Source organism: Evansella sp. AB-rgal1 (assembly GCF_041820985.1).
GTDB lineage: Bacteria > Bacillota > Bacilli > Bacillales > Salisediminibacteriaceae > Evansella.
The window spans coordinates 1-57,671 of record NZ_JBGUAU010000014.1; the positions used below are offsets into that span (position 1 = coordinate 1).

57 protein-coding genes, 3 pseudogenes and 1 riboswitch (1 of these 61 running past the window's edge) are annotated in these 57,671 nt (G+C 36.5%); of the genes and pseudogenes, 39 read left to right on the top strand and 21 right to left on the bottom strand.

All coding sequences use genetic code 11. The annotated features are described in order from the left end of the window. Positions 1-621 precede the first annotated feature (621 nt). Positions 622-3,201, top strand: a pseudogene (locus ACERII_RS13040) (rhamnogalacturonan lyase family protein); the annotation flags it as partial. Positions 3,202-4,063: 862 nt separating this feature from the next. On the opposite strand, the gene ACERII_RS13050 reads toward ACERII_RS13040, so the two are convergent. From ACERII_RS13050 to ACERII_RS13060, 3 genes are all read right to left on the bottom strand, one after another. Continuing rightward, positions 4,064-4,597 (bottom strand): hypothetical protein, encoded by a 534-nt coding sequence (locus ACERII_RS13050; protein WP_373642810.1) that lies wholly within the window; start codon positions 4,595-4,597, stop codon positions 4,064-4,066. A 254-nt stretch (positions 4,598-4,851) separates the two neighbouring features. Beyond that, positions 4,852-5,031, bottom strand: coding sequence for a hypothetical protein (locus ACERII_RS13055; protein ID WP_373642812.1), 180 nt, complete (start codon positions 5,029-5,031; stop codon positions 4,852-4,854). A 74-nt stretch (positions 5,032-5,105) separates the two neighbouring features. Then, a complete protein-coding gene (locus tag ACERII_RS13060) occupies positions 5,106-5,408 on the bottom strand; it encodes a hypothetical protein (RefSeq protein WP_373642814.1) in 303 nt (100 codons plus the stop codon). 259 nt (positions 5,409-5,667) lie between these two features. Between ACERII_RS13060 and ACERII_RS13065 the strand changes: the two genes are divergently transcribed. From ACERII_RS13065 to ACERII_RS13080, 4 genes are all read left to right on the top strand, one after another. Next, positions 5,668-6,219 carry a GNAT family N-acetyltransferase gene (locus ACERII_RS13065; RefSeq protein WP_373642815.1) on the top strand — a complete coding sequence of 184 codons (552 nt, stop codon included), beginning with the start codon at positions 5,668-5,670 and terminating at the stop codon, positions 6,217-6,219. 513 nt (positions 6,220-6,732) lie between these two features. Then, complete coding sequence (locus ACERII_RS13070) at positions 6,733-7,017, top strand: CD3324 family protein (RefSeq protein ID WP_373642816.1); 285 nt, start codon at positions 6,733-6,735, stop codon at positions 7,015-7,017. Positions 7,018-7,471: 454 nt separating this feature from the next. Continuing rightward, positions 7,472-7,666, top strand: coding sequence for a DUF6366 family protein (locus tag ACERII_RS13075; protein WP_373642817.1), 195 nt, complete (start codon positions 7,472-7,474; stop codon positions 7,664-7,666). A 102-nt stretch (positions 7,667-7,768) separates the two neighbouring features. Next, entirely contained in the window at positions 7,769-7,903 is a 135-nt protein-coding gene (locus tag ACERII_RS13080; protein WP_373642819.1) for a hypothetical protein, read from the top strand. Between the two features lie 132 nt (positions 7,904-8,035). On the opposite strand, the gene ACERII_RS13085 is transcribed toward ACERII_RS13080, so the two are convergent. Next, entirely contained in the window at positions 8,036-8,557 is a 522-nt protein-coding gene (locus ACERII_RS13085) for a hypothetical protein (protein ID WP_373642822.1), read from the bottom strand. A 129-nt stretch (positions 8,558-8,686) separates the two neighbouring features. Further along, on the bottom strand, positions 8,687-10,099 hold the full coding sequence (locus ACERII_RS13090) for a PQQ-dependent sugar dehydrogenase (RefSeq protein WP_373642823.1): 1,413 nt from the start codon (positions 10,097-10,099) through the stop codon (positions 8,687-8,689). A gap of 204 nt (positions 10,100-10,303) precedes the next feature. On the opposite strand from ACERII_RS13090, the gene ACERII_RS13095 reads away from it, so the two are divergent. From ACERII_RS13095 to ACERII_RS13115, 5 genes are all read left to right on the top strand, one after another. Further along, the gene (locus tag ACERII_RS13095) at positions 10,304-12,031 is read left to right on the top strand and encodes a DUF2207 domain-containing protein (protein WP_373642824.1); all 1,728 of its coding nucleotides are present in this window, start codon (positions 10,304-10,306) and stop codon (positions 12,029-12,031) included. A gap of 89 nt (positions 12,032-12,120) precedes the next feature. After that, positions 12,121-12,603, top strand: a complete 483-nt coding sequence (locus ACERII_RS13100; protein WP_373642825.1) for an NUDIX domain-containing protein — start codon at positions 12,121-12,123, stop codon at positions 12,601-12,603. A 96-nt stretch (positions 12,604-12,699) separates the two neighbouring features. Then, positions 12,700-13,323, top strand: a complete 624-nt coding sequence (locus ACERII_RS13105) for an NUDIX hydrolase (RefSeq protein ID WP_373642827.1) — start codon at positions 12,700-12,702, stop codon at positions 13,321-13,323. Between the two features lie 396 nt (positions 13,324-13,719). Further along, positions 13,720-14,025 carry a hypothetical protein gene (locus ACERII_RS13110; protein ID WP_373642828.1) on the top strand — a complete coding sequence of 102 codons (306 nt, stop codon included), beginning with the start codon at positions 13,720-13,722 and terminating at the stop codon, positions 14,023-14,025. Between the two features lie 126 nt (positions 14,026-14,151). Continuing rightward, positions 14,152-14,493: an ASCH domain-containing protein gene (locus tag ACERII_RS13115; RefSeq protein WP_373642830.1), complete on the top strand. Its 342-nt coding sequence runs from the start codon at positions 14,152-14,154 to the stop codon at positions 14,491-14,493. Between the two features lie 112 nt (positions 14,494-14,605). Here the strand turns inward: ACERII_RS13115 and ACERII_RS13120 are convergent, their stop codons facing one another. Beyond that, positions 14,606-15,988 carry a VanZ family protein gene (locus ACERII_RS13120; protein WP_373642832.1) on the bottom strand — a complete coding sequence of 461 codons (1,383 nt, stop codon included), beginning with the start codon at positions 15,986-15,988 and terminating at the stop codon, positions 14,606-14,608. A 322-nt stretch (positions 15,989-16,310) separates the two neighbouring features. Here ACERII_RS13120 and ACERII_RS13125 point away from each other — a divergent pair, with 322 nt between their 5' ends. The 8 genes and pseudogenes from ACERII_RS13125 to ACERII_RS13160 all read left to right on the top strand — a co-directional run. Beyond that, on the top strand, positions 16,311-17,267 hold the full coding sequence (locus ACERII_RS13125; protein WP_373642834.1) for a carbohydrate ABC transporter permease: 957 nt from the start codon (positions 16,311-16,313) through the stop codon (positions 17,265-17,267). Positions 17,268-17,287: 20 nt separating this feature from the next. After that, positions 17,288-18,106, top strand: coding sequence for a carbohydrate ABC transporter permease (locus ACERII_RS13130; RefSeq protein ID WP_373642837.1), 819 nt, complete (start codon positions 17,288-17,290; stop codon positions 18,104-18,106). Between the two features lie 32 nt (positions 18,107-18,138). Further along, entirely contained in the window at positions 18,139-19,539 is a 1,401-nt protein-coding gene (locus ACERII_RS13135) for an ABC transporter substrate-binding protein (protein WP_373642839.1), read from the top strand. A 424-nt stretch (positions 19,540-19,963) separates the two neighbouring features. Continuing rightward, on the top strand, positions 19,964-21,775 hold the full coding sequence (locus ACERII_RS13140) for a sensor histidine kinase (RefSeq protein ID WP_373642841.1): 1,812 nt from the start codon (positions 19,964-19,966) through the stop codon (positions 21,773-21,775). Continuing rightward, complete coding sequence (locus ACERII_RS13145) at positions 21,772-23,358, top strand: response regulator transcription factor (RefSeq protein ID WP_373642842.1); 1,587 nt, start codon at positions 21,772-21,774, stop codon at positions 23,356-23,358. The genes ACERII_RS13140 and ACERII_RS13145 overlap by 4 nt, the downstream gene beginning before the upstream one ends. 215 nt (positions 23,359-23,573) lie before the next feature. Beyond that, entirely contained in the window at positions 23,574-25,793 is a 2,220-nt protein-coding gene (locus tag ACERII_RS13150; RefSeq protein ID WP_373642844.1) for a rhamnogalacturonan lyase, read from the top strand. A gap of 298 nt (positions 25,794-26,091) precedes the next feature. Beyond that, positions 26,092-26,487, top strand: a complete 396-nt coding sequence (locus tag ACERII_RS13155; RefSeq protein WP_373642846.1) for a hypothetical protein — start codon at positions 26,092-26,094, stop codon at positions 26,485-26,487. Positions 26,488-26,498: 11 nt separating this feature from the next. Further along, a pseudogene (locus tag ACERII_RS13160) lies at positions 26,499-26,675 on the top strand (acetyltransferase); the annotation flags it as partial. A gap of 33 nt (positions 26,676-26,708) precedes the next feature. Here ACERII_RS13160 and ACERII_RS13165 read toward each other — a convergent pair. Beyond that, the gene (locus ACERII_RS13165; RefSeq protein ID WP_373642849.1) at positions 26,709-26,921 is read right to left on the bottom strand and encodes a hypothetical protein; all 213 of its coding nucleotides are present in this window, start codon (positions 26,919-26,921) and stop codon (positions 26,709-26,711) included. A 179-nt stretch (positions 26,922-27,100) separates the two neighbouring features. Beyond that, a complete protein-coding gene (locus tag ACERII_RS13170; RefSeq protein WP_373642850.1) occupies positions 27,101-27,568 on the bottom strand; it encodes a DinB family protein in 468 nt (155 codons plus the stop codon). A 180-nt stretch (positions 27,569-27,748) separates the two neighbouring features. Here ACERII_RS13170 and ACERII_RS13175 point away from each other — a divergent pair, with 180 nt between their 5' ends. After that, on the top strand, positions 27,749-28,756 hold the full coding sequence (locus ACERII_RS13175) for an IS1595 family transposase (RefSeq protein ID WP_373642852.1): 1,008 nt from the start codon (positions 27,749-27,751) through the stop codon (positions 28,754-28,756). Positions 28,757-28,826: 70 nt separating this feature from the next. On the opposite strand, the gene ACERII_RS13180 is transcribed toward ACERII_RS13175, so the two are convergent. Further along, a complete protein-coding gene (locus tag ACERII_RS13180) occupies positions 28,827-29,411 on the bottom strand; it encodes a hypothetical protein (protein ID WP_373642853.1) in 585 nt (194 codons plus the stop codon). Positions 29,412-29,597: 186 nt separating this feature from the next. Here ACERII_RS13180 and ACERII_RS13185 point away from each other — a divergent pair, with 186 nt between their 5' ends. The 3 genes from ACERII_RS13185 to ACERII_RS13195 all read left to right on the top strand — a co-directional run bounded on the left by ACERII_RS13185 (position 29,598) and on the right by ACERII_RS13195 (position 30,986). Further along, on the top strand, positions 29,598-29,972 hold the full coding sequence (locus ACERII_RS13185) for a DUF3221 domain-containing protein (RefSeq protein WP_373642854.1): 375 nt from the start codon (positions 29,598-29,600) through the stop codon (positions 29,970-29,972). Between the two features lie 60 nt (positions 29,973-30,032). After that, the gene (locus tag ACERII_RS13190; RefSeq protein WP_373642855.1) at positions 30,033-30,524 is read left to right on the top strand and encodes a hypothetical protein; all 492 of its coding nucleotides are present in this window, start codon (positions 30,033-30,035) and stop codon (positions 30,522-30,524) included. Between the two features lie 255 nt (positions 30,525-30,779). Next, on the top strand, positions 30,780-30,986 hold the full coding sequence (locus ACERII_RS13195; RefSeq protein ID WP_373642856.1) for a hypothetical protein: 207 nt from the start codon (positions 30,780-30,782) through the stop codon (positions 30,984-30,986). Positions 30,987-31,065: 79 nt separating this feature from the next. Here the strand turns inward: ACERII_RS13195 and ACERII_RS13200 are convergent, their stop codons facing one another. From ACERII_RS13200 to ACERII_RS13215, 4 genes are all read right to left on the bottom strand, one after another. Then, entirely contained in the window at positions 31,066-31,623 is a 558-nt protein-coding gene (locus tag ACERII_RS13200; protein ID WP_373642857.1) for a GNAT family N-acetyltransferase, read from the bottom strand. A 56-nt stretch (positions 31,624-31,679) separates the two neighbouring features. Continuing rightward, the gene (locus ACERII_RS13205) at positions 31,680-31,982 is read right to left on the bottom strand and encodes a hypothetical protein (protein WP_373642858.1); all 303 of its coding nucleotides are present in this window, start codon (positions 31,980-31,982) and stop codon (positions 31,680-31,682) included. A 121-nt stretch (positions 31,983-32,103) separates the two neighbouring features. Further along, positions 32,104-33,183 (bottom strand): beta-galactosidase BglB, encoded by a 1,080-nt coding sequence (gene bglB, locus ACERII_RS13210; RefSeq protein WP_373642859.1) that lies wholly within the window; start codon positions 33,181-33,183, stop codon positions 32,104-32,106. Between the two features lie 61 nt (positions 33,184-33,244). Further along, complete coding sequence (locus ACERII_RS13215; protein WP_373642860.1) at positions 33,245-34,540, bottom strand: ABC transporter substrate-binding protein; 1,296 nt, start codon at positions 34,538-34,540, stop codon at positions 33,245-33,247. A gap of 217 nt (positions 34,541-34,757) precedes the next feature. Here ACERII_RS13215 and ACERII_RS13220 point away from each other — a divergent pair, with 217 nt between their 5' ends. Further along, positions 34,758-35,741: an AraC family transcriptional regulator gene (locus tag ACERII_RS13220; RefSeq protein ID WP_373642861.1), complete on the top strand. Its 984-nt coding sequence runs from the start codon at positions 34,758-34,760 to the stop codon at positions 35,739-35,741. Between the two features lie 11 nt (positions 35,742-35,752). Here the strand turns inward: ACERII_RS13220 and ACERII_RS13225 are convergent, their stop codons facing one another. After that, a complete protein-coding gene (locus ACERII_RS13225) occupies positions 35,753-36,958 on the bottom strand; it encodes a hypothetical protein (protein WP_373642862.1) in 1,206 nt (401 codons plus the stop codon). 439 nt (positions 36,959-37,397) lie between these two features. Here ACERII_RS13225 and ACERII_RS13230 point away from each other — a divergent pair, with 439 nt between their 5' ends. After that, the gene (locus ACERII_RS13230; RefSeq protein WP_373642863.1) at positions 37,398-38,342 is read left to right on the top strand and encodes a DMT family transporter; all 945 of its coding nucleotides are present in this window, start codon (positions 37,398-37,400) and stop codon (positions 38,340-38,342) included. A gap of 149 nt (positions 38,343-38,491) precedes the next feature. Here the strand turns inward: ACERII_RS13230 and ACERII_RS13235 are convergent, their stop codons facing one another. From ACERII_RS13235 to ACERII_RS13245, 3 genes are all read right to left on the bottom strand, one after another. After that, on the bottom strand, positions 38,492-39,325 hold the full coding sequence (locus tag ACERII_RS13235) for a bifunctional 5,10-methylenetetrahydrofolate dehydrogenase/5,10-methenyltetrahydrofolate cyclohydrolase (RefSeq protein WP_373642864.1): 834 nt from the start codon (positions 39,323-39,325) through the stop codon (positions 38,492-38,494). A 148-nt stretch (positions 39,326-39,473) separates the two neighbouring features. Next, positions 39,474-39,558: riboswitch (ZMP/ZTP riboswitch) on the bottom strand. Between the two features lie 72 nt (positions 39,559-39,630). Next, positions 39,631-40,317 (bottom strand): hypothetical protein, encoded by a 687-nt coding sequence (locus ACERII_RS13240; protein WP_373642865.1) that lies wholly within the window; start codon positions 40,315-40,317, stop codon positions 39,631-39,633. Then, positions 40,307-40,516 (bottom strand): helix-turn-helix transcriptional regulator, encoded by a 210-nt coding sequence (locus tag ACERII_RS13245; RefSeq protein ID WP_373642868.1) that lies wholly within the window; start codon positions 40,514-40,516, stop codon positions 40,307-40,309. The genes ACERII_RS13240 and ACERII_RS13245 overlap by 11 nt, the downstream gene beginning before the upstream one ends. A 227-nt stretch (positions 40,517-40,743) precedes the next feature. Between ACERII_RS13245 and ACERII_RS13250 the strand changes: the two genes are divergently transcribed. Beyond that, entirely contained in the window at positions 40,744-41,547 is an 804-nt protein-coding gene (locus ACERII_RS13250) for a TatD family hydrolase (protein WP_373642870.1), read from the top strand. 451 nt (positions 41,548-41,998) lie between these two features. Here ACERII_RS13250 and ACERII_RS13255 read toward each other — a convergent pair whose 3' ends face one another. Then, positions 41,999-42,328, bottom strand: coding sequence for a hypothetical protein (locus ACERII_RS13255; RefSeq protein WP_373642871.1), 330 nt, complete (start codon positions 42,326-42,328; stop codon positions 41,999-42,001). A 235-nt stretch (positions 42,329-42,563) separates the two neighbouring features. Here ACERII_RS13255 and ACERII_RS13260 point away from each other — a divergent pair, with 235 nt between their 5' ends. Next, positions 42,564-43,481: a hypothetical protein gene (locus ACERII_RS13260; protein WP_373642872.1), complete on the top strand. Its 918-nt coding sequence runs from the start codon at positions 42,564-42,566 to the stop codon at positions 43,479-43,481. 375 nt (positions 43,482-43,856) lie between these two features. Here ACERII_RS13260 and ACERII_RS13265 read toward each other — a convergent pair whose 3' ends face one another. Continuing rightward, positions 43,857-44,060: a hypothetical protein gene (locus ACERII_RS13265; RefSeq protein WP_373642873.1), complete on the bottom strand. Its 204-nt coding sequence runs from the start codon at positions 44,058-44,060 to the stop codon at positions 43,857-43,859. A 316-nt stretch (positions 44,061-44,376) separates the two neighbouring features. On the opposite strand from ACERII_RS13265, the gene ACERII_RS13270 reads away from it, so the two are divergent. The 10 genes and pseudogenes from ACERII_RS13270 to ACERII_RS13315 form a co-directional block, all read left to right on the top strand. Then, the gene (locus tag ACERII_RS13270) at positions 44,377-44,811 is read left to right on the top strand and encodes an 8-oxo-dGTP diphosphatase (RefSeq protein WP_373643038.1); all 435 of its coding nucleotides are present in this window, start codon (positions 44,377-44,379) and stop codon (positions 44,809-44,811) included. 40 nt (positions 44,812-44,851) lie between these two features. Then, on the top strand, positions 44,852-45,622 hold the full coding sequence (locus ACERII_RS13275; protein WP_373643039.1) for a class I SAM-dependent methyltransferase: 771 nt from the start codon (positions 44,852-44,854) through the stop codon (positions 45,620-45,622). A 53-nt stretch (positions 45,623-45,675) separates the two neighbouring features. Beyond that, positions 45,676-46,230 (top strand): hypothetical protein, encoded by a 555-nt coding sequence (locus ACERII_RS13280; RefSeq protein WP_373642874.1) that lies wholly within the window; start codon positions 45,676-45,678, stop codon positions 46,228-46,230. 76 nt (positions 46,231-46,306) lie between these two features. Beyond that, complete coding sequence (locus ACERII_RS13285; protein ID WP_373642876.1) at positions 46,307-46,615, top strand: cell division protein FtsK; 309 nt, start codon at positions 46,307-46,309, stop codon at positions 46,613-46,615. A gap of 137 nt (positions 46,616-46,752) precedes the next feature. Then, entirely contained in the window at positions 46,753-47,076 is a 324-nt protein-coding gene (locus ACERII_RS13290) for a hypothetical protein (protein WP_373642877.1), read from the top strand. Positions 47,077-47,446: 370 nt separating this feature from the next. Continuing rightward, the gene (locus tag ACERII_RS13295; RefSeq protein ID WP_373642879.1) at positions 47,447-49,429 is read left to right on the top strand and encodes a beta-galactosidase; all 1,983 of its coding nucleotides are present in this window, start codon (positions 47,447-47,449) and stop codon (positions 49,427-49,429) included. Between the two features lie 431 nt (positions 49,430-49,860). Further along, positions 49,861-50,637 (top strand): class I SAM-dependent methyltransferase, encoded by a 777-nt coding sequence (locus ACERII_RS13300; protein WP_373642880.1) that lies wholly within the window; start codon positions 49,861-49,863, stop codon positions 50,635-50,637. Between the two features lie 449 nt (positions 50,638-51,086). After that, positions 51,087-51,410, top strand: coding sequence for a hypothetical protein (locus ACERII_RS13305; protein ID WP_373642881.1), 324 nt, complete (start codon positions 51,087-51,089; stop codon positions 51,408-51,410). Positions 51,411-51,522: 112 nt separating this feature from the next. After that, complete coding sequence (locus ACERII_RS13310; RefSeq protein ID WP_373642883.1) at positions 51,523-51,801, top strand: hypothetical protein; 279 nt, start codon at positions 51,523-51,525, stop codon at positions 51,799-51,801. A gap of 12 nt (positions 51,802-51,813) precedes the next feature. Further along, a pseudogene (locus tag ACERII_RS13315) lies at positions 51,814-52,023 on the top strand (N-acetyltransferase family protein); the annotation flags it as partial. Between the two features lie 226 nt (positions 52,024-52,249). On the opposite strand, the gene ACERII_RS13320 reads toward ACERII_RS13315, so the two are convergent. Then, positions 52,250-52,510: a stage V sporulation protein S gene (locus tag ACERII_RS13320; RefSeq protein ID WP_373642884.1), complete on the bottom strand. Its 261-nt coding sequence runs from the start codon at positions 52,508-52,510 to the stop codon at positions 52,250-52,252. Between the two features lie 597 nt (positions 52,511-53,107). Here ACERII_RS13320 and ACERII_RS13325 point away from each other — a divergent pair. After that, on the top strand, positions 53,108-53,896 hold the full coding sequence (locus tag ACERII_RS13325) for an ABC transporter ATP-binding protein (RefSeq protein ID WP_373642886.1): 789 nt from the start codon (positions 53,108-53,110) through the stop codon (positions 53,894-53,896). 122 nt (positions 53,897-54,018) lie between these two features. Then, complete coding sequence (locus ACERII_RS13330) at positions 54,019-54,417, top strand: hypothetical protein (protein WP_373642889.1); 399 nt, start codon at positions 54,019-54,021, stop codon at positions 54,415-54,417. A gap of 481 nt (positions 54,418-54,898) precedes the next feature. Here ACERII_RS13330 and ACERII_RS13335 read toward each other — a convergent pair whose 3' ends face one another. Continuing rightward, on the bottom strand, positions 54,899-55,345 hold the full coding sequence (locus tag ACERII_RS13335) for a hypothetical protein (RefSeq protein ID WP_373642891.1): 447 nt from the start codon (positions 55,343-55,345) through the stop codon (positions 54,899-54,901). A gap of 605 nt (positions 55,346-55,950) precedes the next feature. Here ACERII_RS13335 and ACERII_RS13340 point away from each other — a divergent pair. Continuing rightward, positions 55,951-57,671, top strand: the 5' portion of a protein-coding gene (locus tag ACERII_RS13340) for an assimilatory sulfite reductase (NADPH) flavoprotein subunit (protein WP_373642892.1). The gene runs 100 nt beyond the window's last position; only the first 1,721 of its 1,821 coding nucleotides appear in the window; the start codon lies at positions 55,951-55,953; the stop codon falls past the right edge of the window.

Sequence of the window (57,671 nt, forward strand, 5' to 3'; positions counted from 1 at the left end):
ATTACTGTATGGAGTAATCACTCTTTTTTTTACCTCAAAGACACTAATGTTGAGTGGAGATCAGGATATTAAGTAAGAATTCCTCTTATGAAATTAAGATCAGAGTGAAAACAGTAGTTTTGACCTAAGTGAATTCTCTCATTCTTTGTTCCTATTAATCAAAAATCGATTTCATTGATTCTTTCTATTAGATGAAGTAAGTCCTGGTACAAGAGATTCATTTTTCATAAATGATGAAAATGATTACTTTTCATCCTAATTTATGGAAAACAGTGTCGATTTTGTATGATAAAATCCTTCTTATAGCGCTTGCTTGACAGCGTTTTCAAAAAGATGAACATCTTAAAATCATTATTTAAAGGAGGGTAGACAAGCTTTATTAAGGGTGATTGTATTACTATTAAACTATGTAACGCGCTTCTTGGATTTCATCTAAATGAAATCCTAATCAACTACAGAGTCGGACTAGGTTGCGAGAGTAATCACTAAATATTCTTAAGCTCTGTATAACTGTTTCCTCTTCATCTGACTCATAAACAAGAATCCGTACTTCCATGCAAAGAGAAAAAAATACGCAGCATAATAGTAGATTATTTATCTTAATATTAGGAGGATTGGTTCATGCTAAAACGTCTTAAAAAACGATTAAAGAAAACCGCTGTTGTTGCAAGTGCAGCTCTTATAGGATTATCTTTCTTAGGCACAGTTCAACTCACATCTACTGCGGCGGAAACAGATGTGGAATTAAGTGGATATCAAATGGAATATTTGGACCGTGGTGTTGTAGCTGTTAATACAGAAGATGGTGTTTTTGTAAGCTGGCGTTTATTGGGAACAGAGTCAGATGATATCGCATTTAACCTTTACCGCGATGGGAAAAAGGTGAATGATGAGCCAATTACAACAAGCACAAATTTTTTAGATAATGAGGGTACAATTCACTCGGCTTATACTGTAAGCGCTGTCTTGGGAGGACAAGAAATAGATGAGTCAAAGGAAGTCGGTGTATGGGGAGAACAATATCTTTCTATCCCTCTTGAAAAACCTGAAGGTGGAGTAACGCCGACTGGTGAACATTATGAATATACTGCTAATGATGCGAGTGTTGGTGATGTAACAGGAGATGGTAACTACGAAATTATTCTAAAATGGGATCCTACTAATTCAAAGGATAATTCACGTGGTGGGTATACAGGTAATGTTTATATTGATGCTTATACACTTGAAGGAGAATTGTTATGGAGAATTGATGCTGGACGGAATATTCGTGCAGGTGCCCATTATACACAGTTCCTTGTATACGATTTTGATGGTAACGGAAGAGCAGAAGTAGTTTTCAAGACTGCTGATGGAACGGTGGATGGACAAGGCAATGTCATTGGAGATGCAGATGCGGATTACCGTAACAATTCGGGGTATATTTTAGATGGTCCAGAATATTTAACTGTTTTCGATGGAAAAACAGGAGCTGCATTAGAAACAATCGATTACTATCCACCACGTGGTAATGTGAATTCATGGGGGGATGGATACGGTAACCGTGTGGACCGTTTCCTAGCTGGTGTTGCTTACTTGGATGGGGAACGCCCAAGTATCGTGATGGCACGTGGGTATTATACAAGAACGGTTCTTGCTGCGTATAACTGGAGAGATGGCGAGTTATCGGAAGAATGGGTGTTTGATAGTAACGAGCCAGGAAATGGAGCATACGCAGGTCAAGGGAACCACAGTCTTGCTGTTGCCGATGTAGATGGAGATGGAAAAGATGAAATCATCTACGGTGCAATGGTGGTAGATAATGATGGAACAGGTCTTTACTCCACAGGTTGGGGCCATGGGGATGCAAACCATGTGTCCGATTTAGATCCAAACAGACCTGGGATGGAGATATTCCAAGTTCATGAAAGTTCTGGTTCTCCAGTAGGGTATGGAATTAGAGATGCTGCAACTGGTGAATTACTATGGGGACAACGTACTGGAACAGATGTTGGTCGAGGGATGGCTGCTGATATTGACCCTCGATATGATGGAGCAGAGTTTTGGGCTTCTAGTAGTTGGGATGGAAGTACGGGGCAAAGTCCTTTACATGAAGTAACAGGAGAAGTAATCTCAGAAACTTCACCAAGATCCATTAACCACGCTATATGGTGGACAGGCGATTTACTTCGTGAGTTGTTAGATCATAATTTTGATCCAAACACAGATCCACATGGAGTAGGGAAAATTGATAAGTGGGATTGGGAGAATGAAGAGTTAGTAACTATTTTCACTCCAGAAGGTACTAGATCAAATAACTGGACAAAAGGAAATCCATCCTTACAAGCAGATTTATTTGGTGACTGGAGAGAAGAGGTTATTTGGCCATCTGCGGATAACACAGAATTACGAATTTATACTACTACAGATGTAACAGAGCATCGAATTTATACCTTGATGCATGACCGAACATACCGGTTAGGAGTTGCTTGGCAAAACGTTGCGTATAATCAACCGCCACATACTGGATTTTTCCTAGGACATGGCATGGAGGCACCGCCAACACCGGACATTAACTTAGTGGTACCTTCTTCGGTTGAAGTAAAACCTGGAACATTTAATGGGAAGCTTCGAGGGAATGTTACGATAGAAGTAGAGGCTCCAAGTCACGTTGTTATAGGAGAGGGAACGGAACTGAAAGTTAACGGAAAAACAGTAGAGGGAAAAATTTCTACAACAACCAACGGTTATCAAGCGAAAGTAGATCGTAGAGATTTTGTTCGAGCTCTTGACAGTCAAATGGGTGACGTAGAGGTAACAATTAGTGTCACTTCGAACTCTGGTGATACATTTATTGGAAGAGACACAATTTCCGTTCAAACAATGGAACCTGTTTTATCTGTATCAGGGCCTGAAACTGTAAAAGTAGGCGATCCGTTTAGTCTTACGTATGCAGTTAGTGGAGAAGGAGAGAACATTCACTCTTTTGAAATGAATCTTTCTTACGATGCAGATACTGTGGATTTTGTTTCTGTGGAATCGTTAGTAAGACAGTTGAAAATAAAAACAGAATCTGAACAACCTGGAGAACTTAGTGTTGTTGTTCAGGGGGCACCAGGTCATTTCTTTAATAATCCTGATTTGTTTAAGGTCAATATGAATGCAAAAGAAACAGAAGAGTTTGAAACGGATATTGCTGTAACTGATATTTCTTATAAAAATAGCAATAAGGAAGTAATCTCAATGGATGATCTAGTTATATCAATGGAACTTTATGATGATGTTTCTGAGATCGTTGTGAACGGAGCAGGTGGAGCACAGTCAATTAATACAAATCGTGGAACATTGCAAGTCCAAGCAGAAGTATCGCCTGCTAATGCGAACCAATCTGTAGTATGGTCCGTAACAGATCTAGAGGGATCTGAAACTGATGTAGCTTCTATCACTCAAGAAGGCTTGTTATCTGGGAATATAGATGGGCTTAATGGAGAGGTAAAGGTTGTTGCGGAAGCGATGGACGGATCTGGTGTTTTAGGAGAGATGGTTGTTACTATCTCAAACCAACTACAATTACTATCAGGGACGTTCTTTGGTTCAAGTCCGCCGTGGGCAGCAGGTGGAGAATTTGATAAGGCTTTTGATGGAGACACTTCTACCTTCTTTGACTTTAGAGATGCAAATGGTGGATATGCAGGTGTTGATGTAGGGGAAGGAAATGAAGTAGTTCTTAATGAAGTTAGATTCTTCCCAAGAAATGGATTTGAGCGTCGAATGACAGGTGGAAAAATCCAGGGATCCAATGTTTCCGAAACAGAAGGATTTGTAGATTTATATACGATCAGTTCACAACCGAGATCTGGGTGGAATGTAGCTACAATAGATACGGAAGAGTCATATCGCTATATTCGCTATTTAAGTCCGAATGGCGGTCACGCTAACGTTGCTGAATTAGAATTCTATTCGGAGTAAATAAAATAAGAACAGACAAAAAAGACCATCTTGAGTGATGGTCTTTTTTGTACGTTTAACTTACTAAGGGATTAAAGTAAGTAAATCAGCATTATTACTTCACTGGAGCACGAATAATTCAATCAAATTCTTCCCAATTAAGTTCATCTCCTTCAACCAGTGAGCGAATCGTTTGTAAGTGATTCGTATCTGTAAGTATTTCATACTGATTCAAATAGTGATCATCCACGTAGAAGGAGAAACTATTATGTGATGTAATTTCTATGCAATATTCCTTTTCATACTCTCGTCGCATATCGTCATTGAACTTAAGTTCCATACCCGAAAAGTCATCTAGAACTTTTTGAATGATTTCTTCATCAAAGGTAGTTGCATGGGATTTCGGTTCTGGGAAATCGGATGAGATGTCATAGGTCCAGATTGTCATTCTCCAAAGTTTCCTTTCATCGAGTTGTTCTGACGCAAATTCATCAAAGGTGATAAACTTACTCTTATAATCTAGATAAAAAGAAAAAGAAATTAATAACAAAACAATAGCGAAAGAAATACTAAGGGCTATTTTTCCTTGAAAAAACCTCGAAAGAAAAAATGTTAAAAGTATTACTAACATTATTCCGAGTATGATTGTAATATCATTGTCAAAAAACAACAAAATACAGCCTCCTTTTCATATATACAATCCGCTTACATGTAATCTCGCATTGAAATGCCACAGAAGAAGGATATTCATGTATAACGAAGTGATTCGCATAGTGCCAACTATCATGTCTATTCATCTATTTGATGACACTTTAGATCAGCAGTATGGGATATATGTGTATCTATGGGGTAACCCAAATAATAAACGCTGGCTTACTATTTTTTACGTTCAGGCTATTAAAGGAGGAACACACAACGAAACGGGTATCAATTATCTAAATCATCATCAAGAAATGACTTTTTTTCATCCTTAATCCTGTACTTCTTTTCAAGATGATAACCGACTATAGAACTGTTAATTCCTCTTCTCACTGCTGTTTCGATAACTATGTAAAGAATAAATAAACCAACAATAAAAAATAGAATTGTTAAACCGATGCCTTCCATTGAATAAAAACCTCCAATTAGAATTTAATCTATTATTTTGTACCACAGCTGCTTTGTCATGGGGAAACCTCTCATCAGCTGAAAAAGAAATGAAGGATGGGAGGAGATATAAGTAAAACGATAGCAGTTATGATCAACGTTTTCGAGAGCCCTTTTGGTAATTTTTCTCTTCCTTTTCCTTTGTACCATCCACTAAATTGGAGTTTGTTTCTATATAAAACAAAGACAAAGATAAAAATACCGAGCATATATAACCATCCATATTTGTCCGTATCAATACCGATAGTTGAATATATACCATGAGGAATGAAACCTAATAGCGTTCCAAGAAAAGCAAAAATAACAATAATCCTTACTAACTCTAATAATCCTCTCAAACTGTTCATCCTTTCCTGTTCGGACTTTTATACGAAGTAAAATGTCTTACTTAATTATACCATTGATTTCCATGATGCAGTGGGGACGGTTCTCACTGCTTCCACAGTTATTGGTAAAATGGTACAATCACATCATTATAGGGAAAGGTGGGGGAAAGATGAAACATATACAATTCAACAAGGTGATTGAAAAGTAAACGGGATTTAATCTTCTTTTCAATCAAAGCTTTTTACCATAATTATTGAAAAGGGGATTTGTATGTATACAGATAATGAATTAATTATTCGTCCAATTGAAGAGCGAGATTTAACGAAACTATGGGAACTAATCTATAAGGAAGATTCACCAGAATGGAAGAAATGGGATGCTCCCTACTTCCCTCATACATCCATCCCATTTGAAAAATTTATGGAAACCTCATCGGCATGGGTTGGGAAAGAGAATATGTGGGTTATTTCGGTATATGAAGTTGTATGTGGGGTTGTTTCTTATTACTTTGAAGATGAACAATCTATATGGTTGGAATTAGGTATTGTTATACACGAAGCTCAAAACTGGAATAAGGGAATAGGAACTCGTTCTCTTAAACTATGGATGAATCACGTGTTTCATTCATTCCCCCTTGAGAGAGTTGGTTTAACAACTTGGTCTGGCAATGAAAGGATGATTCGAGTTGGAGAGAAATTGGGAATGCAAATGGAAGCTCGAATTAGAAAAGTACGTTTCTATGATGGCAATTACTACGATTCCATTCGTATGGGGATTTTAAGAGAAGAGTGGGAAGTTTGTAATCCTTGTATGAAATTGTAAAGAAAAAAAACTGGTGGAACACAACGAAAGTGTTGAGCTGAAAATAAGAACCTTAGGTTACAAAAGAATGATAATCAATTCATAAGTTGAAAAGAGTTAGTGAAGTCAAGGTGGTTTGGTATTCTGGTTGTATCTTCAACAATGGGAAAGGGTATTATTAATCGGCGGTAGCAAATAACTATAATTGTTTTTTCCCTTTTCTGGAAAGGGGATATATGAGTTAATATAGATATCGGCCGATAATTTCTTTGAAGGGGGGCAGATTGAAATGATCAATCCTAACGAGGTGATTTCTGCTTAGGCGGAAATCTGTAGAATCTGTAGAATAGGTGGGGCCACTTTGGTGGCCTCATTTATTGTTTTCTAACATATTTATCTAGATGTCTACCTTTTTTTATTATACAATTTAACTATAAATTGGTAACAATCTATCAAACAGGAGAGGGGTGTTTCAAATGGACGAGGTAATTAGTAATGGATACGGCAACCTGGCATTTACTAAGGAGGACGTCAATGGAATACAAAAACGGGAAAGAGGTGCTTCCCCATCACCTGTTGAAGGAGCTACAGAATTATATCCAAGGTGAGCTTATTTATGTTCCTAAAAAAGAGAATCAGCGAGCTGGTTGGGGCGAAAACACCGGTTCACGTCAAATAATTAAACAGAGAAACGAAGAGATATACCGATTTTATTTACAAGGGAGCTCCTTTGAAGAGTTAGAGAAGAGATACTGCTTATCTATGGACAGTATAAGAAAAATTATTTATAAGGCTCGTGGTAAACAGAAAGAAACATGAAGCAGCGGGGACGGTTCTCGCTGCTTCCTTTTACAGATAATGGAATCGATAGTGTAATCCTAGCCGAATAACATAGATTCTAAATGAATAAAAACAGATAGCTAGCTAAAATAGCCCGCATTGTAAAGGATAACTCCTACAATACGGGCTATTTTTTAATTAAGTTCTAGCATTCTACCTAACAGGTTCTTTAGGTATTGATAGAAATGACCCAATATCCCCCGTTGCAAGCACCGGGGACGGTTCTCGCTGCTTCCTTTTCAAAAAAAGAAGGGGTTTTAGACATATAACTAGATGTAATGAAATAAGGCACTGAAAACCATTTAAAAAAAGATAAACTTCTATGGGGAGATATTTCTTGATATATAGGTTTACTTGTTAGAATTAGAGACCACGTAGCAAACGTAGCTATATTACTAGTTTTTTGAAAAATAAAAGGAAAAGGAGGAGTCAGGTGAAGAGAGAGGAGCGACAGAGGTTAGAGATGAAAGAAAAGAGTAATAATCCAATGGGGAACTTCGCCGATGGTGTGAACCGTTCGATGACTGGGGAACCAGGTACATTAGCAGAGAGTGGGTGTCTACCTAAGATTATCATATTAGTTTTGATTATCGTTGCTTATTTTCTCTATAGATTGTTCTTTAACTAATCAACCGCATTCGAGGCAATCAGGTTTGTTTATGTACCCAAAGTCGCGTTTGCTACTGATGTAGTATGAATTGGAATTTGAAAAAAGAAGGAGGGAGTAAATTTGAGTGCGGTAATTAGTTATTTTCTTATAACGTCTATTATTTTTATCGTTTTGTGGAATGTAATCAGTGTCATCTTGAATGTATCTAGTGATTTAGGAATAATAACCGCCTTAATTATAACCATCATTATTTAGTTGTCTCTTGTTATTGCATTATTGATTCACCTTGTTGCGAAAAAATGATGATGGAGGTATTAAGTTGTTGATTAAAAAAACAAAGAGTTCCTGTTCCTACTGACAAACGTGCTAGGGTACAGGAACCTTTCTTTATACCATATTTCCCAACGCTTTAACCCTTAAAAGATAATGGATAAATTTTTTAAGACAGATACTCCAGATGCCCGCATACATAAGGGAAAAGGCGAAAAACAGGAAAATGGTGAGTGGGATTCGTGCGGAAGTTGTTGCGTCTCCAAACACCGCAACACCAAGGAAATACGTTAACAATAGCATTCCCAGTGTTAATAGGATACTAGAAAAAAAGATAGAAAGAACCATTCCTTTTCGATAAAGGAATGTTCCGATTGATAGTCCGAGTAGGCCAGTGGTGAAAACGAGAATGATTGCTTCTTGTATATAAATGAAAGCCAGGATCAATGCAGAAGCTACATAAACAGAAACTCCAAGTGGAATATTTAAAAAAGCAGCTAATGCAATTGGTAGAGTACTAAATGGACTGAATACCAACCCGACAACAGGGAAAAATACTGGTGCTGATTGGAAAATAACAGCGATTGTTGTTAACATCCCCCCAACACTAACAAACCTAGCCTTACTTATTTCTTTCAAGATAATTACCTCATTTCATGCAAGATCCCATTAAAAAATAAATCAAGTTGTATAGAGAGCACAGAAAAAGGAAAGACGATCTTTTTCCGTGTTCTCTTATCTAGTAGGTCCAACTTTTCACACAAATAATCAAGGCACAATTTCAAAAACGGTACCTTTATTATAATCCGCCACTTTCGAAGAGCCATAAGCCCCCAAAAATAATCTTCTTTGATTTCGATCCGTTCCTAAACTAACATAATAAGCATCTTCAGAGCCAAAATCATAGACAGGTTCTATGACAGAAAAATCATGAGGTTGACCATCCATTCTTACTTTTGAATAAGCAAGCGCCCCTTTTGTTTGCTCCTTTGATTCATCCTTTTTAGCAAAGTCGATAAACACCACACTTCCTTGTAACTCTGGAATTCTACTGCCCACATAGGCTTGCACGCCTGTAAGTGCTGTACCTCGAAACTTATCTGGACGAGGGTCCTCATGAAAATAATTCAGGAGCGGCCGTATCCGTTTCGTAGAAGTGATTACGGCATCATTGTAAAAAGCAATAACCTTCTCTTCTACATCAGAATTATCAGGGCAATCTCTTAGAATCGGAGAAGGAAAATCCCCTTCCCAACCTCGCCAACCTAAGTTAATTAATCCATCATGATTCGTTTTCGACTTCTTCTCGTTGTCCACCACAATTTCCTTCACTGATATTGGCTTATAATCGGTAAAGGAAAAAATCGACTCTACTAGCTCTTGACCCACTTGGCCAACATATTTAATATATCGATTATTCTTCTGTTGAAAACAAATGCCAGGTGCATTTCGAACGCCGATGACGATAACGGTTAGCGTTTCTTGAACAGATATAGGAAGTTCGTCAAAACGGGAGACTGCCGGTAGATCATCGATAAATGTATCCTTACTCACATCTATTTCTATGATTTTTCCTGCTATTTCCATGAGGTCTTGGCATAAATCAAATGGGTCAAATCCAGACCCACCATCTCCGTTTGTTAATACTAGTTTTCCTGTTTCAGGTGAAAAGGTTAAGCTATTGACTCCGTTATGATTGAAAAATGGTCTTCGTAAGTTCAATAGTGTCCGGCGTTTTTGTGGCTTCCCATTGGATGACAACACCCATTCTTCTACCGTATCAATATGGTCAAATTGCGTTTCTCTATTTTTCCACTTTAAAGATAGAGAGGTTGGATCACAAGGATCAGGCTCATAGGAATCCGAAAGAGCGCCAGGACCCTGTGTACCAACCACAGAATAATGAAGATAGAACAGACCATTTTGAGAAAACGCGGGATGAAACGCCAAGCCAACCAATCCCCGTTCATCGTATCCACCTTTAGAGCCAAGTTGTATCACTCGGTGGCGAATGTCTAAAAACGTTCTTGCAACTCCATTTCGAATGGATAAGACCTCGCCTACCTGTGTTGCAATAAATACACTTTCGGAAGAATCCCCAGGAAGCAAAGCTGTTTTCAACACAGTAGGTAAATTTATATCACTAACAATGGGGTGTAAATTCACTTTCACATTCTTCAACTCAGTTCTCCCCCTTTTTATGTATTCCTTATAGATAGATATGAGGGGGGCGTTACCAGTAGCACCTAAATTGTATTGGAAGCATTAGGGACGGTTCTCCTGCTTCCATCGTAGAGATAATTGGTTGAAACTTTTTCCATGCTAAAGCCGTAAAGATAGGAAATGAGTTTTCGTTTGTTTTTTCAGAGGAAAGGCTGTGATAATATGTGGAAGAAATTTACTGGTGTGTTCATCCTGCTTCTATTTCTATTTTTTATTCCTGAAAAGGTATTTGCGGTTGATTATAAAATAACGAATGTAGAAATAAATGCCTACTTACAGGAAAATGGAAATGTGAATGTGGAAGAGCGACATACTTATTCCTTTAACGGTGAGTTTAATGGTATTATTCGGGAGATAATTCCAAACGTAGATACAGAGATTCACGGATTTCTGGCATATGAAGGTAATAGATCCCTATTGGTGGAAACAAATGAAACAGAGTATCGAATTCACCGTAGTGGAAAAGATGAAGTCATCAACGTGAGTCTCGTTTACGAGATTGTGAACGGTGTGAACAAGTATTCCGACGTGGCGGAATTTTATTGGTCATTTTTTGATCGTAACAATGAATCGACGTATGAAAACTTGATTATCAATGTTTTCCCACCGATTGCTACATCGGATGTTATTGCATTTGGATATGATGAGGCTTTCGAAAAAGAAAGAGTTCGTGAGGAAGGACATGTTCAGTTTCAGTTAGGAAGGGTTCCAAGTGGACGAAATGGTGACATTCGTGTTGCATATGATGCGTCTCTATTTCCTTTAGCAGAGGTTACTTCTCACAAAAATATGAGGTTGGAGATAGTGAATGACAAGCAAACGTTAGTGGATAACGCCATTGCTTGGGGGGAGAGAAGAGATTTCTTAGGGAACATTGGTGGAATGATTATTTCCGGATTTGGGATTGTCTTTCTCGTTTTCGTTTTAACGGCATGGATGAAAGCTAAAGGGAAACGACGTGCGATAATGCAGGAAATATCTCAGGAAGATTTATTGCCGAACCAGAAGCTATCGATGCCAGCAACAATATATTTCACCAATTATAAGCAGGTGCGTCCAGAAACGATCGCAGCGGCTTTGTTAGATCTAGTTCGCCAAGGTTATGTGGAAAAAATAGGTGATGATCAGTTTCAACTAGTGAAACGGGATGGACTCCTTAACCACGAGGAAAAATTGGTTAGATGGCTATTTGATGATATAGGGCAAGACGGTACATTCAGCTTTGCTGACTTACAAGCTTATACGAAAGTGAAATCAAATCACAGTAAATATCAGATGGGTCATTCTGCTTGGATGAAAGCGGTAGGGATGGAGCTGAAGGATTGGGATTTATATGAAACGAAAGGGAAGTTTCTAGGTCTCTTTGCTACCTTAAGTATACTATTAGTGCCAGTTGGGATCGCGCTTGCGTTCTATGATTTATGGGTACTATTTGCGGTAGCCTTAGGTTTGTGTTTGGTAATCATCACATTTGCGCTTAGTTATCATCCGAAAACATGGGTGGGTGCAAAAATAATGTTAGAGTGGCAACGATTTAAGAGTGAATTTCCAAGGCTTTCTTCGGATCAATGGCTTAAGTTTTCGGAAGATGATAAAATGCGTGCCTTCATATATGGTTTAGGAGTAAATGCTCAAAACTTGAAAAAGAAAAACGAGTCTTTGATCAATGAATTTAAAACTTCGGACGCCAGAACAAGATATCATAACCAAGCTGATCCGCATACAGCATATGGACTAGATCCAACATGGATTATCGTTGCAGGAGCTGCCTCAACTAACTTCCAGTCAGCACAAAGCACAACAACTGCTGATACTAGCAGTTCGGGAGGAAGCTTTAGTGGCGGTGGCTCAGGAGCAGGAGGAGGCGGAGGAGGATCAGGCGCCTTTTAGGAAGCAGCGGGGACGGTTCTCTCTGCTTCATTTTACATAAAGTGGCTAACTTCAACGTGCAATAAACAAAGGAAAGGTTGGATCAATGAGTGAAGACAACAAGTAATTTAACTAAAGTCACTGCTTATATAACACGCATAAAAGATGAACAAATCCAATTACTTACAATGCTAGAAGAGGGTGTGGAATCGTATGGACTCCAAGTTCCAGGTGGTACTTTAGAGCTAGATGAAGAAATAGAGGAATGCTTACTGAGAGAAATTCATGAGGAGGCAGACCTTACGGATGTAAAAATTATTTCGTATCTTGGGGAACACAAGTACTTTCTAGCGAAGAAAAAAGCAAATATTACTCGTCACTACTTTCATTTATCAATAGAAACTTGTAAGGATCAATTCACTGTGGTTGTTCATAGTGAGGATGAAGATAATGGATGGGTTTATCATTATAAATGGCTTAACTTAGATAAGACTACTATTCCTGAACTTGGTGGATATTTAGGGATTGGACTAGGAAATTTGTATAAAACACTATTTTATGGAGGGGAATTTTGTTCTAAAATTAACGATTGATGTTTTACCAATCGAACTTATGCTTTATTTTCCTAAAGATAATGTTCGTTAAAGAACAACGTCAAGGCAATAGTAACATTTCTGAGGGGTAATTTCATGGAAAACGAACAGTTTAAGATTTTTGATAAAGATAGAAATCAAATAGGTATTGCTACGCGTGAAGAAGTACATAGACATGGATATTGGCATGAAACATTTCATTGCTGGTTTGTTAGTAAGGAAGATGATACGAACTTTCTGTATTTTCAACTTCGCAGTGATACGAAAAAGGACTATCCAAATCTTTTTGATATTACTGCTGCTGGTCACTTGTTGGCTAATGAAACAGTGGAAGATGGTGTGAGAGAGATTAAGGAGGAAGTCGGGATTGATATTTCTTTTAGAGAGTTAGTACCATTGGGAATCATTGATTATTGCGTGGAAAAAGAAAGCTTTATTGATAGGGAATTAGCGAATGTATTTTTATATAAAAGCAACAAATCCTTTGACGATTTTACTCTTCAAGAAGAAGAAGTTTCGGGAATCGTGAAGGTTGCATTTAATGATTTTATAAAACTTTGGTCCGGAGAAACAGAGAAAATCCAAGTAACTGGATTTACTATACAAAAAGATGGGGAACAAATTCTGATTGATGAGAAGGTAGGAAGGGATAAATTTGTACCTCACCAATTGGCGTTTTATGAAACCGTTATTCGAAAAATAAGAGAAAAGATTGGATAGGTCGAATTTATTTGAGAAATCGATTTAGTTCCTATGTTAAAATTAGGAAAGAGTTTGTTCAGAAACTAGCAGTAGGAAGTTCCAGAAATAGAAGTTAACTTATGGGGGAAGATTCGTTTGCAAACCAATAGCAACCATTCAAATAACATAAAGCTTAAAGCATATCGCAATGCATTCAATAGTGTATTCTTTTCTTACAGTTTTTTTGTAGTACTCAATGATATAATATTAAATCGAGAACTAGATTATAAGTATGTTTTTACGATGACCTTTTTATTCATGATTTTAGTTTACTACCTAACCACTTTTTTAAGCAAATATAAAAAGAATAAACAGATTATTCAAGACAAAGGGTCAGTATAATAATAGTTTAATAAAGTGAAAGGAGACTCTAACATGGAGTTTTTCATGGCAATTGCGCCCCTTGTATTTGTGGGAGTGATTGTTGTTTTCGTAATTACAAGGCTCAAACATAAGCAGTACCGAGAAAATCAAGGGAAGAAAAAATCAAAAAACGCTCAAGTTTTACTAGATAGTTTCATACCATTGGGATTGATTTTTGGTTGTTCTATCGGTGTCGTTTTTGGTATGCTGTTCCAGATATCTTTCCTTTATACAATTAGTTTTGGAGCTGGAATAGGCTATTTATTAGGATATTTTGGATATGAATTTTATTGTAAAAGAGAGGGTATTTATAAATAGCTGCGTCCAATTACGCCAATTCAGCTTATTTTTTTCCTGAAAAACGGGAACTATTAGACATAACTATAAGAGTTACTTTAAAGATAAGTTTAGTGTACAATGTGATAGGAAAGAGGGGATGAAAGTATGGATAAAGAAGAAGTTTTACCACCAAAAACATGTGAAGTGGATCGAATGGTTACGAAACCAGAAGATATCCAGAAGGTACTAGCGGGTACAAAGACAGCACAAAGAAGGAATGGTAGGTACGCGGATCCTGGAGAAATCATGGTTCTTGAAGGTACAGAATTCAAAATAGAACGAGTGTATCGACAAACGTTAGGTGACTTAACGGACGAGATAGCTGTCCAAGAGGGATATAATACGGTGGAAGAATATAAAAACGCCATCTTATCTCTTCACCCAGGGATGCCGTGGAAGCCACAAATGAAAGTTTGGGTACATGAATTCACACCAGTGGAAGCATAGGGGACGGTTCTCTTTGCTTCCTTTTTTATTTGTCTTCGGGCTTGTTTAGGTAGCAACTATTTCGTTTAGCGAAACGAAGGAAGCAGTGAGAACCGTCCCCACTGCTTCCTCCCTACATTCCTGGTATGAGGATAGTGGTCTCATGTTCATCAAACGTACTGTGGAAGACATAAACCGGTTGATAATAACCTTTGGAATCTAAATGATAGCTCAATTCCACTTGGTGGACGTGGAGACTTTCAACTCTATGATTGTTTAAGTAAAATGGAAACTTCCCATCCAAAATTTCCTCATAAGCTTCTTGTTCACTTTTTATCTGAACATCCCTTACTTTGTCATACGTTATCAATTCATTGTCAATGTACTTCACTGTATCATCGTTATAATAACTAACTTTTAAAATACCATCAATGAGCTGATTTCCTATCGCATTTTTATCTACCGTCCACTCATAATTGCCAGTATCTATATGGTGAAACATAGCATCTTGAGGTAATTTAATTCCGAATAACGACAGGTTTTCTACTAACGTTTCTTCATCGGTATCTTTCGGGTTCATATTTGCGGAATGACCTGAAAAATCAGTAAAGCGGTAACTTCCATCTAGATAAGTAAACCAAATATTATAAGGACTAACCGAATAAATTCCTACGTCCTGATAGGAGATAACCTCTATGTTGGTTGGATCAACATTTAATTTCCCGAAAAAATCTACAACAAATTCCTCAGCCGTAGCTTTTGTAAAAGTAGGAGCTTTATAAACAGGTACGCTGGTTCTACTCTCATTCAGCTCTATATCCACTGTGGTAACGGCCTGTGTCATATTAGCTCGTTGACTAGGTACGATCGAGAGGTTACCAAACTCCTTCCAATGATAGTAAGTAAACATACTTCCGAATAGGATAAATACAAGAAGTAGTGGGGAAAAATAGAGACAAGATCTTCTTATCCCCCGCGTTCTTATGGTAAGAATACCCATAAATATGCCGTATCCAATAATTCCACCTAGTAGATTGTTAAAAAGATCATCCACCACAAAATTCCCAAATCTCGTGACAAGTTGAAGACTTTCTATTGAAAGGGTAAATAAAGCAGCTGCCCCGATTGTCACAATCGCCTTTTGAAAACGTTTATGTAATAGTGGAAAAAGGATACCGAATGGCACAAACATAATGATATTCAATATAACAAACTGCCAATGTCTTAAACTAAAGCTGTGCCAAGCTTGTCGATAGGAACTGAATAAGGCGAAGTTAGTTCCACCCTGAAAACCAGAGCCGCGATTTAAAAAGGTCACCCCAATAACCATGATAAAATAACCAATAAACATTCCCCATAAAATCAAATTCTTCTTTGAAAGGTCCTTTTTCCCTTTTAATAGTATTCGATAAAAAAGAAAGTACCCTATAAAGAATAGAAACATTAAAGCAATTACTGCGACCAATGCTACAAAAAAATATTCTCTAACTATGCCGACGATTTCTTGAAGTCTCATTTTCTCTCTCCCTCTTACCGGAACTTTACATTATCAATAGTGTCGAAGTTATTCCTATTATATAGACGAAGCTGAGATATAAATAGTTTGTTTTTTGATTCGTTTTATTTAGAGGACTGTTTAGGGTCTCGAAGATGTTCTTCCGAATATTTCGTTTAGGAAAACGAAGGAAGCACTGAGAACCGTCCCCACTGCTTCCCCACTGCTTCCCCGTCGCAATAGTCAAAATATTTGTATCTTTGAACAAAATAGTTCCATGTAAACGCATACATTATTTTGTAAACTATAATTACTAACTAATTATATGTGGGGAGTGAGATTCATGGACCCAGTAACAGAACCGAAAAAACAACAATTAGGGTCTTCTTTAAAACCAAATAATCCAAAAAAGTGGAGTTATAAACTAAAAACAAAAGAAACATTTGCTGGGTATTTATTTATTGGTCCTATGTTATTGGGAACTACTATTTTAGTAATTCTACCAATTATCGCAGCCTTGATTGTTAGTTTTACAGATTGGGTTTTTATTCGAGGAATAGGAGATTTGAATTTCGTAGGGGTAGAAAACTACAAAAGGCTAGCAAGCGATGAATTATTTATTAAATCTGTTCAGAATAATATATGGTTAATATTTTCGGTTCCTCTTACGATGGCACTGGCATTATTTCTATCAATCGTTATTAATAAACATGTGTATTTCAAAGCTTACTTTAAAATAGTGTACTTTATCCCTTACATTTCCAGTATTGTTGCTATTGCGATTGTTTTCCAGCTATTATTTCATCCATCATATGGACCTGTTAACGAATTTCTCATGGCAATTGGAATCGATAACCCACCGCGATGGCTAGCAGATACAAAGTGGGCTTTAGTTTCGGTAATCATTATTAGTGTCTGGTCTTCGGTTGGGTTCAATCTTATTATCTATTTAGCAGCACTTCAGAATATCCCTTTGGATTTATACGAGGCTGCAGATATTGATGGAGCAGGCCTTTGGAAAAAATTTAAATTTATTACGTTACCGATGTTATCTCCAACAACATTTTTCTTACTAATTACCGGAATCATCTATAGCTTTAAGGCCTTCGAGCTAATTGTTGTATTAACTGGAGGTGGACCAAGTTACTCTACTTCTGTAATGGTTTATTACCTATATGAACAGGCATTTGTTAATCTACGTTCAGGCTATGCATCTGCCATATCTATGTTCCTACTACTGACCTTGCTCATTATTACTGCAATACAGTGGTTTGGACAGAAAAAATGGGTGAACTATTAAGGAAGGGAGGAGGAAACCTAATGAAACATCATGTCTCTAAAATCGTTTTCACTGTGATAATGTTTATTGTAGGAATCGTATTTTTACTACCATTTATATGGATGTTATCAGCATCAGTGAAACCAGAAAATGAAGTATTTGCTTATCCAATTCAGTGGATTCCAGATGTCTGGCGGTGGGACAATTACGCCACAGTTTGGTCGAGTGGCTTCCCGCTTTATTATTGGAACTCAATAAAAGTAACCATATTGACAACGATTATTTCGACGACAGTATCCGCGATGGCTGCTTATGGTTTTTCAAAAATAGAATTTCGAGGAAGAACCACTTTATTCATTGTTGTTCTAGCGACATTCATGATCCCTGCACAAGCTATTTTAGTACCACAATTTATGTTGTATATGTACTTGGATTTATTTGACACACATCTTGGATTAATTCTATTAAATAGTTTTAGTGTACTGGGAACATTTATGTTGCGACAATTTTTCATGGGAATACATGATGATTATATTGCATCTGCAAAAATAGATGGAGCTGGACATATTACCATTTTTACGAGAGTAGCAGTTCCTTTAGTATTACCAGCAATATCAACCTATTCTATATTACGATTTATCTGGACATGGAATGATTATCAAGGACCTTTGATCTTCCTCCGTTCCGATAGTCTTACAACAATTCCATTAGCAATTTCTCGTTTTGCAAATGAAAGTGGTCAGTTATACAGCTTAACAATGGCAGGTACTGTTTCAGCAATCCTTCCACTTCTTGTGATATTCTTTATAGGTCAAAAATATGTAATCGAAGGAATCGCAATCGGTGGAGTGAAAGGATAAATATTTAAACATAAAAAAAGGGAGGATTTTAAATGAAAAGAGTAGTACAGTTTGCGTTGATGTTGGCCCTTCTGTTTGTGTTCGTTGCTTGTTCCAATAACTCAGGTAACACGGATACAACAAGTAATTCAGGTAACACAGATAATACCAATAATACTGATAACACAGATAATTCTGATAATGATAACAATAATGAGAATGAGCCTGACCCAGATCCTGTAACCATTAGGCTTCACCATTGGTACAACGAAGAACAAGACAATTGGCATGAAGTAATCGCAGCTTTTGAAGAGGAATTTCCACACATTAAAGTGGAGTCTGTTACACCAGAGAATAATAATGCAGATGAAACGATGCAACAAATTGATTTAGCTGCTGCATCTGGGGATCAGCTAGACGTTATTATGGTAAATAGCCCACAAGGTTATTCACAACGTGTTGCGCAAGGGATGTTTGCTCCATTAGACGAATATATTAATACTGCAGGAATTACTTATGATAATGACTATCGAGTGGACACCAAAATTGATGGACATTATTATGCTCTTCCAGGGAAATTCAATATGAACTTTGTCATGATTAATGAAGATGCATTAAATGAAGCAGGTCTTGAGATTCCAAAAGACTGGACTTGGGATGAATATATGGACTACGCTGCAGCCTTGACAAAAGGGGAAGGACAAAATAAACAATATGGAACATTCTTCCACACGTGGAATGACTATATTCGTTTAGCAGTCTTTAATCAACCAGAAAACAGTAGTTTTGTGAAAGATGATGGAGTAACATCTAATGTTGATAGTCCATTATTTAGACAATCATTAGAAATTCGTGAACGTGGTCATGAGGAAGGTTCAGCTACCCCGTATGCTGATACTATTTCCATGAGTTTAAACTATCGTCCTGAATATTTCTCAGGAAGAGCAGCTATGATCATGACGGGAAGCTGGATGATTGCGGAAGCTGGTGGAAGACCTGACGAAGAAAGTGAATTTACAACAGCGTTTGCTCCTTATCCAAAAGCGAATGATGGAGATGATATTTATACTCCTGCTGGTGCAGACTTCTTAACAGTATATTCAGGTTCTGATTACAAAGAAGAAGCGTTCGAGTTTATTCGTTGGTATACTACGGAAGGAATCGTGATGCAAGGAAAATATCTACCAGACTATTTAGGCGCAGATATGGATGTTGTTTTAGAGAATCTATTAGAGTCAACGTATGGGGATAAAGTAAACGTAGATTCTTTGATTCATGTATTAGATGTGACTCTAGCACAGAATCTTCATATCCCAGTTCCATTCTTTAATGAAGTAGCAACAGCTTATCAGAATGAGGTAGAGAAATTCCTATTAGATGAGCAAGATTTAGATACTACGTTAGAGAAAGCGCATGAAGGGGTGCAGAAAGTTATTGATGAGAATGTAAATTAGTAAATATTTTTGGAAATAGAAAGAGGCTGGGTCATAACGAAAGTGTAACATTGAAAAGACGAACGATAGGTAACTTTAGCGGAGGAAATATACGAAGACTCCGGCGGGATCAAAAGGCAAGGGTGAGACCCCAAGAGTGCTTAAGCGGTCGGCGGCTCACCAGCCACCCGCGGAAAGCGAAGTATATTTCTGCAGCGAATAGGATACCAAGAATCATTTCGTTCGGATTTCTCTTTGCTGAAAACACTTTTGTTCCAGCCTCTTTCTGTCGGTTTTTTCACATTGAGAGAAACTGCTCCTAACCAAGATGAAATAGGTTTTTACTTATAGTAAAAAATCTGTATATATATTCCATCACAAGTGTTATAAAGAATGCGTTTTCATGATACTATGAATCTATAGTTCTGTGCGGGTGGTGTATTGCATGCATATGAAGGGTTTTAAAATAATCGATAAAATATCTTTTCGAAAAAAATTATTATTCGTAATTATTCTTTGTATGTCTTTTCCTATATTATTTAGTATGGGTAACACGATTTATACGAGTAGTAAAGTTGTTCAAACCCAAACGATTGAAAATGAAACGTATTCCCTCGAAATCGGAAACTTGTATGTGAATAAAATGCTAGACGATATCTTACAAGTAATGAATTATATTCATTTTGATAGTGAGATTAAAAGCATATTGAATAGAAGTATCCATGCCCCAATTCCGCCAAGAGCATATTTAGATGTGAATTCTAAATTAGACTACTTTACCCGAAATAGTAATATTAATATTTATATTATCCCAAAAGAAGGGGAACAAAATGGTCAGCAACATTTTGTTAACCAAAATTACCGAGGCAAGGTAGATATAGATATTGCACGGGAACGTTCTTCTATACTAGACGAACTCTATACCTTTGAAGTCCATAGTTTTAATGCATTAGATTTGGAGCGTGATAATCAAGTATTAGCTCCCATGGATCAAATGGTTTTATTAGGAAGGAGATTAATCGATTATAATAATAAAACTACAGCTTACATGTTTGCTGGGGTGAATAAATCGGAAATGGATAAAATACTTTCTAGTAAAGACATAAATTATAGTCGAAGTATTGTTCTCTTGGATGAGGAAGGGAAAGTGTTATACGATGAATCTATGGAATTAGTAGGGAAGGAGTTTCCATACTATCATGAAATTAATCCAAATGATTACCGATTTATAGAAGAAAATGGCAATAAGTATTTAATGATTCATAGACAAATGGAGTTTTCTGATTGGAGTCTCGTAAGCTTTATGTCCTATGATGAAGCTACTGCTCCACTGACAAAAGCTTATACCATGAATTTATATATTTTAGGCGCAGCGCTCTTCATATTAATTATTTCTTTACTATTTATTGTTAATAAATTTACTCGTCCTATTGGAGATTTGGCAGAGATTGCACAAGAAATTGAAAAAGGAAACCTTGATATTCGTTCAAACATACGTAGGAATGATGAGATTGGTGGATTAGCATTAGCGTTTGATTTAATGTTGGATCAAATACAAGAAATGATAAAACGAGTGAAAGTGGAACAGATGATGAAACGGCAAGCGGAAATGGAGATATTACAATCGAAAATAAAGCCACACTTTATCTTTAATATCCTAAATACCATTCGCATCAAATCTCTAAAAAGTGGAGATACGGAAACATCACGTTTAATTGTATCTTTTAATAAATTTTTACGTAATACATATCGAGGAGAAGAGTGGATCACGTTAGATGAGGAAGTAAAATATACGATGGACTACTTAGATCTCATTAACTCCATGAGGAAAAATCCAATAAAAGTACATTTACATTTATCTTCCACATCACTAGAAACAACCGTTCCGAGATTTTTCATTCAACCAATTGTAGAAAACACTTGTAAGCATGGGATCATAAGTGAAGCAGGAAATGTTTATCTAAAGTCTAGTGAAGAGGGGAATTTTGTTGTTGTCTCCATTCAAGATGATGGATGTGGAATGGATAAAGATCGGCTACAGATGCTTCAAAAGCATTTAACTTTAGATAAACGAAACATTATTAATAATTATCTTCAGAAAGAAGAAAAACTATTTGGAATTGGATTGAAAAATATTTATGACCGAATGCGCCTATATTATGGGAGTAAATTCACAATGAATATTGAAAGTGAGTTACATACTGGTATGACAGTTACTTTTCGATTTCCACAACCAAGGAGGAGAGTGAATCAATGAAAGTATTACTCGTGGATGATAACTATCAAATGTTAGAGTTTATGAATGATTGTATACCTTGGAGTGAAAAGGGTCTCGAAGTGATCGGAATGTGTGAAAATGGGGTAGAAGCATTAGGGGTAGCGAAAGAAAGCAAACCGGATATTATTATTACGGACATCGATATGCCGAATATGGATGGTTTAGAACTCTTAGAGGAAATAGGAAAATTGGATTCTGAAATACAGGCATTGATTATTTCCTGTCACGACGATTTCCAGTATGCAAAAAAAGCACTAAAACTATTAGTGAATGACTATATTTTAAAAGACACAATGGAACCAGAAACATTGGAAGAGGCAATAGATAGAGTAATTGAAAAAATAACTGCCAAGAAGAGACAACAGAATGATATGACTCGATGGCAGAAAATCGTGAATCAAAATAGAATGTCTCTAAAAAAAGAATGGCTTAGATCGTTTATAGACTGTCCTATTAGTAATGAGAAAGAGTGGATAACAAGGAGTAAAGACTTTCATCTTCATTTAGATGAAAAAAACTATATCCCTGTTATTGGATGTGTTCAAAACATCGATTGCGTCCTTGAGCGTTTTCAATCGTCAGACCTACTCATGTATAGTATGGACAATATTGCACAAGAAATGAAGATGGAAGGTTTTGTGTATGATAACTTCGAAATTATCTGGTTTTTCCCAGTAACAAATAGTATAAAAGATAATATGTATGAAGATATTAGGAAATTTTTGGTACGCCTTCAAAATACATTGGAAAATTATTGTGGAGCAAAGCTAGCCTTTATGTATAGTAAGCCAGCAGCAACCATTCACCAACTTAAACAATATACTCAACAAATAATAAAGATGAAGCATGAGTGGTTTTATATTGAAGAGAAAAGTGTATTTTCATTAGAAAATCTAAACAGAAATTTTTCAACAGATAACATTTTTTCTCACTATTCAAAGGTGGTAGAAGAATGGAAACAGCTTATATCTGATGGGGATGAATCGGAGATTGGTAGGAATGTTAGTAAGTGGATTCAAATAATAAAAGATAATAAATACCATCCAGAAACAGTGAAAAGTTGGGTAAACAACATACTAGTAACGATGCAATTAAACTTCAATTATATATTTAAAGATGAAAAGAGTCATACAGATGTACTTCATAGTGAAATCCATTCATTAGACGCCGTTCATCAAGTGGAAAAATATATTTGTAATTCTTTACGTGAGATTATTACCCATGTGGAAGCAGAGGGGAAATCTGACCGACCTGAAATTTGGGAAGTAAAAAAATATGTAGAAAAACATATTCATGAGAAAATAACGTTGGAACGTGTTGCACAGCACTTATTTATGAATCCAAGCTATTTTAGTAGAATGTTTAAAAAAGAAACAAATGAAACCTTTATTGAATATGTAACAAGATTAAAAATGAAAAAAGCAGTTGATTTATTACATAACACCAATTATACAATTGAAGATATATCAAACCAGCTAGGCTATGAGAATACTAGTTATTTTATTAAGCTCTTTAAGAAGCTGAACCATTTATCTCCTTTAGAGTATCGAAAGGCGAGATAGTAAGGTAGCATGAGTAATTTGCTCGTGCTTCTTTTCGTTGGGTAAAGAGATTTCGGTAGTACAAAAGATACTATATTATGTTGGTTTCATTTTCTTTCGTTTAGCAAAACGAAGGAAGCACCGAGAACCGTCCCCACTGCTTCCCGTGAAATATTTTCTGTTTTTAAGTATAATAGAAATGGAAACAAAGATTACTAGTTTAAGGTGGGTAAGTAATGACAATGAATAACGTTTCAAAAGGTGGAAAAAAGATTCAATTAGAGCATCTTGATCGGGGCTTAGTTGCAGTGGCTACTACCGATGGTGTATTTCTTAATTGGAGGTTGTTAGGGAATGAAGTGACAGGCTACTCTTCTAACGGCTTAATTGGTAGCGATTTCAATGTGTATCGAGATGATACCCTAGTTGCAACAGTAACAGACAGCACGAACTTCTTAGACAAAGAAGGTACAGAAACATCGGAGTATCATGTGTGTGCTGTAGAGAATGGTCAAGAAGTGGATAAAAGTAAAAAAGTACTTCCTTGGGAGAATTCCTACTACGATCTTCCTTTGCAAAAACCAGCAGATGGGGTAACACCTGCTGGAGAGAAATATACATACTCTGCCAATGATATGAGTGTTGGCGATATAGATGGGGATGGCCAATACGAGTTTTTCGTAAAATGGGATCCATCGAACTCGAAGGATGTATCACAAAAAGGCTATACGGGTAATGTATTTATTGATTGCTATAAATTTGATGGAACATTGCTTTATCGAATTGATTTGGGTGTGAATATTCGAGCTGGCGCACACTATACTCAGTTTATGGTATATGATTTTGATGGTGATGGCAAAGCAGAAATGATGATGAAAACAGCTCCAGGCACAAAAATCATAAGATACGACGAAAACGGTGAGGTTTTATCGGAAAACTATATTTCCATGCCTCAAGTAGACCTCCAAGCTGGATATAGTAATGAAGATGATTATCGTATGAGTAGTGAAGATTATTTTGATTATGTTGTAAGGTTATTCAAGAGATGGCACGAGCATGAAGAGGTCGTAAATGGCAATTGGCCAAAAACGCTGGAGGAATGCTTCGACATAGAGAGTAAGTATGCTTATCCTCTAACTCAAGAAGATGCAACGAAACTAGCAACCTATTTTATTGATGAATATGCTCCAAGCAGATCACCGCGAAACGACCTTCGTGATTTTGAAGGGTTTATCTTAGAAGGTCCTGAATATTTAACGGTTTTTGAAGGCGAAAGTGGAAAAGAGTTAGAAACGATCCCTTATAAACCAGGTCGTCAGGATGATGGCTTAATGTGGGGCGATTATTCTTTACATCGTATTGAGCCAGGAAACCGAGTGGATCGCTTTCTAGCGGGAGTTGCTTATCTTGATGGGGAAAAACCGTACGCTATTTTTGCACGAGGGTATTACACAAGAGCAGCGATTGTATCTTATAGCTGGGATGGTGAGCAGTTAAAGGAATATTGGACAGTTGATAGTGACTGGACACCAATGAGTAACCCATTTAATGATAACCCTCATCCAAGAGATGGAAGGTCGAAGGAATTTGGTTCTATTACAAATCAAGGTGCTCATTCCCTTAGTGTTGCAGATGTGGATGGAGATGGAAAACAGGAAATCATCTATGGATCTGCCACCATTGATCATGATGGAACGGTCCTTTATAGCTCAAGTGATATGATGCCAGAAGAAAGTGCTGCTCCAGGAACCATTGCAAAACTAGGTCACGGCGATACGTTGCATGTGGCAAATATCGATCCAGATAGACCTGGTCTTGAAATATTCATGGTTCACGAAAATGGAAGATATGCTCCGTATGGATATACATTGCGTGATGCGGCTACCGGAGAGGTTCTTTTAGGAGAATTTGCTGCGGAGGATCGTGACCGTGGAATTGTTGGGGATGTGGATCCTGAGCACCGTGGATTAGAGACTTGGGCGAATGGATTTGGTTTGAAAACAGCAAAAGGGGAGCAAATCAGTATGGATGCTCCTGGTACAAATATGAACATTAACTGGTCAGGAGATATGACAACTCAAATTGTTCATGGCATCCACGATGAAACACCTACCATTGTTGATTGGAAAAAAGGCGTGTTGCTAACGGCAACAGATACAAGAACGAACAATGGAACAAAAGGAAATCCATGTCTAGTAGCAGACATTTTTGGTGATTGGCGAGAAGAACTTCTTGTACGTAAGTCTGATAGCTCTGCTATTCGGATTTATGTCAATACAGAAATAACGGATCGAAAGCTTTATACGTTAATGCATGATGCCCAATATCGAACAGGGATTGCGTGGCAAAATACAGTGTACAATCAACCACCATACCCAAGTTTTTATTTCGCGTCTGATATCGATTGGGCAGAGGTGCCGGTTCCAGCATATGGGACTCCACGAGTGGAAAAGTAGGGTTTTGTATAAGAAAAGTATTATTGTGTATGAGTGTTAACATGTTCACTTCATAGGTATTAATAAGTTTTCAGAAGCAAAAACACATGCGATTCATTGAAATCGTATGTGTTTTTTATTGCTATATCAATGTTGTTAAGCCACCATAGAACGTGTATACATGAATAAATCAACTAAATGCTTAGTAAATAAGGGGTACCATATTTTTAACGAAGCAGGTATGTTTAAAAAATGTTTGGAGAAACCTTTTAAGGTACCAAACGTAAAAGGATTATGTTATGAAAAGGGAGGTGACAATATGAGTGCACGTAAGAAAAAGAAGCCTGATAAATGGGTAGTAACTCTCATCGCAGGGTTAGTGGCAATTTGTATTCTGCTGTTTATGTTACCAAATCTTCTTAATCAAGAGGAGGTAAGGGTTCTTGAAGAGCTTAAAGAGAATGTCATACGTCCTCACATAAGCACTCTATCAAACGATTCACAAATATATGATTTTGATATCATAAACATTATAAATATTTCAAGATATGAGAATTATGAGAGTCAAGAACCAACGGAGTATACTACTTATGAGGTAGTAGTCCGTTATATTCACCAGCAAGAAACAACGGAAGATAGAACTTTTACTACATCAACGGTTAGGTATGAAATAGTAATGAAAGATAACACAGTTGTATCTTCACGGAGGAGATAGTATAACACCTATATGAAAAGCCAATTACCGTTGGCAACAATGTTTGGATTGGCGGAAATGCAGTAATAACCTCAGGAGTAACTGTAGGACATGTGGTGATAGCATCAGGTGCGGTGGTTACGAAAGACGGACCTGGCAATATTGTTGTTGGAGGAAATCCAGCTAGATTGATAAAGGCAATGAAATGATAAGTAAGAGGACGCTCCGAAAGTATTTGCCTTTTAGAGTGTCCTCTTTTGAATGCTTGTCCTGTAAAAATAAGATACATTCTCTTTTTCCTTGATAACTAGTTTCGAAGCCACTAAATGTACCGCAATTAGAGTAAGTATAAAATCTGTGTATGGATTAGTCGATACGAATAGGGTTGCTCCAATAGCAAAAACGATAAATGTTATAACTAGCAAAGCTAAGACGTACATACCATTACTTTTCATAACAACCTCCTAATAATCACCTTTTCTTTCTATTTATTTGGTTATTAATTCATAGTTAATGATAACAAACTAGGCTTTGTTTTGGAATAAATATGGGAAATTTTATAAGGCATAATACCTCATTCTAAGTCTAGATAGAATGTTTTGCAGTTAGTGGAAGCAGGGTAACCCCTTCCTTTTTAGTAATCTCTCATGATCAAATCAGAGGAAACAGGCTTCACATTTAACTCTCTTGCCCATACAGATAACTGGCCAATATGGTGGATTTCATGGGTAATGATGTGTCGCAGCACCTTTCCATATGTAAATGTATGAACCTTGCCAGTTTTACTCTGTATCTCTAAGATTTTATCCTCATCTTCCAGAGTCCAGAATCTCAGGAAGTCTTCGGTTACAGCCCTTGTTTTATTTGAAAAATCAATTACCTCTTGGAGTGTAGAAATAGAATAAATCGAGGATTCAATAGATGGTCTTTCTTGCAAATGAGCGACCCATAATTGTTCACAGTCACAAACATGATATAAATTCTTTATAATACTTCCCATACCACCCGTACGTTCCTTTCGTAGTTCTTCGATGGAAATCTTCTCACACCATCTAAACCAATCTTCTCTCACTTGCCAATTATATTGAAATAAATCTAACAAAAGTGCTCACTCCTTCATAAGAAATCAAAGTATCTATGTAGCCTAGAAATCTAGTATAATGTAACTCAAGATTAATTGTTAGGGAATTCTTTTTTTTGAAAGGCTGTTTTAGTATAGATTGTTGCTATTTTGACCAGACTCTTAGAAGATGCTAAAATACAGCCATAGGAGGGATATATGATGTGGAAAGACGTTTATGCCAATTTCTCAGATTTACCAAAACACGAGCAACAGAAGCTGTTTGACCTTATAAAAGAAGAGTTTTTCTCTGATGCAAATGAAGATATGAAAGATGCGTTTACATCTATTAGAGAAACACGTTTTAATGAAGGGTTAGGTTGTCTTCATTGTGGTAGTGTAAAGGTAAAACGAAACGGTACATACAGGAATAGACAAAGGTATCTATGTCGTGATTGTGGTAAGTCTTTCAACGACCTAACAAACACTCCTATATCGGGAACTCGTTATATTGGAAAGTGGTCTACCTTTTTTCAGTTAATGGTTGAAGGGTATACCTTGCCAAAGATTGCTGAAAAACTGGACATTCACCTATCTACTGCATTCTATTGGCGGCACAAGGTGCTTTTCGCCCTTCGTTCATTAGGATTTCAAACGTTAAAAGGTATCGTTGAAAGCGACGAGACTTTCTTTAAGGAGTCTTTAAAAGGGCGTGAAGTGGTCGATAGAAAACCAAAGAAACGTGGAGGTAGAGATAAGAAGAGAGGTATTAGTAACCTTAAAATCGCTGTCGTGGTGGCACAAGACCGTAATGGGAAAGTGATTGCTCAAAAAGCAGGAACAGGACGTGTTAGAGCAGAAGAAATTGATGCCGTTATTGGGGATTATATAGACCCATCTTCTTTGTTATGTACAGATACAGCTACAAACTACAAGAAATTCGCTCTTATCAAGGAACTTAAGCACGAAACGATTAACCTGAGCAAAGAGGGATATGTCAAAAAAGGCATTTACCATCTACAGCACGTGAACAGCTACCATAAGCGTTTGAAGGACTGGATGCAACGGTTCCAAGGTGTGGCAACCAAGTATTTAGATAACTACCTTTACTGGTTCAATTTTCTTCAACAGAGCAAGAAAATGGCGACCAAGGAACGAGTAAACCAAATGCTTTTAAGTGCGTGTCAGAAGTCCAATTTGATTACTGTTCAATATTTGCGCGAGGTATGAAATCAACCACTCCCAAGAGGAAGCGGCTGAACTTGTTCTTCAGATAACAAACATTAATTGAATTAAAACCCTATTTAAAAGCATCTTTATAGATTTCTGAATGGTGATTATTTAGATGAGTCGCTATAATTTTATTTAATTCATCAATTGTTAAACTTGGGTTTTCTTGTTTTGTTTGTTCTGAGTACATTTCTTGTTTAGCATTTTCCAAATAACCTTTAATAGTATTTAGTAAAGCTAAGTCAATTTCGGTAAGTTCATTATTATCTGCCATAGGGGGAACATCTGCGGTGACTGAGCCAGTCATACTTACTCCATATAAAAAATTGGACGCATGCCTAAAAAAATCCGATGGATAAAGCTTACTATCCATAAGCATATTGCCATAACGTATAGAAGCATCAGCTTCTAATAAATTCTTTTCTAATGCACGAATATAATATTCTAAACTCTCATTTCCATTGTTATTTTCCATTAATGTCTCAATATAATATATAGAATTATCGATTGAAAAGTATAGGTGATTAATAAATAATTGCCGCTGTCTTTCATCTTCTTTAACCCCAAAGTAGTGTAGCGATGAAAAAACGCCTAAAAATATAACTAAGATACAGATAATACTTCCCATTATCATTTGGACTTTGTTATTAAACATTTTTGCAATCTCCTTAATATATTTTTGGATTTACAAAAAACACTGTTGTTTGTTGAATTAACCCCCGTTCGTATCATAAGAACTCTATATCTAATGATACCATAAAATAGTAAATTAATCCCATTAATAAGCTATTAGCAACAATTATTACGAAAAGAGCCTTTTGAAAAAAAAGGAGGAATGAATGTGAAGAAGGCCCTCTCTTTTTGTTTCATATTCAGCTTTCTGCTCACTAGTTGTGGTCAAGGGGATCACCTCATTCAAAGTGAAGAACGTATGGGTGAAGGATCCAAAATCACTATGGAAGAAGAGAATGACCTATTCGGCTTATCCGATCATAAAATACTTTACGGAAAAGTGACGAAAAAAAGAAGGAACGAAATTGCCCTCAAATCCATAGATGATTCCAAAGATTTTTATAACATAATCTATGTAAAAGTAGAAGATGAAAAACAGCTACATAGTATCAGAAAAGGTCAGAACTTAGCAGTATGGTATGACTATATTCGTGAATCAAATCCTCCTCAGACGAAGGCTTTGAAAGTGGAGCAACTAGAATAAAATATAATATGTACCAAATCTGGGGGGATTATAAAAATAATGTTAGTTAGGAGAATTAGATTGAAAAATAAGATTGTATTACTTCCTGTTTTGACGTTTTTTATCATTAGTTTATGCTTCATTGGGTATGTTTACTTCAGCAACCCTCTCGTATTTTCTGGGGGATCCCAATATAGTAAAGATGGAATAGAACAAACAGTATATGATTTTTCTAACAACGGTTTCATGGATATTACTTTAAAAGAGGTAACTGTTAATGGGAAAAAAGAGCCTAAAAATGTAGCGTTAGGTGTGAGTTATGATACTTTGCAAGGAGTTCAAGTCGGAACCGATAATCCAAATATTCTTTTTATGAAGTTGGATGAAGAAAAAATTCAGCGGAAAATAACAAGTAATCAAGCCTTAGAAGTGATTAATAAAAATGAGGGAACTCCTCTAAGCTACGGTATTTTAGTTGAGTATTATGAAGAACCAATAGAAAGCTTAACTGTTACATATATGTATTTTGGTTTATCTATTAAGAAAAATATGGAGGTTTTTACAAATAATTAAAGTCATTTCTGGGTAGGAGAAATGGCAGCAATCTTCTCCGTTATTGGAGATATATTCGCAGCAATTGCAACTGCAGTAATTAAGTTTAAAGCATTTGATTTTCTCCGTCTTTGAAACTTATTTCCGTTTTATCCGTAATGAATTTTATACACGTCGCGACAATAAAAATCTAGGGAGGAAAACATGGAATTAACAAAGTCCCTGCCTGATGCTAACGTTTTTTTGAATATCGGTGTAAAATAGAGGAGGTTTCTCATGGAAATTATCTATCGATTACTGTTTTATGGATTTATTATATTTATATTTGGTTATTTAATAAACTTTTACGTGAAACCTATCCGTGAAAGATGGAATGAACATTTGGAGACGGAAAAAGAAGAAATGCGTAGTGAACAAACGGAAATGAAGCGAGAGATCGAACGGCTCTCCGCCAGAGTAGATGAATTAGAGCGGAAAAAATAAGGAAGGAAATAGAGGACGATTTGATATAGATTCCATGTTTCGCTATAAATAAACAGCAGTCCTCTTCCTTCCAATTTCATTATTTTAATAATACTTCTTTTTTGAGAATTCCATAATAAACTAAATCTATGTATTTGTTCTCTTTTTTTACATGCTCTCTCAAGATACCTTCTTTTTTCATGCCTATTTTCTCTATCACTTTTCCAGAAGCTGGATTTGAATGAAAACATCGAGCAAATACTTTATGATACTGTTTTTCGTGAAAAGCGAATTCAAGTATAGCTTTAGCAGCTTCAGAAGCGTAACCATTTCCCCAATAATCTTCTCCAACCCAATAAGCAATTTCACCATGATGAAAACTTTGATTGTTAGATAATGCTATTGCACCATATATCTTTCCTGTAACCTTATCTGTTACCGCGAATTCATAGCTTTTATCAATGTGGAAGTTACCAAGATGATTTTTTATCCAAGATAAAGCATCCTCTTTGGAATATGGGTAAGGTAGATACAATGTATTCTTATAAATATTGTAATTATTACATAAAAGGGTAACGTCTTTAGCATCGGACTCTCTAAATATTCGTAGAAGTAATCTATCTGTTTCGATTGATTTTTCTTTTTCCCTATAAATCATTCCGTTCACTCCTCCAATATTACTTTTCCATACTTGTTCATAGTCTTTTCATAATGTTAAAACAACATATTCCCAGTAAACTCATACCAAAGATTCTCTATTGTTGTTAATAGAATGACCGCTAAAAGAAAGGCAAGAATAGAAAATGCTACTTTTCTTCTTTTAGAAATAGAAGATAGTCGTTTGTACAGTTTCTCTATTAACATAAAGCATAGCAGATAGATTGGGAGAGAAAGAATGGTAGCAAGTACATCTATTAGTTCGAGCGGTGGACCTATTAGTTTTCCGAAAAAAAGGTTCGTTAGCAGTAAAATGATAAAGAGAAGAAATTGATATAAGATAAACAAATAAACGCTCAAATAAGGTGATCTCCTTCATAAAATAGTAGTGAACCTAGTATAGCAGTGGTAGCTCTAGTAATATACAAAAAACTGTGTCCATTTCTAATATAGCAGATAGAAGTGGAACACAGCTAGTTTATTATTTTACTGTCTCAATAGTCAGCCCATGCTCTAGGCCCTCCACCATCATTAATAGTGCCATTGATTGACCGTAAGGCATTGGACACACTTTTATGTCCTTGTAATATTGTAAATCACTCCCCATACCAGTTCCGTACGAGACATCCAGTAAAATTCCCTTTTCATCTATCCGCTCCATCACGGCTTTCCAAGCTTTAACACCTGTCTCCTTGTATTTCTCAGGAAGAAAACCTTTACGAACGGCCTTTAATATACCATAGGAGAATGCAGCGGTAGCGGACGCTTCCACATACGTTGAAGAATCATCTAATAATGTATGCCACATCCCATTTCTGTTTTGTAGTTTTTCCAACGTCTTTACTTGCATCTCAAGAGCGGAGAGTAATATCTCTTTCATGCTGGGAGGCAACTCAACGATTTCAAGATAATCTACTATTCCCGCTGTATACCAAGAATTTCCTCTTGCCCATAAAGCCCCTGCGAAATGATGATTTCCTTCAAATGTCCATCCGTGAAAAAGCAGACCAGTTTTTCTATCCGTGAGATATTTGAGATGAATAAGGAACTGATAAATACTCTCTTGGATATATTTATCGTCCTTCAAAAGAACACCCATTCTTGTAACAAATAACACAGTCATATACAATGTGTCATCCCACAGCTGTTCTCGATTCTCCATCGCTGTAACAATATGCTGAATCCCATTTTCCTGAGTACGAGGCATATCATTCATCACATAGTCAAGCCATTCTTTACAGAGATCAAGATAGTGTTCATTTTCTGTTTCTTCATATAAGTAGGTTAGCGTAAGCATGGGACACATGGTATTTACATTTTTTCCAGGTAAACCTTCCTGAAACCTTCGCTCAAACCAACCTTCCAGATAATTAAAGATTTCTTTGTTCCCAGATTTTTTGTAATAGAGATAAAGTCCGAAAAGCCCAACTCCTTGTGGCCATTCCCAGTGTTCCATCGAGATATGAGGGATGGGAACTTCGTTTTCCTCAAATGGTGCTTCCAAGTTTTTCATTTGATCGATAACGTTGTGAATGATCTTATCCATGTTTTCAGATACCATTATCATAGAACTCCTTTTTTTGTTTTTTGTAAAAATAATGTCCTCCAGTTGTAACGAAGGTTTATTGTAAAAGTTGTTCCGCTTCTTCGAAAAACTGTTCTACTGCCTCTTCCACGGTAATTCTGCCATACTTAAAGTGCTCGACGGCTCTGAAGAAAGAAGCAGCTATCTCACTTTCCCCTGCAGGAGGAGACGAAAATGCATCACTGGAGTAATCTTCCGCGATTTCAAGAAATTCAAATGTTTCCTTTACATGGTTATCCACAATAGGAAGGAGATGCTCTCTTACTTTAGAAGAGATGGGAACTCCTCTTTCAGCTTTTAATATTTCGTTTGCCTCTAGATTATTCGTAACAAAGTCAATAAACATTGCCGCCGCTTCTTCTTGTTGAGAATGAGAAGAGATGACAAAGGATTGACTTGGACGGATCCAGTTCCCATGAACACCACCTTGTAACGCAGGTAATAGTGTCACTCCTAAATTGAGGTCTGTTGTTTTGGAAAATGCAACCAGCTGATTGCTAGATCCCATACTTGCTGCTACATATCCATTTTGAAGCATGGTAGTTCCGTCGTTCATGAACTCCATAGTAAAATCATGAGGAGGACTAATCTCATTATCTAGCATTTCTTTCATAAGATCTAAATAGTCATGTAGTGTCTGTTTAGAAAATCCTAAATCTGTTCCTTCGTCGTTAAAAAATTCTTCCCCGTTTTGTCTAGCGTATAGATAAAACAATTCATATTCATTGTTTGCAAAATCAAATCCGTAATACTCGCTTCCTTCTCCTTCTGAAACAATGGATAGTCGCTCCATGAGCTCGTCATAAGTGTGGCCCGGCTCTAAAGAAACTCCGTACTTATCCAACATATCTTTGTCGTATAATAGGGAAATGGTGTTGGCACCTAGAGAGATAGCCATAACATTATCTCCTACCGTGTTCATATCTTGGTATACATCTTCCACATCATCTAAGTTGATTGTGCCGTTTTCAATAAGCGGAGCTAGATCAATGATTAAATCGTTTTCATTGTAATCATTAAGTCTGGAGTAATCCATTTGCAAAACGTCTGGTAAATTCGATCCAGCTGCTTGCGTGTTAAGTCGCTCCCAATAGCTATCCCATCCAGTAAACTCTGGTTCTATCGTAATATGAGGATATTCTGCTTCGAAAAGCTCGATTACTTCCATCGTTTTATCATGTCTATCCTGGCCACCCCACCATGCAACTCGAATGACAATATCTTCATCGTCATTTCCAGAAGAATCTCCTTGAGAACCATCTGTGTTCGTATTACAGCCAATTAATAGGAAAAAGCATAGTATTGAAACCCAGAAGATATTTTTCATTTTCATATCATTGTCCTCCTAAATTATATAGTAGTTAAAAAGCACATTCGCATCATGTATACTGAAACTATCAAAACATTCCTAGAAGTTACTGAAACTATCAGTGCTTAGATGATTTGTTTTCTTAAAAGTTAATATAGTTGGGTGTTCCATCTCTCATCAAACTCGTTAGGAAGCAGTGAGAACCGTCCCCAATGCTTCCATTCAGAAGGAGAAAAAGTGTATGAATCGAACGGAACTGAATTCTTTTTTGCTGCAATATAATGATTTCGAGAAGATGCAGCATGTGGAACAGGTGAACATTCATGATCTAGAAAAATCATATTCTAAGGATGCCTCACCACGAATGCCGAAAGCACCTTTTTTTAAGGAGCAATCTATTTACATAAACCGTTCTAATCGGTTTGCACCCATGCCTTCTCATACGCATGACTTCATTGAGTTGAATTACATGTATTCTGGCTCGTGTGAGCAGATCATTAATCAACAAAAAGTAGTACTTACACAAGGACAAATTTGCCTACTTGATAAAGATGTTCCTCACAGTATTAGCTCATTAGGTGAGGAGGATATTTTAATTAATATATTGCTAGAACGAGAAACCATTTCAACGGCATTTTTAAGTAGGTTTGCAAACTCTCATAGTATCGTATCTAGCTTTCTCATTAATGCGGCATCTGAAAGTCAACAGCATGATCGCTTCATTATCTTCCATTCAGAAGATAATGAAAATCTGCAATACATTCTTCATATGATTTTGTGTGAGTACTTTGATCCGAAGCTGTATTCCAACGATCTTATCCAAAATTGCATGACGGTTGTATTTACAGAGCTCATGAGAGTATATCAGCACGATAAAAATTATGAGGAAAAACGAAATTCTGTTGATGCGAATATTATGCAAATACTAGAATATATTGAATCTCATTTTTTAACTTGTGGACTAAAGGATACAGCGAAACATTTCGGATTTACTCCAAATTACCTTAGTAACCTCATTAAGAGCAAGACAGGTAAAACGTTCACAGAATTGATTACGAAACAAAAAATGTTGCATGCAGCTTCTCTTCTCTGTAATACGGAATTGAGTATAGAAGAGATCGCTGAAAAAATTGGGTATGTGAATGTAAGCTTTTTTTATCGAAAGTTTAAAGGAGAATATGTATCTACTCCAAGTAAGTATCGACGACTTCATCAAAAGGAGTAGGTGTTCTCCTGTTAAAGCTTCAAATCATTGTTTTCCGCAAAATGCTTTAACATTACAATCGGTTCTGTTTCGGATGTATTCGTAATCGTCACACCAGCTTTTGCTGCAGGTTCTGTAACAAAGAACTCGTCGTTTGTTAATTGTCCATACCGGATACAGGCTGGTGTTTCTAATTTCCATACATCACCGATTTTTCCATACCCTTGAAGCATATAAAGGCCGTATGCAGCACTGTCTTTTATTGTTACCGTTTGACCTGGAAAAACAGTAAGTCGCTTCGCACTAGCAACCTTAGATTTGTAACAAATCCATTCTTCCACATAGCCTTCTGCCTCCATCTCTTTTAATGGAAAAACAGGTTTTGGGGCCATAAAGTTCGTTTCATAGAAGTTAGGATCTATATTTTTCTCCCAATCAATAATACTCATTAAATAGTCGTAATTGCCAACCTCCTCTTCTGGCGTATCCTTCCATAGCAATTCTTCTGGGACAGCGTGGTCACCATGGAGAACGGATTGATACATGGCATACACATCAGAAGCAAATTGTGGCTCATAAGTGCAGAGACTACCAGGAGCGTGAAGCACGCCAGGGGGAACATCCCAGCCAGTATCTAATGTTAGTCGAAATGCTCGTGACAAGTCGGTAATTTTATTATCACCTTTGGAAAAATTCATTAAGGATTCTTTTATTTGTTCCTTTTCAACACCAGGATTGATCCCGAAGAACGTGTAAGGGAATTCTCCTCCGTGATTGTTCAATTGAGAAGGATAGAAGTACATTTCTGGTTTTCCTTTTTGACCAACACGAGCTGCGGCCTCGTCATCGTGATGAATATGATGTGGGAGCGGTCCTAAATTATCAAACAGCTTTGAGTAAACTGGCCAACATTTATATTTGTTCCAGAGGTCTTCCCCTATAAATTGTCCTTTCAATTCGTTTACCACATCTTTCAGCAACACTTTCGTGGAGCCATCAGCAGAAACAACATAGCTCAATCCTTCATCATCCGGTGTGTCAGGACCATTCTCTGCGTGAGTTGTGGAAGAAAACCAACGTTCATTTATTCCACCACGTTGTAATCCAAGAACATACAAATCATCTTGATGAAGCTTCATTCGTTTTCCTGGACGGCAGAAGGAACGAGGAACCCAAGTTGGCGTTAACCGTACAATTCCTTTACCCTCCACTACTAATTCTTCAATGAGCGATTTCATTTCTCTCCACCTGCTTTCTTCATGTGTTGTTTGCTACGGTTCAGAGGGAACGAGCTTTGATCACTTATATAATCAAAGTGACCAAAACTGTCCATATTATCTAGACTAACCTGAACTAAGTAAACAAGGTATACCTATATTTAAACGCTTTCAAAGGGATTGAACAATAACCTATCTAATGAGAAAACTGTCCGATTTACAGATGGAAGCAGTGAAGCAGTGGGGACGGTTCTTATTGCATCCTTTTCGGAACAACGCTAAGGGAGAGCTTATAAGGACAAAATCGAGGTCAGAGCAGTGTGAATTGTCTTTATGAAGACTCACTTACACGAAACCAACTTTGATCCTTTAGACACTGTTCTTACCCTTCCCTCCACTAACATTCCACCACTTGTGGTAAGATACATGTACAGTATTTTTCGGAATGAGGATTGTAAAAATGAAAGAGAAGTCACTTCTATTTACCTACGGAATCGGAATCATATTTTTTGTGATGGTAACGTGGGGTCTTAATGTTGTAATGTTAAAAGTGTTAATTGAATATTTCCCACCAGTGACCATGACTGCTGTACGTATCTTGCTTGCTGGTATTGTAGCAATATCGATGATTCTCGTAAGTATGAAGATGAGGAAGCTAACCAAGAAGGAATGGTTTTATACTATTTGCGGTGGTCTATTAGGAATAGCTGCACATCATTACTTTTTAACCATGGGGTTAACTCTAACGAATGCATCTAATGCAGTGTTAATTTTAGCTCTTGTTCCTGTAACAACTTCCATTTTTGCGGTTATCTTTCTTGGAGATGTGTTAACGAAGTGGAGATTGTTAGGAATGGGTTTAGCTTTTAGTGGGGTTGTTCTCACGCAAGGTGGGGGTCAAGGGTCTGTTTCACTTGGGGATTTCTATATATTTATTTCCATGGCAGTTCAAGCGCTCAGCTTTATTTTTATCAGAAAAGCAACGATAACAGTGGATCCTAGACAAATGACAAGTATGATGCTTCTCATCGGGGCTATTGGCGTACTTATTGTTAGCTTTATCTTAGAGCCAGGAAGTATCACGCAGATGATAGGAGCACCATGGAGCATATATGTCATCTTTTTCGTCTCAGCGGTTCTTTCAACTGCTGTTGGACATTTTCTATTCAATGCAGCAATTAAGCGGATAGGAGCAGGTCAAACGGCTGTTTTCAACAACTTTGTTCCTTTCATTGGTCTCGTTGGTTCTGCCATTTTTTTAAATGAGCAAATATATTGGTATCAATCTTTCGGATTTCTTATTATCGTTTTAGGTGTTTTATTTGGAACAGGTTATATGGAGAAAACCTTCTTCAAAAAGAAGCATGATGACAGTTCTCTTGTTTCTAAAAGTAGGGCAGGATGACGATAGGAAGCGGTTTGTGGTATCACAAGAACTGCCCCCTCAACAACTAAATAACATAAAAAAGAAAAATCTAGTTTACTTTGGAGGAAAGAGCACAAGGAATACGTGCTCCAATCAACCAAAAAACTAGATTTCCTTTTCATATTATATTAAAGTCTTTCTGCTGCATCCACCGTGTGCTTTAGTAATGTTGCAATGGTAACTGGACCTACTCCACCTGGAACAGGAGTAATAGCACTAGCAACTTCATAACAAGATTCATAGTCAATATCGCCAATATTTCCTTTATTATATCCAGCATCTAAAACAACTGCACCATCTTTTAACCATTGGCCTTGAATGAACTCAGGTTTTCCTACTGCTGCAACAACAATATCCGCTTGTTTCAGAATGTCTGGGAGTTTCCTAGTTTTTGAGTGACATGTTGTTACCGTGGCATCTTCATTTAAAAGTAAAGCAGAAACAGGCTTGCCTAGTATAGGACTTCTTCCAACAACCACTACATGTTTCCCTTCAATTGATAGTTGGTAATACTTTAAAATTCTTAAAATAGCGGAAGGAGTACAAGAAGGATAAGATCCAAACCCAAAGGCAGTTTGCCCATATCCAGCACTTGTCACTCCATCTACGTCTTTTTTAATATCAATGGCTTCAAACGCTAGACGCTCGTCAATGTGAGATGGAACAGGGTGTTGCAAAAGAATGCCATGAATCGTGTCATCATTATTTAGCTCATGTATTCTTCTGATTAAATCCTGTGTGTTTGTTTCTTCTGGCAAATGAATCCGAATCGACTTTATTCCGATTGTTTCACATGCATTTTGTTTCATTCTTACATACGTTTCAGATGAAGGATTATCGCCAACAAGTATTGTTGCAAGGCATGGAACTTTCCCCCTCGATTTCAATACCTCTACTCGATTCACTAAACTATCTTTTACTTCTTGGGCAACAATTCTCCCATCTAAAATGATCTTTTCCATGAAAAATCCCTCCAAAATTTTAATTAGAAAAAGGTACTTACGCTAATTTCTTAAATGATGAAAGCTACTTTTTCTTAAACATTCATCATTTAGAGAAGTTAAACTTCGCAAAAGAAGTATAAAAAAGAGATAAGGAACGCAATGTCCTTATCTCTGCCCAGACGACTCGACCAATATAAAACACAGTTCCCTTGTGGTTTATTCCACAAATGCCGTCAGTTACTGTGTCTCTCACTTTTGAAATTAGATTACCATATTTTTCGTAAATGTCAATCACACTTGTAGGAAGAGGATAAATAGAAACATCAATGCTCTCTTGAATCTCCTTCCCTGGATCTTTTTTCATAATAATAAAGGCCAGTTATCAATAGTCCAATTACTACCGCTGAGAACAAGAGAGGGAATGGGTTGAAACTATCTCCAGGCTCACCGAATAAAAAAGTTAATAAATCGTAATAACTACTTGTTTCAAATAATGGACTAATAATAAAAAGTGCCGTTAGAAAACCAATAATAAATAACATTCTATTCTTCGTTTTTTTGCTAATTCTACTATTACATTCGATGAACCAATTCGCTATTTTTCCAAGGGAGTTTGGATGTATTTGAAACGTTTGCGCAATAACATAGGTAATAAAAGGTTGGATGACCAAAGAAAGACCGAATAGAATCATTATGGTAGTATTAGGAGTTCCCGTAACGATTCTATCGATAATGAGTCCTACAAACAGCAAACTTACAATCATATAATAGCTAACAGAAGCGCTCTTATGTTGAATTTGTTTCCCCAGTTCCTCACTAGGCAGAATACCGTCCTTTTTCTTACTGGACCCCCAAGTAATTGTAAAAAAGAAAAATAATAATAACATGCTCAAAAATATTACATCACTAAGAACAATTCCATCCCCAGCTATCAGTTTATAAATGATATTCCCTAAAATAGCGAAGCAACCGATCAATAATAATATACTAACTACCATTCTACTCTTCATATTCTTTACCTCCTTGTAAAAATAATGTATCCACCGTGACCCCTAAATTTTTTGCAATGTCAAAAGCTAGCTGTAAACTAGGGTCATACTTGTTGTTTTCAATAGCATTGATTGTTTGCCTACTTACACGACACAAGTCTGCAAGCTTTCCTTGTGAAATCTTTTTCTCTTCTCGCAACTCTTTCATTTGATTTTCCATATGTAAAACACCTTCTCATCAATTAGATGTGTAAAAAACTTTTGACACCTTAAGTATAGAGTAGAGGGGAGTGGGTGTCAAACATGTTTTACAGACACAGGTGGTACTAGCCAAACATGTACTTGAAAATATATAACTTTTTTATCTGTTCATCATTTTGATATTATGAATGTAAATCTAGTAATGGTCTTCTACTTCAAATAAACTAATACTTGAGGTGATAAAATATGAACTACCTTTTTATCGATGCACATATTCATTTAGACAAATACACGACGAGAGATAGAGAAATCATCTTGAGTGATAGAGAAAAAGACCATGGAGATCAGCTTATTTCCGTATCTAACAATCTTGCTTCGTCTAAACAAAATCTATCATTTTCAAAAAAATATAAGGGGGTTGTTCACGCTGCGTTTGGTTATCATCCAGAGCAAGCACTTCCTTCTGACTTAGAACTAGAATTCCTCCTAACATTTATGGAAAAACATCAAGGTGAAATGGTAGCGTTAGGGGAAGTAGGGCTTCCTTATTATTTGAGACAAGAAAATCCGACCATCCAACTAGAAGGATATATAGAACTGTTGGAGGGCTTTATCATCAAGGCAAAGGATTTTCAAAAACCCATTGTCCTTCACGCGGTGTATGAGGATGCGTCGATGGTTTGCGAATTGTTAGAAAAGCATTCCATCGAGAAAGCCCATTTTCATTGGTTTAAAGGGGATGTGAAAACAGTGGAGCGGATGCTTAAAAACGGATACTATATTTCTGTAACCCCAGATGTTGTCTACAAGGAGAAGATCCAACGTCTTGTGGACTTGTATCCATTATCAAACATGATGGTGGAAACAGATGGACCATGGCCATTTGAGGGTCCTTTTAAAAACAAAATGACGCATCCAAACATGATTCACCAATCCATCAGTAAAATAGCTGAAATAAAAAAGATTGACGCTCTGGATGTCTATCAACAACTTTATGAGAACACACAACGTTTTTATTCATTAGAAAAAGATAGAGAGGATGTTAAGTAAGAACCTCCGTTTTAGTTACAATACTGTAGAAAGTTATCATGGATCAACTCATCAGGAATAGTTTTTTACTAAATCTTTTAGTTTAGAAAACGTAAAGATCCTGAGGGTTAATAAGAGAATAATTGAAAAGGTACCTAAAAATGTATATTCAAAGTTAATAACGCCAAACCAAAATAAACATAATGGAAAGATAATCAGGAGCATTAATAAATACGGAAAAATCATTACATAATATATCCCTTTTCCATTTTTATAGTTGAAAAGGGCTTTCCATTTAGATTCATTCATATGAAAGACTTTTTTGATGAGCATAAAAAATAACATCAAGATCCCGACGTACGATAAAGAACCTACTATATCAAAAATAAGATAAGAAACAAGAAAGATAACGAAGTTCATATCTATCTCTCCCCTTTTCTTCAATGTCTTAACTAAAAGTGGATCTTATACACTACTTCACTATATGTTTTTGATAAATGATATAATACACGAAAATCATTATTATCAATCCGCCAGTACATAAAAAGGTAACGATATTTTTTATAATTTCCTCACCGAATAATGGTAGGGCAAAACCTGCAAGTATAAAGGTGATGCCGTAGCTAATCCACATCATGCAATTCGCTTTATTATATGCCTTCACATTGGTTATTTTTTCTGAATTAACTTTTGATCCAGCCCAAAAATGCATTGGAGTTTCCTTAAAAATTGCAATTACACCTACTGAAATAAAAACAGCTGAGACAAATGCCAATATAATGATAGAATTCAAATATTCCATTCTACAACTCTCCTTTTCTTTACGTACAACGAGTTGTACTCCCTCTTACTTTTCATACGAATGATTTCCTTTAAAGGTTCCTGTACATATAGGTTATCCGTGCCTAAGCGATGGTAATATGAATTATTCATTTGTAAGTAGATGAAATTTTATTTTTTGAGCAAGGTAATTAAATGAAACTTATGGAAGAAAATGATTGTCTTATAGTTAAAATAGTTAACAGGGGGAAATGAAAATGAAAGAGGTTAGATTTGCATCAATTTATTTTCTGAAAGTTGGTTTCTTTGTACTTACAATCCTTCTCTTTTTCGTCGTAGGAGGCTGTCAACAACAAAGTAAAACGCCTGCACAAGCGGATCAAGGGCAAGGGAGTCCAACTAACGTAACAGAAGAAGGTTCTTCACCTGGGTCTAATACGGAAAAAACGGAAGAAGGGGTTGTTATACCAGCAATCCAACTCCCGAAACGTACTTCTAGCACGGAATCTATGGATATGATCGGTCTCATCGTGTATCAAGGAAGAATTTATACACAGACAGCAGCACAGATGGAAGAATCATATGTGGAAGATCTCAAGGGTGAAAAACTTGGCACAACGAAGCCGACAATAGATGAGTGGAGCAAACAGGACGACTATGCAGTCGAGTTTGCATCCTCCATTGGTACAACGGAAGTATATTCCGTGAAAGGGTATGATAAGGAATTTCGGATTATGTCCTATGGAAAATATGATGGGCGAGTGTATGCTGAATTTTACGAAACGCTCAATGGGATAACCGTATATAGCGGGGAAGATGTATTTGGAAAACTTCACCTTTTTGATAGAATAACGTCTGCGAAATACCAAAGCTACAGTAACTGGAACTATGATAATAATAAACTTCATTCATTAGAAAACTTGGAATTAATCAATACGTTCGTAAAAAAACTAAATCATACAACTCCTTATACGTATGAACAAGTAAGAAGTGAAGTAGAATCACAACGTAATGACCCGAGTTTTCGCCAAATGATCTTATCTGTGGAGGATGGAACATCGGTGGAGATAGTGTTGTATAAAAGTGGTTTAATTAGTTACGGGTATGGTGGTGTATTTTTTAAAATGGATGATGAATTATTTGAAGAGGTTTGGAGTGAAATGCCTATAAATTAGTGGAGAGGAGTTATAAGACTAAGATATGGTAATCCTTGAAAAGTAGAGACTCATCCTTACAAAAAAGGCAGCGGTATGCTGCCTTTTTCAATCGGGCTTTCCTTATTGCCTAGGAAATATATCAAATCACATTCCTGCAGCAATATTATTACTGACTATTTTCTTTTTTAATTTTGTTAATCTGATTCACTAAATAGATATGAAAGATAAGGCAACATAACAGAAAGACATGAATTCCGATGTAACTTTGATTCACCTCCCAGCAATGATTCATTCTCCATTAGCTTTGCCATCAATATGCTAAGTCTAAAAGCAATATGAGAGATCTAATGTTACTAACTCAACTTCAACAAACGAATCCATCAACCATGGATTTTATTTTTTTTGCATAAAACGGTCTAGAAAATACCATGTTGTAGCGCCTAAAACTCCTCCACTCAACCCAAAAATCACACCACCTAATACATCGTTGTGAAGGACAATATAAAAGATTACACTTGCTATTGCCCAAGTTACTCCATAGGCAGCGGAGATGATCAAAGATTCTCTCTTGGTTCTTTTTTTAAGTTTTTTCTTCACAGCAAACAACTCCAGTATGGAAAATAAGAAGCATTTTATTTTAAAGATTTCTTCCATTCAATTAGGAGAACTTTTTCAAACTTTCCTTGTCTATATTTTCTAACATTATTTTAACATAAATATTCAAATGTGCTATATATATATATATAGCTATCAGAAAGTTTCACCCTATTCATTCATTGGGAAATGATGTAAAATATATTGGATACAAAGAATAGCCATAAAAGTTGATAATATTATAAAACTAATAATTCACTAGCATTCCGAGGTGTAGCAATTGGAGAAGCAAATTAATTATAAGTTTTGGACAGTATGTATGATTCAAAATGAAAACAAAATCCTTTTACTAGATAGAAAGCATGATGGATTTTCGGGCTTTATCCCTCCTGGAGGAAAAGTAGATTTTCCAGAGAGTTTTGTTGAATGTGCCATAAGAGAAGTGAAGGAGGAAACAGGTTTAGAGGTTACTAACCTTATTTTTAAAGGTATATACGAATATGTAAATCTGAAAAAAAATGACAGATATATCATATTTAATTACATAACAAAGGATTTCAGAGGCCAGCTATTGAAGGATTCTCCAGAGGGGAAACCAGTATGGGTAGATATTAGTGAACTTGACCATCTACCAATCCAAAAATCTATTCGCAGGAGAATGCCTTTGTTTTTCAAAGAAGGTACTTTTGAGATTCACGTTACTTGGGATAATGAAAAAAATGATGAAGGGGAAGTAATTATTAGAGAGACATGAGTGCTCATTCTACTACTTCCAGCTTTTTAAAGGAGTATAAATATTGTTAGCTAATTCTGAAGAATATAATGACCCTATTTTATATGATAAAGAAAATGAAGCGTTTCAAAGTGACATCTCTTTTTTACTTGAAATGGCCAAAAAGCAGGGAGGAGTAATTATAGATGTAGCTTGTGGAACTGGGAGAGCAACGATCCCATTGGCAAAGGAAGGGTTTCAATTAATAGGTGTAGATATACATAGCGAGATGATAAATGAAGCGAAGAGAAAAGCAGCAAAACTCGATTTGCAAATTGAGTGGCTAAAGCAAGATTGTACAATTTTGAATCTACCATGTAAATCTAATTTCATTTATACAGTAGGGAATTCCTTTCAGCATTTCCTTACAAACGAAGCTCAAGATAGATTGTTAACCTCTGTGAATAAACATTTAGAGATAGATGGGGTTTTTGTTTTTAATATAAGATTTCCTAGTCCAGAGGAATTACTTCAACCGAGCACCGAGGAGTATTGGAAAACATATGTAGATCCTGAGACTCACAATACAGTAGTTGTATCTACTATTAGTAGCTATGACTCCCTTCGCCAAATTCAACACTATACTACAATTAGGAAATATAAGAACAATCAAGGAGTTCTTGTTGACGAAAAAATAACGAATATCAGCTTGCGATATGTTTTCCCACAGGAAATGGAGAGAATGTTGTTTTCAAACGGCTTTGAAATTGAACATATTTATAAAGATTGGGCAGGAAATCCAATTACCAATGATAGTTATGAAATGATTTATGTTTGTAAAAAAAAGAAGTAGGTTTTCTGATATAAAAATACCTTTTTTGTAGGGGATATAGAGGTGATATAACAATGACAAATCCAAGAATTCTATTCCTATCATCTGTGTTGATATTTATCCTTTTCTTCGTTGCATGCTCCGAGCAAGACTACGAAAAAGAAGATATCGCTGCTGTTTTAAATGGAGAAGAGATAACGTACGAAGAAATAATGTGGCAATTTTCATTAGAGGATGACTTGGAAAAGTGGGTCACCGCTTACTTGAAGCAAGAGATATTCATAATAGAAGCAAAAACGCAGGGTATCACTGTAACAGATGAAGAAAAAGAAGAAAGAAAAGAAGGTATGTTTCCAGGAACTACTGCTTCAGAAAGGTACGAACTGATGGAAACGAAGGAGTTATTCGATTCGCAAGCAACTCTATTGGGCGTAACCCCCAAAGAGTATTATGAAGTTTGGGAAGATAAGTCACATAGAGCGCAAGCATACATTGATAAATATATAGATGAAATTTTCGGTAGACCAACAGAAGGTGACGATGTAGATAAATGGGGTCAAGAAATTGATGAACATATAGAGGATCTATTTAATGACTATATTGAAACTGGGAAGTTGGAAATGAAATAGAGTTCGGTAACTACATTAATGAATAATGATAGATAGTAATAGTAGGAATAGCTTTTCTTATGTAGGGGGAGTGACAGTGTGGAACAAAAATAAAGAAAACATAGATATAGATGATATGTCTGTTGAAGAACAACGAGAATTAAGCGGAATAAAGAAACAGAATCCGTATGGTCTAATAGTTCTAATAATGGGATTAATCTCGTTTTTATTTGGACCACGTTTTGTCATCATTCCTGTCATAACTATTATACTCGGATTATTCACCATAAGAACTTTTGATAAGAAAACAGAAGACAACCCTTGGACATTTTATATGGGAATTGCATTAGCTTGTTATGGATTATATTTATATATCATGGGTTACGAACACGAGGTCATTATATAGTTTTCAAAAACAGATTAGTGTACTTAGAAATCTGGGCTTAACATAGTTTATTTGTGTCATTCTCAAATAGATGGAACTGCATTTAGATAGAGTAAGAGTGTAAACGTAAAAATTAAAATTTAGTCAGGGGAGGTTCTATGTACATCCAGCCAACTTTTGAAGCGTCCGGAGTATTCACTTTATTAAGACCTATCTTTTTCACTTTATTGATTGTTGCTCTATTTGTATTTATTGTTGTGATCGTTCCAAAGCTTAGGAAAGCATTGCTGAACGGATTTGCTGTTCTTAGTTTAGGAATTCTTTCTATTTTCCTCTCGGCTCAAATACTATTTTATACAGGCATCATTGTTGATGAGATTAATCTTGGAGGGGATCCAGTAACATTTTATAGCTTTTTTGTTATTGCTGGAATATGGACCATCAACCTAATAGTCTATTTGTATACGGTTGATAAAAAATAGATTTGATTCTTACACTACAATCATGCAACTAATAAATTGTTATTTCTATCAGTTCCCTATCTCAAGAAAAGGCTTTTTGAAAGTTGATATAGTTAAATGAAAGATTTAAAGAAAAAGTTTACAGAAAACTTCTTCTTTGGATCTTTTTCTGTTTAGAAAAATGTATGCAGACGAAGGAGACTTCTGATTATTTAGGCCCGCGAAGGAAGCAGGAGAACTGCTTCCGTTTCTTTTTTGTTCATTTTTATTCGCTTTTGTATTGTTTTGTTTGATTTTCTCTTTTACAATAGTAGTAGTACATGTTTTAGGGTTTTCATAGAGTAGCAAGTTGTATATCAAATTTTGATAGTAGAATAGGAGTGTTTTTTATATGTGGAATAAATTATACCATGGAGCAGCGTATTATCCCGAGCTATGGAATGATACGGTAATCGAGCAGGATATTCAATTAATGAAGGAAGCAGGAATCAATGTAGCGAGAATGGGAGAATTTGCTTGGTCCAAAATGGAACCTCATGAGGATGAAATTGATCTTAGCTTTTTCGTCGATGTGATAAAAAGGCTCTTTGAAAATGGCATAGAGACAGTGATGTGTACGCCAACGCCAACTCCGCCTATTTGGATGACAGACGGCCACCCAGAGCGATTGTTTGTAGATGGGGAAGGAAAAGTAATGAGCCATGGATCCAGACAGCATATATGTACGAATAATGCTTATTTCCGTAAACGAGCAGCGAAAATTACGGAAGCTATCGCTAAAGCAGTCGGGAATCTCCCTGGTGTTATAGGTTGGCAATTAGATAACGAATTCAAATGCCACGTTGCTGAGTGTATGTGCGGTACATGTAAAACACTTTGGCATGAATGGTTAGAAGAAAAATATGGTACGATTGAAAATCTGAATGATGCATGGGGAACGGATATTTGGAGTGAGTATTATCACAGCTTCGATCAGGTTCCTCAGCCTGTTTCAACGCCATTCTTGCATAACTCATCTTTAAGCACAAACTATCGAATTTTTTCCATGGAAAAAATAAATGAATTCGCACATGAGCAAGCGGACATTATCAGAAAGCATTCGAAAGCACCAATTACCCATAATAGTGGTACTTTTTTCTCCGTTGATAATGAACAAATGTTTGAAAAACTGGATTTTGCATCCTTTGATACGTATGCATCACAAGAAAATGCATTCGCTTACTTATTCAACTGTGACCTATGGAGAAACCTGAAGCAAGGGAAAGATTATTGGGTAATGGAAACAAGCACATCTTATGCTGCTTCTCTTGAAAGTAATGCGAGTCCTCATCCAAATGGATATTTACGATCGGAAGCTGCTGCAGCGTATGCTCTTGGTGGAGCTGCGTTCTGCTATTGGTTATGGAGACAGCAGCGAGCAGGGTGTGAGCAACCTCATGGTTCCGTAATTAGTTCTTGGGGAAAACCTACAGTAGGATTTGCGAATGTACTAGAAGTTGAAAAAATGAGAAAAGAGCTTGAACCATTCATCTTGGAAACGAAAGCATCTCAAGCAGAGGTAGCTATTACTCACTCTGATATTGGAAAAGCGTTTATGAAAACAGAGCCATTACAAAATATGGATTATCGGGGATTATTCATGGACTTTTACAAGAGGGTATTATCCATGGGAATTCATCGAGATGTAACGCAAGAAGGGACAGATTTATCAGGCTATAAAGTGCTCATGACTCCTTTCCTATATTACTTGTCTGATGAGTATATAAAGAATGCAACAGAATTTGTGGAAGCTGGCGGAACGTGGATTGTAGGACCTATCACTGGCGGCAGAACTAGGGAACATACGATTCATACAGACGCAGCACTTGGAAAACTAGATGAACTTGCTGGTGTAGAAACACTATATACGTATCCGATAGAAGGAACAAATTCGGTCGGGAAAGCCTTTGATAAATCTGCACCATTAAGTCTATGGAGCTCTATTTTTGAACCAAAAGGTGCAGAAGTTGTAGGTGTTATCGAAGAAGGGTTATCAGAAGGGAAAGCATTCCTTACAGAATACAAGCGTGGAGAAGGAAAAATTGTCATGCTTGGTTCTCTTCCAACAGAGGAAGCGGGCGATGAACTCTTAAAGACGATCATCGATCATTATGCAGCTGATGCTGGTGTTGCTTTGCGAACGGATGTAACAGAAGGAACGATTGTAGCACCACGTGAAGGAAATGGATATAAACTTTGGGTCATTGTAAATATGGATGGAAAAGGTGGATCTGTCACACTACCTACTAATGGATTGGACGTTCTCACCAAAACAGAGCTAAACGAAGGACAATTATCGGTTGACCCATATGAATATAAAGTAATTCAATTTTAAGAAATAGCTAATGACATGTTTGTTTTTGAAAAAAAAGTCGTATTGTAATTCATCAGTGAAGGTTATTATCAAAGGGAATTTGCAGATAATTGCATTCCTATTTTACAAGATAAAGAATGGCTCTGTTTATATGAGGAACAGAGTCTTTTTCTTGTACGTTCGTTAAGTTGATCAGCAATATCTCTCGTGAACTTAACAATGCTTTCATCCTCTAACACTACCATCGTTTCATCAGTTCATTTCCATCCCCATTCTTCCCAAGAATGAAAAGGGCATTTTAGTAGGGAAGAGGTACCATTAACTCTCTATTTTCTGTATATGTATAAGAAAAACTTATCATATAGTATCCAAAATCCATATTTTATCTTATGTAGTCCTGAAGTGTAAAATGGAAATGTAAGGAATTACATTAAGTTGGGGTGGGGATTACATTGGGAATAGATTTTCATTGCAAGGATAACAGTGATACTTATACAACTCGACGCGCTGACAATTCGTGGATAAAAGAAGTAAAAAAACTTTTACCTATGGAGAATATATCCAGAGCAATAGACATTGGGTGTGGAGGAGGTATTTATTCGAAAGCCTTAGCTGACATGGGAGTAGAATATGTGACTGGGATAGATTTTTCTCAAGCTATGCTGGAAGGTGCAAGAAAAAACTGCAAAGAGTATCAAAATATTTCTTTTGTGCATGGAGATGCATTTGAAACTGGTTTAGAGGGAAATAAATATGATTTAATTCTAGAAAGAGCATTGATACATCATATTCAGGATTTACATGCTTGTTTTACTGAAGCGTTTAGATTATTGAAGAATGATAGTTTCTATATTATTCAAGACCGAACTCCTGAAGATTGTTTAGTAGAGGGAGATGATACTCATATTAGAGGGTATTTCTTTGAACTTTTTCCGAAATTAGTAGAAAAAGAAACTAGTCGAAGACATAAGAGTCAATTTGTAGTAAATATGCTACATAAAACTGGTTTCAAGCATATGAAAGAAGTGAAGTTGTGGGAGATAAGAAACGTATATGACTGTAAAGAGCAGTTGCTAGAAGACATAAGAGGAAGAACGGGTCGAAGTATTTTACATGAGTTACATGATGAGGAGTTAGAAGTGCTATTAAATCATATTGATAAATCCCTAGCAAGTAATACGAACATAGTTGAGAAAGATAGATGGACAATTTGGCTGGCGGTAAAGTAGGAGATTAGATTATTAGATGCACTTCCACAAACGGAAAAAGAAGTCTATCCATCTTAATGATATATCGTGAGAATTTTTTGAAAATGAAAGAATATTTGGATATTTATGTTAAAATATAGAAAGATACAATGAAAATGGAGTTTCGTACCAAAGAATAATAAAACGGTGTATATAATTATGGAATTCAAGAAATACCTCAATCATACTTTTCCTAGACTATTCTTGAAACCAAGTCTCTATAATCATTGGGGTATAGGGATTCACATTGGTCTAGGAGAAGGAATGCTTCAGTTTACGAGTAGTGATAAGTTTCATATTGCCATGTTTGACCGTTTATTCTCAATATAATCGTGAAGATGTAGATCGAATATTAATAGACCAATAACATTCATGCTTTTGATATTGTGCGAAAGAGAATATTCATCATAAAAATCAGAAGGAGGGATCATATGACGGAAACGGATATTGCTATGGTGATCTACATTTCTTTTCTATTTTTAAGTTTTTTTCTGAGTTTAAAATATGGAACGGTGATGATTAGGAAAACGGGTTTAGTCTTAGCTCAGTCTATTGTGGCAGCGTCCATTAACTTAGTGTTAGGGATTATTGCGATAGTTGGTTGGTTTTTCTATGCGTGGGGAGTGAATGAATTTTTATTTTTTGGAGGAATAGTAATAGGGGTTATTATAATAGTCACTAGCTTAGTAGTATTATCATTAACCATATTTCTAAGAAGAAAAGTATTGATTAAATACAATGAAAACCTTAATTAGCTGATCTGATACATTACAACAAAATGGTGCGATTGCCTAATAAGGGCAGTCGCTTCTTTTAGTAAGGAAGCAGTTTTTTATTAAAATGAATTATTTGATAGGAGAGATAATAGTGATAATTAGAGAGGCTATACTTTCAGATGCTGAGGGTTTTCTTCATTTGACGAAACAAGTAGAAAACAATTCGGAATATATGCTTTGGGAACCTAGCGAGAGGAATATCACATTAGAGCAACAACAGAAGATGATAGCAAACATGAAGAAAAGCGTAAATTCTACCATACTTCTTGCGGAAACTGATAAGGAGTTAGTTGGTTTCTTAGTTGTGATTGGTGGCGGTGCAAAAAGAAACAAGCATTCCGCTTATATTGTAGTTGGTGTTTTAGAGTAATATCGGGGAAAGGGTGTAGGTAAAAAATTATTTGAAGCATTGGAATACTGGGCTTTAGAGCATGATATACACCGGTTAGAGTTAACCGTGGTGACTCAGAACGAAGCAGGTGTATCACTATATAAGAAGATGGGATTTGAAATGGAAGGAATAAAAAGACAATCTCTGTTTATTAATGATACATTTGTTGATGAATTCTATATGTCAAAGATTATCAAATAACCTATTTTTCCTAACGAGAATAACTTCTACCTTTAAGTGGAGTATTCATTTGAACCGAGGTATGGTTTAAACATAGTATAATTTTAAGGAGAACCCTTGCACAGATGCACAAAGAATGGACCATCATTATTGATGATGATCCAGTTTTTAATACATAATTAATGATTACAGAGGATAAGGGAGCTAGTTAGGAACACTTCTTATACTTTTTTATAGCTTAAAACAATTATCTTGGTTCAATAATCAATTTAATAGCTGTTCTTTCTTCCTTGTTGATTGTAATGTCGGTAAACGCGGGAATACAAATTAAATTAATCCCACTTGGTGCGACAAACCCTCTTGCGATCGCAATGGCTTTGACTGCTTGATTAATAGAGCCAGCCCCAATTGCTTGAATTTCCGTTTTACCCTGTTCTCTTATCATGCCTGCAATTGCTCCTGCAACGGAATTAGGATTGGATTTTGATGAAACTTTTAGTACTTCCATTATTAGCCTCCTACTTAATACAACAGATTTTTCATGCAATAGCACTTCTCTAACAGTATTCAAAAGAAACTCAAATAGAACAGACAGATGTAAAACTTAGACTTAATCTCAATAATGACTTACAATTGAATTTTCAATATTTTCTAATAACTTGATCGTAACATAAAATTAGCTAAAAACAATAGGAATTTTTGACACATGGATTACCTTTTGATTAGGAAGTGCAAACAAACAATTGTACCATGGGGAATAAAAATATGCTGAGAGTACTTTAGATCTAACCATCATATATGGAATGAGTGGAAGCCCATGAGACTTCTTGAAAAATGCATACGCATTTTTTCTGCGTGCGGTGCGGTTACAAGGACGCTTCTTCAAAGTCATGTGGTAGTAGAGTTTTAGCTCAAGGATAGCTCGCCAACTCCCTACAGGAAAGCGAATGGAATACAGACCAACCAACAAAGTTGTTAATACTAGATAAGTTTGACTACCGCTAACTCGCGTATTTTCAGGGTAGATCCATTGAAAAAAGAAAGGTGTTTTCAAGAAAAAATAGAATAGATATAAAGAAACGATATTTCAATGGGAGAGAGTAAAATGCATGATGAAATTATTTCTTTAGAGAATGTTAGTGTTCGAAGAGGCGACAAGTATCTTTTAAAGAACATCTCATGGCAAGTCCAAAAAGGACAGAATTGGGCGGTCCTAGGGTTAAATGGGGCAGGGAAGACAACGTTGCTGAAGATAGTAACATGTTATTTGTGGCCCACCTTTGGAACGGTGGATGTGCTTGGAAATCGGTATGGGAAAGTAAATATTCAAGAGGTCCGTACTTCGATTGGCTGGGTGAGTAATGCACTAGATCAGCAGTTCCAGCACCATGAAGGAAACACGGCACTAGAAATTGTATTAAGTGGAAAGTATGCGTCTATTGGATTGTATGAGCATGTCTCTCAGGAAGATGTCAACAGAGCGACAGAGCTTTTGGAGAAGTTCGGAATTCTCCATTTGACACATGCGCCATTACATGCTTTTTCCCAAGGGGAGCGGAAGAAAGTTCTTCTTGCAAGAGCGTGGATGTCGGAGTTGAAGCTGCTAATATTGGATGAACCTTGTTCCGGTTTAGACATATACTCACGAGAGGAGTTTCTCCGAACGCTAGAAAGTATAAGTAAGGAAGATGGTGGTCCAACGATTCTATTTGTTACTCATCATATCGAAGAGATTCTTCCTTCCATCACGGACGTGCTGCTTCTTCATGCTGGAGAAGTGGTGGATGCTGGTGGGAAAAATAAGGTGATAACAGAGGAGAATCTGGAGCGGACGTTCCAGATACCGTTGCGGTTACGTTGGGAGAATGATCGAGTGTGGGTTTCTGTGAAATAAGAAACTGACACTGTACGGGAACATGGAAGAGAAAGTGATTTGTGGAGATGGACAAATTAAAAATAATAAACTTCTATCAAAATTTAGTATGGAATTTAACCCTTAATTGGAGGAACTAATCAATGTTTATTTTTATAATCATGTTGCTATTACTTGTAACATTTTTATTAATAAAAGAATCTGCTTTGTTTAATAAATGGTTCATATTGTTAGTGGGAGCGTATTATGTAGTTGTGAGCTTTATATTTATCAATGGGTATCATCGTATTCATGAGAAATACAATATGTATAATGGACCGGTCATTCCTGAAGGATGGGAAGTGAATTCAAACTGGGCATTTACGTTTAGCTTTCTATATATTATTCCAATTGCAATGCTTATATTTTTTGTTCTATTGAAAAAAATACAACCGATGACGAAAAAGCAATGGATTGATTTTTTTCTATACGTCCTATTAAGTGGTGTAATATTGTTTGGTTTATTTGTAATATTTAATTTTGCCTATGGGATGAGACCTTAATATATTTCTCGATGAATGAAAGTTCTGAAGTCCATCAGAACCCCGTTAAGAAGAAAGGGAGATTTTCTTTTTAGTAGGTAATTTATAAAATTTTTGGATTTTGAAAGTTGTCTAGCTCCAGGAGATATCTGCTCTCGTAAACTCGTACGGAAAGGTGCGAAGGAGAATTTATTCAGGCAGTACTTTGCTCGTGTCAAATAACCTGCTCGATTCAAAATAAAAAGCACTTTTCAACTGAAAGAAGATCTTTCTTCGCAGATGGCAAGCGGATTACGCTTTTTGTATGTACAGAACATTTGCATTTCGCTTTTCTTATTTTCGAAACGAGTGTTGGTCTATTAAGTAAGTGTTTTATCCTTTAATCTCTTAAGGGTTATAGACCCCCACCTCAAAGCGACAGCTTAGGTGGGAACTTTCATTCAGGGGGAGTCGAGACTCCCTCTGAATCCTCGATGTTTCAGCTTGCTGAAACGAGTTCGCTTTAATCGATCCTATTCAATCTGCGTTGGAAGTATATAAAGATAGGTAAGGGAATAACGATCCATCCAAAACTTTTCACTAAATTATTTTTTGCTATTTCTATTTGTCTTTCTTTTTCTGAAGAAACCATCGCATCATAGCTTGCCTTCATTTCTTCTTCTGATAGATTCACTTCTTCACTACCATTTTCTTTCGCGTGACCCCATCTTTTGTATTCCTCAAATGATTCATGATAAGAAGTCGGTGCGATAATATCAGCTACAGCCATAAATGCAGCGACACTTCCTCCAATGGTCATCATTAAAGTGGCAAACAACACTAAATAAACATAGATTTTATTTATCATAAATTCTCCCCCTTCACTTGATTGAGCTTTTGCTCCTCCAATAATAAAAATAAGTAATACGATAATTAATAATGGAATCATTCCTAACATTGAAACTGCCAACATTTCACCCCATTTACAGTGTAAGTATTAAATATTATGCTTTACTGATAATACAATTTAATTTTTTACTATATGCATTGTAAATGTTTCTTAAATTCTAAAATTTATAAGCTATATTATATAGTCGTTTTTATTGATACGTGAGTTACTTATTTAAAAAAATGTTTTTCATTTAAGCTGTTTTCGTAAACTTTGTTGTAAACAACATGAATGTAGGGTTTATTCTACATACCATTTAAATATCCAAGTACCTTTTTACTTTAGACTTTTATAAAAAGATTGTTTTGAGTTTGTAAGGGATGGAGAGAAGAGTTTTGCTTGGTGAGTGGGGAGCACCCATCTCGCATTGTTCGAGGTGTATAGTCATTGTTCGCCAAAAAAAAGGAGGTTTTTTGTACTAATAGTAGCGAAGGAATTGCAGAGAATGGTATTATAAAGTATCGTATTAAAATAAAAAATCCAATAATTCCGATTGAAGTGATAGGGATAATAGAGTTATAATATAATAAGTCATTTTATCGGAAATGGATAGGTGTATTCCAATAAGACTGTTTTTGTAAGAATTTTATTAACTAGGTTGTACATATTTTGTGAGGTGAGAGAAGTTGGTTTTTCAAGAAACGAATAGTCCTTTTAATCATCAACAGGCAGAGTTGCTTAATAATTTGCTGCCTTCGTTAACAGAATCGCAAAAGCAATGGCTTAGTGGGTATCTTTCTGCTCAGGCTGGTGCTTCTGCTTCTGTTGCGGTGTTAGAGAAACCGAGTACCAATGTTGCTGCAAAGCCTGTTTCGAAAGAGGTTACCGTGTTGTACGGTTCTCAAACGGGTAATGCACAAAAATTGGCGGAGAATGCTCGGAAGAAGCTTCAGGAGAAAGGTTTTGAAGCTACGGTATTGTCCATGAGTGATTTTAAACCAAATCAGTTGAAGAAGCTTTCGAATCTTCTCATTGTCGTTAGTACGCATGGGGAAGGGGAACCGCCTGATAATGCGCTGACTTTCCATGAGTTCTTATATAGTAAGCGTGCTCCGAAGCTTTCGGATCTTCAGTTTTCTGTATTAGCGCTTGGAGATACTTCGTATGAATTTTTTTGTAAAACTGGGGTAGATTTTGATCAGCAGTTAGAAAAGCTTGGAGGAACTCGTATTTATCCGCGAGTGGATTGTGACCTTGATTTTGAGGAACCAGCGGAGAAATGGCTAAAAGGTGTGTTAGATGGACTAGGTTCCGTTGAAGCTACTGCAGAAGTGTCGGTATCTGTTTCTAATGGGACTGTGTCTGTTGAAACAAAGCCTGCCGTCGAGTATTCAAGAAAGAATCCTTTCCCTGCAGAAGTGTTAGAAAATATAAATTTAAATGGTCGTGGCTCGAAGAAAGAGACTCGTCATATAGAGATTTCTCTAGAGGGATCTGGTTTGGAATATGAAGCTGGGGATGCTCTCGGTGTTTTTGCGAAAAATGAACCAGGGCTTGTGGACTTGCTGATTCAAGAGATGAAGTGGAATCCTGAAGAGCCAGTAGTAATTGGGAAAGATGAAGGACCGCTTCCTTTACGAGAAGCGCTTATCTCTAAATTAGAAATTACGATGTTAACGAAGCCTGTTCTGCAAAAGGCAGTAGACTTAACGGATAATGAGAATTTAAAAGAGCTTGTTGCTGACCGTGATGCATTAAAAGAATATATGGATGGTCGTGATGTGATCGACTTCGTTCGTGAGTTTGGTCCTTGGAAGGCGTCTGCTCAAGAGTTTGTTTCTATTTTAAGAAAGCTTGCACCACGTCTATATTCCATTGCTAGTAGTCTAGCAGCAAATCCTGAGGAAGTTCATTTAACGATCGGGGCAGTTCGCTGGAACTCTTTCGGGAGAAAACGTAATGGGGTATGTTCCGTATATTGTGCGGAACGTATCGAAGCTGGAGATAAGCTAGAAGTTTTCGTTCAACCGAACAAGCACTTTAAATTACCAGAAAACCCGGAAACGCCAATTATTATGGTAGGACCTGGTACTGGGGTTGCACCGTTCCGTTCCTTCATGCAGGAACGTGAGGAAATCGGTGCTTCAGGTAAGTCATGGATGTTCTTTGGAGATCAGCACTTCACGACAGATTTCCTTTATCAGACAGAATGGCAGAAGTGGTTGAAAGAAGGCGTCCTAACGAAAATGGATGTTGCTTTCTCACGTGATACGGAGAAGAAGGTATATGTGCAACACCGCATGAAGGAGCATAGCAAAGAGATGTATGATTGGATTCAAGCTGGCGCTGTGTTCTATGTATGTGGAGATAAGAATTATATGGCAAAAGATGTTCATAGTACATTGAT

What these genes read in the sequence shown, in the direction of transcription:
- ACERII_RS13055 (WP_373642812.1), bottom strand. Translation starts at nt 5,031, where the DNA reads ATGGAAGGCATCGGTTTAACAATTCTATTTTTTATTGTTGGTTTATTT.
- ACERII_RS13065 (WP_373642815.1), top strand. Translation starts at nt 5,668, where the DNA reads ATGTATACAGATAATGAATTAATTATTCGTCCAATTGAAGAGCGAGAT.
- ACERII_RS13070 (WP_373642816.1), top strand. Translation starts at nt 6,733, where the DNA reads ATGGAATACAAAAACGGGAAAGAGGTGCTTCCCCATCACCTGTTGAAG.
- ACERII_RS13095 (WP_373642824.1), top strand. Translation starts at nt 10,304, where the DNA reads ATGTGGAAGAAATTTACTGGTGTGTTCATCCTGCTTCTATTTCTATTT.
- ACERII_RS13105 (WP_373642827.1), top strand. Translation starts at nt 12,700, where the DNA reads ATGGAAAACGAACAGTTTAAGATTTTTGATAAAGATAGAAATCAAATA.
- ACERII_RS13110 (WP_373642828.1), top strand. Translation starts at nt 13,720, where the DNA reads ATGGAGTTTTTCATGGCAATTGCGCCCCTTGTATTTGTGGGAGTGATT.
- ACERII_RS13115 (WP_373642830.1), top strand. Translation starts at nt 14,152, where the DNA reads ATGGATAAAGAAGAAGTTTTACCACCAAAAACATGTGAAGTGGATCGA.
- ACERII_RS13120 (WP_373642832.1), bottom strand. Translation starts at nt 15,988, where the DNA reads ATGAGACTTCAAGAAATCGTCGGCATAGTTAGAGAATATTTTTTTGTA.
- ACERII_RS13125 (WP_373642834.1), top strand. Translation starts at nt 16,311, where the DNA reads ATGGACCCAGTAACAGAACCGAAAAAACAACAATTAGGGTCTTCTTTA.
- ACERII_RS13130 (WP_373642837.1), top strand. Translation starts at nt 17,288, where the DNA reads ATGAAACATCATGTCTCTAAAATCGTTTTCACTGTGATAATGTTTATT.
- ACERII_RS13135 (WP_373642839.1), top strand. Translation starts at nt 18,139, where the DNA reads ATGAAAAGAGTAGTACAGTTTGCGTTGATGTTGGCCCTTCTGTTTGTG.
- ACERII_RS13140 (WP_373642841.1), top strand. Translation starts at nt 19,964, where the DNA reads ATGCATATGAAGGGTTTTAAAATAATCGATAAAATATCTTTTCGAAAA.
- ACERII_RS13145 (WP_373642842.1), top strand. Translation starts at nt 21,772, where the DNA reads ATGAAAGTATTACTCGTGGATGATAACTATCAAATGTTAGAGTTTATG.
- ACERII_RS13150 (WP_373642844.1), top strand. Translation starts at nt 23,574, where the DNA reads ATGACAATGAATAACGTTTCAAAAGGTGGAAAAAAGATTCAATTAGAG.
- ACERII_RS13155 (WP_373642846.1), top strand. Translation starts at nt 26,092, where the DNA reads ATGAGTGCACGTAAGAAAAAGAAGCCTGATAAATGGGTAGTAACTCTC.
- ACERII_RS13165 (WP_373642849.1), bottom strand. Translation starts at nt 26,921, where the DNA reads ATGAAAAGTAATGGTATGTACGTCTTAGCTTTGCTAGTTATAACATTT.
- ACERII_RS13175 (WP_373642852.1), top strand. Translation starts at nt 27,749, where the DNA reads ATGTGGAAAGACGTTTATGCCAATTTCTCAGATTTACCAAAACACGAG.
- ACERII_RS13180 (WP_373642853.1), bottom strand. Translation starts at nt 29,411, where the DNA reads ATGTTTAATAACAAAGTCCAAATGATAATGGGAAGTATTATCTGTATC.
- ACERII_RS13195 (WP_373642856.1), top strand. Translation starts at nt 30,780, where the DNA reads ATGGAAATTATCTATCGATTACTGTTTTATGGATTTATTATATTTATA.
- ACERII_RS13200 (WP_373642857.1), bottom strand. Translation starts at nt 31,623, where the DNA reads ATGATTTATAGGGAAAAAGAAAAATCAATCGAAACAGATAGATTACTT.
- bglB (WP_373642859.1), bottom strand. Translation starts at nt 33,183, where the DNA reads ATGGTATCTGAAAACATGGATAAGATCATTCACAACGTTATCGATCAA.
- ACERII_RS13215 (WP_373642860.1), bottom strand. Translation starts at nt 34,540, where the DNA reads ATGAAAATGAAAAATATCTTCTGGGTTTCAATACTATGCTTTTTCCTA.
- ACERII_RS13220 (WP_373642861.1), top strand. Translation starts at nt 34,758, where the DNA reads ATGAATCGAACGGAACTGAATTCTTTTTTGCTGCAATATAATGATTTC.
- ACERII_RS13225 (WP_373642862.1), bottom strand. Translation starts at nt 36,958, where the DNA reads ATGAAATCGCTCATTGAAGAATTAGTAGTGGAGGGTAAAGGAATTGTA.
- ACERII_RS13230 (WP_373642863.1), top strand. Translation starts at nt 37,398, where the DNA reads ATGAAAGAGAAGTCACTTCTATTTACCTACGGAATCGGAATCATATTT.
- ACERII_RS13235 (WP_373642864.1), bottom strand. Translation starts at nt 39,325, where the DNA reads ATGGAAAAGATCATTTTAGATGGGAGAATTGTTGCCCAAGAAGTAAAA.
- ACERII_RS13240 (WP_373642865.1), bottom strand. Translation starts at nt 40,317, where the DNA reads ATGAAGAGTAGAATGGTAGTTAGTATATTATTATTGATCGGTTGCTTC.
- ACERII_RS13245 (WP_373642868.1), bottom strand. Translation starts at nt 40,516, where the DNA reads ATGGAAAATCAAATGAAAGAGTTGCGAGAAGAGAAAAAGATTTCACAA.
- ACERII_RS13250 (WP_373642870.1), top strand. Translation starts at nt 40,744, where the DNA reads ATGAACTACCTTTTTATCGATGCACATATTCATTTAGACAAATACACG.
- ACERII_RS13255 (WP_373642871.1), bottom strand. Translation starts at nt 42,328, where the DNA reads ATGGAATATTTGAATTCTATCATTATATTGGCATTTGTCTCAGCTGTT.
- ACERII_RS13260 (WP_373642872.1), top strand. Translation starts at nt 42,564, where the DNA reads ATGAAAGAGGTTAGATTTGCATCAATTTATTTTCTGAAAGTTGGTTTC.
- ACERII_RS13270 (WP_373643038.1), top strand. Translation starts at nt 44,377, where the DNA reads ATGATTCAAAATGAAAACAAAATCCTTTTACTAGATAGAAAGCATGAT.
- ACERII_RS13280 (WP_373642874.1), top strand. Translation starts at nt 45,676, where the DNA reads ATGACAAATCCAAGAATTCTATTCCTATCATCTGTGTTGATATTTATC.
- ACERII_RS13290 (WP_373642877.1), top strand. Translation starts at nt 46,753, where the DNA reads ATGTACATCCAGCCAACTTTTGAAGCGTCCGGAGTATTCACTTTATTA.
- ACERII_RS13295 (WP_373642879.1), top strand. Translation starts at nt 47,447, where the DNA reads ATGTGGAATAAATTATACCATGGAGCAGCGTATTATCCCGAGCTATGG.
- ACERII_RS13305 (WP_373642881.1), top strand. Translation starts at nt 51,087, where the DNA reads ATGACGGAAACGGATATTGCTATGGTGATCTACATTTCTTTTCTATTT.
- ACERII_RS13320 (WP_373642884.1), bottom strand. Translation starts at nt 52,510, where the DNA reads ATGGAAGTACTAAAAGTTTCATCAAAATCCAATCCTAATTCCGTTGCA.
- ACERII_RS13325 (WP_373642886.1), top strand. Translation starts at nt 53,108, where the DNA reads ATGCATGATGAAATTATTTCTTTAGAGAATGTTAGTGTTCGAAGAGGC.
- ACERII_RS13330 (WP_373642889.1), top strand. Translation starts at nt 54,019, where the DNA reads ATGTTTATTTTTATAATCATGTTGCTATTACTTGTAACATTTTTATTA.